Below are 55,451 nucleotides of genomic sequence, written 5' to 3'. Positions count from 1 at the left end.
AGCAGGCTCCGCGCGCCAAGAAGGTCGCGACCGGGACTGCCGCGTCGGCGGTCAACATCGTGCCGCAGGGCGGACTGTTCTGGGACGGCCGCGCCGATACGCTGCAGGACCAGGCGATCTTCCCGCTGCTTGATCCCAACGAGATGGACGGCGGCAGCATCGAAATCGTGGCGCAGAAGCTGCGCCAGGCGAGCTACGCGCCGCGCTTCGCCGAGCTGTTCGGCGCCGGTGTCTTCGACAATACGCGGCTGCTGGTCGCGGAGGCGATGTTTGCCGTCGCGCGCTATCAGGTTGAGGAGCCGAGCTTCCATCCCTACACCAGCAAGTTCGACTACTGGCTGGAGGGCAGGGCGCGATTGAACGAGAGCGAATTGCGCGGCCTGCAATTGTTCAACGATCCGGACAAGGCCAATTGCGGCGGCTGCCATACGTCGCAGCCGACCCGGGACGGTCTGCCGCCGCTGTTCACCGATCACCAATATGAGGCGCTCGGTGCGCCGCGCAACGCCGCGCTCGCCGGCAACCGCGATCCCGACCATTTCGATCTCGGGGTCTGCGGTCCGTACCGCACCGACATTGCCGAGCAGACGCAATATTGCGGGATGTTTCTGACGCCGACCTTGCGCAACGCGGCAACGCGTCGCGTGTTCTTCCACAACGGCGTCTTCACCAGCCTCGAGCAGGTGCTCGACTTCTATAACTTCCGCGATACCAATCCGGAGAAGGTCTTTCCGCGCGGCGCCGACGGCACGGTGCGCAAGTACGATGACCTGCCGGAAAAATATCACGGCAATGTCGACGTCAGCGATCCGCCGTTCGAGCGCCATCTCGGCGACACGCCGGCGATGACGGCGCAGGACGAGGCCGACATTATCGCCTTCCTGAAGACGCTAACCGACGGCTACCAGCCGGAGCGGTGAGACGTCGCGACGTTCCATCGCGGAACCGAACCGCGAGTTGGCAGGGCTTCGTCATGCGCGCATAATGGGCGCATGAATGTCGTCGAAGGCAACGGTGCCAGAATCCCGGCAATCGGGCTCGGCACATGGGAGCTGCGCGGGCGGACCTGCGCACGCATCGTCGAGCAGGCGTTGCGGCTCGGCTATCGCCACATCGACACCGCCCAGATCTATGACAATGAGCGCGAAGTCGGCGAGGGGCTGCGTGCCTCCGGCATCAAGCGCGACGACGTGTTCGTCACCACCAAGGTCTGGACCACGCATTTCATGGCCAAGGATCTCGAGCGGTCGGCGAAGGAGAGCCTGGCGCGGCTGCGCCTGACCGAGGTCGATCTGTTGCTGCTGCACTGGCCCAATGCACAGGTGCCGCTTGCCGAGACGCTCGGCGCGCTGGCGCGGGTCAGGCAGGCGGGCCTGGCGCGGCATATCGGCGTCTCCAACTTCAAAGTGGCGCTGATCAAGGAGGCGGTGGCGGCATGTCCCGAACCGCTCGCCTGCGACCAGGTCGAGTACCATCCTTATCTCGACCAGGCCGATGTGATCGAGGCCTGTCGACGCCGCGGCATGGCGTTCGTTGCCTACAGCCCGATCGCAAAAGGGCGGGTCAAGGGCGACCGCGCGCTCGCGCGGATCGGCGACCGCTATCGCAAGAGCGCTGCCCAGGTCTGCCTGCGCTGGCTGGTGCAGCAGAATGTCTCCGCGATCCCGCGCACCTCGAAGCTCGAACGCCTTCAGGAGAACATCGACATCTTCGATTTCGAGCTGTCCGTTGACGACATGCGCGAGATCTCGGCGATCGGGAGCGCTGACGCACGGTGACGGGCCCCGCGACGCATGGGCTCTTTGCCTGAGCATCAAGTCTTGGAAAGCATCAAGTTTTGGAAAAATGGCTGGGTCCTGATCCGGATCATGCTAATGCGCCGCTGGCCGATTGCAGCTTTGGACCGAATGGGGATTGAGGCAGGCGGGTTCCGGCCGGTATTGTGGCCGGGCGGGAAGAGACGTCACTGATGTGATCGAGTGGGATGAAGTTTCGGCCAAACGCGGATCTGATGGCGTCGGTGTTCGTGCACCTGATGCTGCTCGCGCTGATTTTCCTTTATTCGGAGGTCCATCAATTCGATCCCGTCGCCGCTGACACGGTGCCGGTCGAGATCGTGACGCCGCAGGAGGTCGCCAAGTCCGAGGTCGAGACCAAGCCCGAACCGGCACCGAGCCCGTCGCCAACGCCCGAGTTGCAGTTGCCGTCGCTCGATAAGCCGGTGGATTCGGCCAAGCCCGAACCATCGGCACAGGCGCCCGCGCCGCAGCAGAACGCGCAACAGCAACCGCCGCAGAAGCAGGCGACGCCGCCGGCGCCCAAGCCCAGCCCGGCGCCGCAACGTGCCGCGGCCGAGCCGCCGCCCGCGCCGGCACAGCAAACGCCACCGATGCCCCAGCCAACGGCGCAGCAACAGGCGGCAGCGTCGCCGCCTGCCTATGCGCAGCCCGAGCCCGATCTTTCGGTCAAATACAACGTCATGCTCGGCCTGCCGCCGGATATCTCCGTGAAACCGCCAGCCAGCGCGCCGTCCGGCCTCGGACCCGGCAAGGACAATTTCGACGCGGCCGCCACCGAGCAGGCCGATGTCGGCTCGAGCGTGGTTGCCGAATTCCGCCGTCATCTGAAGACCTGCCTGAAGCTCCCGCCGACGCTGAGCGCGGGCGACGACGTGAAGATCAAGCTCAGGGTGTTCATGAAGCCTGACGGCAAGCTCGCCGCGTCACCCTTGCTGATCGAAGCCACCGCCTCGGAAAAGGGGCCGCTGTTGCTGAAGAGCGCGACCGATGCGCTGCAGGCCTGCCAGCCCTATGCGATGCTGCCGCGGGATCGCTACGGCGAATGGAAGGTGCTCGACCTCGATTTCAGCCCGCGCGATTTCGCGTCGTAGACCAGGGACGAGCGGCGCACTCGGCCTCGCCCCGCGTGCGGGGAGAGGCCGGATTGCATCGCCAGATGCAATCCGGGTGAGGGGGAGTCTCCGCGAACGCGTCTCTCTCCGTCGATGCGGAAACAGCCCCTCACCCCAACCCTCTCCCCGTAAGAACGGGGAGAGGGAGCGCAGCACGGCCTCGACCGTCGCGTCAGCTTCCCATCGCCTGCCAGGCATTCGAGGCGAACTGCCGGCGCCAGATCACGATCACGACCGCGGCTGTCGTGACGAACAGCACCCAGGGGCTGACGAACCAGCCGAGATAGCCGAGCGCGAAGAAAAACGCGCGCTGGCCGCGGTTGAAGTGCCGGCCTGCGGTCTCGAACAGCCGCGTGGTGCGGATCACATGGGCCTCGGCCTCCGGCGTGTCGCGCTGGTCGGCCGGCGGCATCGCGCCGAACAGGATCGCCACATAGTTGAACAGGCGATAGGCCCAGGCGAATTTGAAGAAGGTGTAGATGAAGATCAGGATCAGCCCGATGCACTTGACCTCCCACAAAGCGGGCGAGGGCGTGAGGTTGACCGGCAGGGCGCCGAGCACGGCGAGCGCGTCATTGGTGGCGCGCAATAGCGCCAGCCCGCCGCCGATCGCGATCAGACTGGTGGAGGCAAAGAACGCGGTGCCGTTCTGCAAGCTGGCCATGATCTGCATGTCGACCATCCGTGCGTCGCGGTTGAGCAGATTCCGCACCCAGATCTCGCGATAGACATGCATCCGCGCCGATAGGCTGTCGCGCCCATACGCGGTGTGCTCCAGCGTGATGGCGTAGACCAGCCATTCCAGCGCAAAGAAGCCGACGGCCAGGATGTCGGTCCAATAGCCGGTCATGTTGCCTTCCTTCGTGAGCGCGCGGCTGACTGTCCGCGCCGGGCCGCATCCGCGTCATGTACAGGTTGAACGCGTGCAATGCACTATGGCAAACTACCGAGGCAACAGGATTCCCGGACATGCTCAAGCTCGTCATCGGCAACAAGAACTATTCGTCATGGTCGATGCGGCCCTGGCTGGCGTTGCGCGCCAACAACATCCCGTTCGAAGAGGTCTTCATTCCGCTCTACACGGACCAGGCCGACAAGGACCGCATCCTATCTTTCAGCAAGGCTGGCAAGGTGCCGACGCTGATCGATGGCGACGTCACGGTGTGGGATTCGCTGGCGATCATCGAATATCTCGCCGAGAGATTTCCCGAGGCGAAGCTCTGGCCTGCGGATCGTGCCGCGCGCGCGCATGCCCGCGCGATCTCGGCGGAGATGCATTCCGGTTTCATGCCGCTGCGCAACGAATGCGGCATGAATCTGCACCGGCCGATCCGCGCTGTCGCGCTGTCGGATGATGCGCGCGCCAACGTGGCGCGGATCCAGGATATCTGGGCCGAGTGCCATGCGCGCTACGGCAAGCAGGGTCCGTTCCTGTTCGGCGCATTCTCTGCCGCCGATGCGATGTACGCGCCCGTGGTGCATCGCTTCCGCACCTACGCGATCCCGGTGAAGGCCGAGGCGCAGCACTATGTCGATGCCATGATGCAGCTTCCGGCATTCCAGGAATGGACCCGCGACGGCGTTGCCGAGACGCTGCGGATCGCCCGATTCGAGGATGTCTGACGGTTGCTGCGCTTCCGAATTGTGACAGCGGTCGCAAAGATCGCGGCTTGACGCCGCGGGGCCGAAGGCGTCGAATCCGGAAAGGCTGGTTTTGCAAGTCGTGAAAGGACTTAGACCATGGGCATTCTCGATTCCCTGGAGAATTCGCCGGAGCTGAAAGGCATGCTTGGCCAGCTTGGCGCGGCGGTGATCCCCGTCGTGCTCGGCGAGGTCCTGGGCAATGGCGGGCAGGGCGGCTTGTCCGCGATCGTCGCCAAGCTCGAGCAGGCCGGGCTTGGCGAGCAGGTCAGATCCTGGATCGGTACCGGTCAGAACCTGCCGATCACCGCTGAGCAGCTCCAGCAGGTGCTCGGCAGCGACACGGTCAAGCAGCTCGCCGCCAGGTTCAACATTCCGGTGGACCAGCTGTCCAAGGTGCTCGCCCAGCAACTTCCGGCTGCGGTCGACGGCGCGAGCCCGGGCGGCAAGCTGCCGCAGACCGCTTGAGCCGGTGGAATCAGGGTTCCAACCGGGCTCGGCGGGCAATTTCCGGCTGGCACGCAAATTGCTGCCTATCGCCCTGAAAAACCTGCAAAATCGCACCTTCGCTATGCCCCAATCTTGCTGGATTTGGGGAGGTGCGATGTGCTAGCTTGCCGCAGGGTTCTCAAAATGCCGGCCTGAGCTATCGGGACTGTCAGCTCAGCCAGCAATCTCTAAGAAAATGGAGAGGGCGTTGAAGCATAAGTACTCGATTGGCGAGACCGTCTATTTCACGGCCAGCAACGTGGCGCGCCCCGCCGCGAGCGGCACCTATCAAGTGATCCGTCTGCTGCCGACCGACGGTGACGATTGCCAATATCGCATCAAGAGCTCGACCGAAGCTTTCGAACGGGTGGCCAAGGAGAGTCAGCTCGCGCTGTCCTGAAGGAGTGTTGTGCGCAAGCCGGCGGCTGGAGCGGGTTCCGCGCCGCCGCCGTCAAAAGGCCCTGTTCGCAGACCCATTGTGCTGAAGGTTGGACGTCGGGGTGGCGGCGTTCGCCGTCGCCGATTGTGCTTACGCTGCGTTGAGGGACATCGCGCATGAACTGGGCTTCCTCGCTGGATCAGATCTGGCGCTCACCGACCTTCCCGATGTGGCTGACGCTGGCCGCTGCGGGGTTCTTTGGGATCGTCGTTCTGGTCACGCTGCTGCGTGCGGAAAAATCCGTCGCCAACGGCGCGCTGACCGTGATCACGCTGCTGTCGATCGCGGTTGCGGTCGCCGCGACGATCCGTGGCTTCGGCTCGGGCGGGCAGGCGGTGCCGGCCGAGACACGGACGGCGCAACTGGCCAGCCAGACGGTGCCGGCGCTGGCCTGCGTCGACGACCTCGCCGGAGACGCCGTTCTCAACGCCTGCGAGAAGGTGCTGTTCGGTTCATCGGATACGGCGGCGGCGGCGGTCAGCTACGCGGCGGCGCAGGTCTCGCGCCTGACCGCGCTGGGCGACCTCGCGACCGCCGAGCGCAATTCGACCACCGAGTTGCAGGCGCTGCGCCGCGCCATCGAGCATGACCGCTACGGCCTGGTCGCCTATGCGCTGATGGCGCGCGACCACTGCACGCCGACCGCGTGCCCCGCGTTCCGCTCGCTCGGCGACAACCATCAGATCATCGCCAACATGAACGAGCGGACCTACGAGAACCTGATCACGCGCTACGCAGGGTCGTGGAACGCGCCGGCCGGCGCCCAGGCATCGGCTGCCTCCGGCCTGGTCGCGGCGCTGCCGCAGTCGTTGCCCACCGGCAAGCCGACCAATGCGGAGTTTCCGAGCTCAGCGAACACGCCGCCGGTCAGCATCATGACGCCCGAGCCGGCAAAGCCGGCCGCCGCCGCACCAGCGCCGGCCGCGCGCGCTGCCGCCGCGCCGCCCGCCGCAGCCCCGAAGCGTCCGCCGGCGGCGAAGCGCCCGGTCCAGATCGCGCCGGCCCCGGCCGCGCCGGCGTCGCCTCCTGCCGCCGCCAGCGCACCGGCGGCTGCGAACGAGCAATGAGCGTGATGACGGCGGCTTGAGCCGCCGTCGTTGCGCCGTTCCGGCTTCGTTTGGCTCGAAAAGCGCTCTAGTCCCGATATCCACCGCCGCGGAGAGCGCTCCCTTTTCAAAGCGCTCGCCGGCCGCTACATCCGGCGCATGCCGCTTCATCTCATCAAGCTCGCCGTCGGTTGCGACTCCGTCAAGGAACTCAAGGGCTGGGTTGCCGAACGGATGGCGACCGCGAAGAAAAAGGGCCTGCCGCTCCGTCACGTCCACATCACGCGGATGACGCCGAAGCGCGAGGAGGAGATCCTTGCCGGCGGCTCGCTCTATTGGGTGATCCGCGGCGAGATCGCCGCGCGCGAGAAGATCATCGCCATCGAGCCGTTCCGCGACAAGGACGGCATCGGACGCTGCCGGCTGGTGATGCAGCCCAAGGTGATCGCGGTCTCGCCGCGGCCGATGCGGCCGTTCCAGGGCTGGCGCTACCTGACCGCAGACTCCGCGCCGGCCGATCTCACCAAGTCGAGCGCCGCCAGCGTGGCATCGATGCCCGAGCCGATGCGCCGCGAGTTGCGCGACCTCGGCTTGCTGTAAGCAATCGGGTTGCTCTGAGCAATCGAACGGCAGTGATCCGGGATCACTGGGTTACGAGATGCAGCCGAGCCCATTCTGAGGCCGGGACCTCGACATAACGGCCACCCGCCCTGTCGGCGGTGACGTCGAACAGTTCATGGCCGATCCCCATCTCGCTGAGATATCTCCGGAACTGATCGGTGAAGATTGTGGTAAGGCTTTCGCGGTGCTCGGCAGAGACGTTGGGTGCGAGCCGGTCGTAGATCTGCATCCTTGCGGTCAGGATGACGCGGTTGCCGGGCGGCAGGTTACGATGCACGCCGCCCGCAAGCATCAATACACATGCAAGCTCGCAGGGCACACCGGAGAGCTTTTCCTTCGCATCCAGCGGGCCGCCAGGCCGCTTCAGTGCAAAGCATTCCTCCTCGGGTTTTCCGTTGCATGCCTCGACCTCGGTTGCCGCCACCGCCGCATCGATGCCGCGACCGCGCAGGATGCGACCGAGGCTGGCAGCGACGGTGAGGTCGGAGCCCGGTTTGACATTGATCACCACCGGCAGCTTGCGTCCGTTCTGCCGGTCGAGGATCGCTAGCAGGCGCTTGTAGGTGTCCCATTGCACCGCGCCTTCGGCCGCGATCCAGTTCGAGCAGCCGGGGCCGCAGGCATCAGGCGCACCATGCGCGACGTAGAAGATCATGGCGCCGGGCGCCGAATTGACGCCGCCGACCGGCGGCCGGGTCTGTGCCTGCGCCCCAGCCGCGGCCAGCAGCGCGATGCCAAGAACAATGCCTTGCCTGAAGTAATGGTTCATTCCGATCGCCCTTGAAAGGCGCGATCATCCATGCGTCGCGAGCGTGGCGCAAGCACCCGGCCGCACAGATGAGGCCGAGCCCTCATTACAGGCTCGCATCCTCTCTGCGCATGAACCGTTTCACACTTTTCCGGTCCGGTCTCAGACCGCGATATTGTCGATCAGGCGCGTGCTGCCGAGCTTTGCCGCCACCAGCATCCGCATCGGGCCGTCCTTCGGCGAGCCGATCGGCGCCAGGGAGGCGGCGTGGCGCACTTCGAGATAATCGAGCACGAAGCCGGCCCTGGTGATCGCCGCGGCGCCGTCAGCCATTGCGGTCGCGGTATCCTCGCCGGCGCGCAGGCGGCCGGCCGTTTGCTTCATCACCCGGTGAAGCTCAGGGGCGGCGCGCCGTTCCTCCGGCGAGAGGTAGACGTTGCGTGACGACATCGCGAGACCGTCGCGCTCGCGCACCGTTTTGGATCCGATCACCTTGACCCCGAGGTCGAGGTCCGCGGCCATCTGGGTGACGACCCGGAGCTGCTGAAAGTCCTTCTCGCCAAAGATCGCGACGTCGGGCCGGACCTGGGTGAACAGCTTGCCGACCACGGTGGCGACGCCGCCGAAGAAATGCGGCCGGAAGCGATCCTCGAGCCCGGCGGTGGCCGGCCCCTCCGGCACGATCCTGGTGGCGAAGCCGTCCGGGTACATCGCCTTCACCTCGGGATGCCAGATCAGGTCGACGCCCTCGGCGGCGAGCTTGGCGACGTCGGCTTTCCAGGTGCGCGGATAGGAGCCGAAATCTTCGGTCGGCGCGAACTGGGTCGGGTTGACGAAGATCGAGACGACGACCCGCTTGGCGCGGCGCTTGGCGAGCCGCACCAGCGACACATGGCCATCATGGAGCGCTCCCATGGTTGGGACCAGCGCGACGGTTGCCTTCTTGACGCGCAGCGTGTCGACGGCGCGACGAAGGGCGGGGACGGTACGGACGACGGTGGGATTTCTCGGCATCTGGTCTCGGCTCGTGGGGCAATCCGGGTGGGAACGAATCTGGGCGGGACGGGTTGGCGTTCGGCAGGTCACGCAGCTTACCAAGTCCGAACCACGATCGGCAAACCGGCCGATAAGCCTTACACGATCTCGAACGTGCGCGGATCAAAGCCGCCGATCGACGCAGCAGTCTTGCTTGATCGATTCATCAGCACGGCCGCAATCGATTTCCTGTCGCAGCGATGCATTTCACTTGACCGCAGCGGCGCTCGCTTTGAAGATCATTGCGGGGATTTGAATCATGTTGGTGCAGGCTCGTCAGGGTCAATCCGGCTCCGCACATGTCATCGTGCTGGGCAACGAGAAGGGTGGATCGGGAAAGTCGACCACCGCCCTGCATATCGCCGTCGCGCTGCTGAAGGCCGGGCAACGCGTCGCCAGCATCGATCTCGACTGCCGCCAGCAGAGCTTCACCCGCTACATCAGCAATCGCCAGGCCTGGGCGCGACGCACCGGGCTCGACCTCGAGCTCCCGGCACACCACTGCATCAAGTACGGCGAGACGATGCAGATCGAGGAGAACGAGAACGCGGAATTCCAGCAGTTCATGGCCGCTGTGAGCGCGGTGGAACGCGCCTGTGATTTCATCGTCATCGATACCCCGGGCGCGGACAGCTACCTGATGCGGCTCGCGCATTCGATGGCCGACACTTTGGTAACCCCGATCAACGACAGCTTCCTCGATTTCGACGTGCTCGGCACCGTCGATCCCGCGACTTACGCGGTGACCGGCGAGAGCCATTATGCGGAGATGGTGCGCGACACCAGACGCAAGCGCCGCCAGCTCGATGGCGCCTCGACCGACTGGATCGTGGTGCGCAACCGGCTCTCGATGCTCGGCTCGCGCAACAAGCAGCTGGTGGCCGACGGCTTGAAACAGCTCTCGCTGCGGCTCGGGTTCCGTGCGGTCGACGGCTTTGCCGAGCGGGTGGTCTATCGCGAATTCTTCCCGCGCGGGCTGACGGCGCTCGACGACATCGACGAGGCGACGCTCGGCACCCGCCCGAGCCTCGGTCACGTCACCGCCCGCGAGGAGGTGATGAGCCTGCTGCGCCAGCTCAAGCTGCCGCTCGACGAGCGCGGCCGCCGCAGGGCCGCCAACCGGGCCGAATGGTTCAGCCAGGTCGACAAGCCGCTGGAAGTCGACGACATCATCGGCGGCTAGACCGCCGGGCACTCCTTCTGGCAGGTTCCAGGGCGTCGGGCGTCCAGGAAGTGACTATCGTCACTTCCTGGCCCGTCCAGAAGCACGGTAGTCTTGCGGGGTTTTCGGCCACTCCGTCGCCAATATGCCGGAACAAAGCTGGCCAGATCCGGTTTTCCCAAAGCCAGCCGCGTTTCCGCTCCTCGTTGGTTGGTCTTGAGGTATTATCGTACCGCAGAGCCATGGCGCCAGAAGCGAATGCACAAAGGTTGTGTGCACCGCACAATGAACGTGCTGCGAAGTCCCAACTTTTAGACTTCCTGTCACGGCGCTGTGACATATATTCTCAAAAGGAGGCCGAAGAGTCTCCGGCCAAGAATAGCCCTGAAAAGGCGGGCACCTCGAGGACGTCATGAAGCGTGGAATTCTCGTTCTGCTTTCTCTCTCCGTGGTGATCACGGCGGCCTATTTCACCGCGAGCAAGTGGGCGATCCGTCATGAAACTCTCATGTTCAAGGACCCGACGCGCGATGAGCGGCCGGTCGCGGTCGACGTTGCCGTGCGCTTCGACAAGGAGATGCAGGCCGACGCTGGCATGATCACGCTGCCGGTTGCGATCCTCAATCATGGCAATACCGTCAAATTCACCGAATATTCCTTCCTCGCGAACGTGTTCGCGGCGCGCGGCTATCTGACCATCAGCATTCAGAACGACCTGCCGTCGGACGGACCGATGGTGACCAAGGTCGGTGAGCTCTATGTCGGCCGCCTGCCGCAGTACCAGCGCGGCATCACCAACATCAAGTTCGCGATCGAGGAGATGAAGAAGCGCCAGCCGAACGCGGACTACAGCAAGCTGACGATGGTCGGCCATTCCAATGGCGGCGACATCGCGATGTATTTCGCCAAGCAGTATCCGGACGAGATCAAGAAGGTGGTGACGCTGGACAATCTGCGCGTGCCGTTCATGACCGACGGCAAGTTCAAGATCCTGTCATTCCGTTCGCGTGACTCGCAGTTCAAGCCGGATCCGGGCGTCGTTCCCGATGCCGACGAATGCGAGAAGGCCGGCATCACCGTGGTGAACACCAACTTCCAGCACAACGACATGCGTGACACCGGGCCCGAGAAGGCCAAGGACTCGATCCAGGCCATGCTCGATAAATTCCTCGCCGACACCGACAGCGCTGTCGCGCCGGTCGACACCAGGAATGCGCCGCCGAAGATTCTGGAGCCCGGTCCCGTCTCGCTCTACGTGCCGGTCGAGAAACCTCAGACCTTGACCGATAAGCTCAAGAAGTCGCTCTCGCTGACCAAGACCGAGACGAAGAAGGATCCGTCGGTCACGAATTGACCGGGCGGCTCGCGGTCCAGGCTGGCCTCTCACGTTGACCAATCCACTGCCGCGGCCCACATAGTGTTTGCTGTACGAGGCAAGCGCTGATGGCCGGCAAGACGATCAAACCGACATCCGGAGGCGATGTACGCCCGGCCCATGCGCCTGGCGTGCCGGCATCCAGCGCGAACGACATCGCGGCATTCGTCGCCAAGGCGCGGGCGATGTCGCCGCATCGCGCCGGCGCCCACGGCAGGCTGGTGTTCGCGCTCGACGCCACGATGAGCCGGCAGCCGACATGGGACATGGCGTGCACGCTGCAGGCGGACATGTTCCGCGAGGCCGGCGCGCTCGGCAGTCTCGATATCCGCCTCATCTATTATCGCGGCTTCAATGAATGCCGTGCGTCGGGCTGGATCTCCGACAGCGCGCAGCTCGCGCGGCTGATGAGCAAGATCGATTGCCAGGGCGGCAACACCCAGATCGGCAAGGTGCTGTCCGAGACGCGTCGCGAAGCGGTCGAGGCAGGGGTGCGCGCCTTGGTGTTCGTCGGCGACGCGATGGAGGAGAGCGCCGACGATCTCTGCGCCAAAGCCGGTGAGCTCGGCCTGCTCAAGGTGCCGGTCTTCATGTTCCAGGAGGGCAGGGATGCGACCGCCGAGCAAACGTTTCGCGAGATCGCGCGACTGACCGGCGGCGCCTGGTGCAGGTTCGATCCCGGCGCAGCCGCCCAGCTCCGCGAATTGCTGCGTGCCGCCGCAGCCTATGCCGCCGGCGGCCGCGAGGCGCTGCTGCAACTGGCGAAGACGACGAGCGGCGCGGCGAAGCTGATCGGCCAGATGAAATAGCGCCGCGTCGCGTCAGGCTCCGCCTGATGCCGGTGAGACGAAGCTTCGCATGCTTTTTGCCGCCGGGCCGCCTATATTCCCGACATGCCAACGCTGATCGCCGGCGTCATCGCCGTTGTCGTCCTTTATTCCGCGCTGCAGATGTTCCGTGCGGCCAATCCCGCCGTGCTTGCGCGCGCGATCAAGATCGGCGGCGGGGTGCTCGCGCTGGCGGTCGCGGCCTTTACCGGCGTGCGGGGCGAACTGGCGGTGGCAATTCCGCTCGGCATTTTCGGCGCCGGACTGCTCGGCTGGTCGCCGTTCGGAAGCACCGGATTTCCCAATCTCGGCGGTATGTTCGGCGGTTCGCGCAGCCAGGGACAAAGCTCGCGGGTGCGCTCGCAATATCTCGATATGACCCTCGATCACGGCAGCGGCGTGCTCAGAGGCCAGATCGTGGCCGGACCGCAGGCCGGCCGCATGCTCGACGAGTTCGACCTGTCGCAGTTATTGGCGATGGTCCCGAGCTTCGACGCCGAGAGCGTCGCGCTACTTGAAAGCTATCTGGACCGCCGCTTTCCCGCCTGGCGTCAGGACGCACAGGGCGACCGGGCACGGGGGCAGGGCCGTGCGGCGTCGGGCGGCAAAATGACGAACGAGGAGGCCTATCAGATCCTTGGCCTGCAGCCGGGAGCGACGCGCGACGACATCAGCCGGGCTCACCGTACCCTGATGAAGAAACTCCATCCCGACCAGGGGGGCTCGACGTACCTCGCGGCCCGTGTGAACGAGGCCAAGGACACTCTGCTTCGCACGCATCTCTAACTCCGGCTACGCTACCAACGCCACAGCCGAGAGCTGCCTTCCGTTTCTGATTGATGCCCCGTTGGCCCGCCGCTGTCCGGCGTGGCCGATCGCTCTTTCGGGAAAACTTAACCGTAAAATCTTGACGAGAAGTTTCATGGTTGCGCCGCTCGCGGACGGCCGGCTGTTTTCGCGGCGGCAAAAGCAAAACGGCCGGCGCTTGCGGCGCCGGCCGTTCGAAATCAGCAGATGCTGACGATCAGTTGCGAACGGTGATGCAGGAGATCTCAGCGCGCTTCAGCGTCTTGCAAGCCGCCTCGGCCTGATCGCGCTCGAGGCCGGCAAAACGGGCGCGATAGAGCTTGCGATTATCCTTGGCGACGACCTCGGTAAACGGGTCCGCCTTGCTGAGCAGGCCGCGGGCCGAGCTGCGCGCCAGGTCGATGCGCTTGTTGGCTTCGCCCTCGGACTCCAGCGCGCCAACCTGGATGATCCAGCCGGTATGCGCGGCGCTCGGCTTTGCTGAGCTGGTCGGCGGAGCGGCCTGCACGCCGCGGGTTGCGGGTTCGATCGACGCCATGGCCTGTGGCGCCGGGGTAGCGGGTGCATGGACGGCCGAGGCTGGCAGCACGCCGAGGATGCCGTTGCCGGTGCCGAAATTGGCCGGCTGCGGCGGCATTTCCGGCCTCGAGGTCTCGGCGGCCCGCGCCATCATCGCATTGGAGGTCTCGGGGACCTCGCCGCGCGAGGGGATCGTGTTGGTGATCGGAGGCGCGGACTGCGCCGGGCCGGCCGCGGCGAGCTTGATCTGGCCGGCTTTGACCTGCACCGTCTTCACCTTGACCGGCTTCATCGGTTCAGCCGAGCCGGGGATCGCGGCGATCGGCTGGGTCTGGATCACGCCTGAGGTCAGCGGCGCCGGCTCGGGCTTGGCCTGCGGCTCCGGCTTGGCCGGAAGCGGCGGCAGCGCGGCGGCGGCCGCCGCCATCAGCGAGGGCTTGCTGGCCGGGCGCGGCGCCTGGATCGCGGCAGCTGCAGCGGCGGGCTCCGATGCCGCGACCGGCGAAGTGTCCGGCGCGCGCGCACTATCCGCGTCGGCGACCTCGACATTGGCGTCGGCCGGATTGCGTTCGGTGATCGCTGCGGCAGTGCGGGTGGTCGCGGCCTTCCCGACGTTCTCGGCGAGCAGGTTGCGCATGATGGCGTCACGCGAGCCGCCGCTGCGGCCGCCAAGCACCACGCCGACCAGGAAGCGATTGCCGCGGCGCATCGAGGTCACGAGGTTGAAGCCGGACGCGCGGGTGTAGCCGGTCTTGATACCGTCAACGCCCTCGACGTTGCCGAGCAGATGGTTGTGGTTGCGGATCGATTGGCCGCGGAAGTTAAACACCGAGGTCGAGAAGTAGCGGTAGTAGCGCGGGAAGCGGTCCTGGATCGCGCGGCCGAGAGTCGATTGATCGCGCGCCGTCGTCACCTGCTCATCGTTGGGCAGGCCGGAGGCGTTGCGATAAACGGTCCGGCTCATGCCGAGCGCACGGGCCTTGCGGGTCATCATCCGGGCGAAATCGTCTTCGCTGCCGCCGATCGCCTCGGCGATCACGACCGCGGCGTCATTGGCCGAGCGGGTGACCAGGCCCTTGATGGCGTCTTCGACCTTGATGGTCGAGCCGGGCCGCAGGCCGAGCTTGGTCGGGTCCTGTTCGGAGGCGTGCTCGGACACCGGCATTTCGGTGTCGAGCTTCATCTTCCCGGAATCGAGGCGCTCGAACAGCAGATAGAGCGTCATGATCTTGGTCAGCGAGGCCGGGTGGCGCAAGCCGTCGGGACTGGTGGCGGTGAGCACCGAACCGGTGTTGCCGTCGACGATGATCGACGCGAATTGCGGGCTGTAGCTCTCGCGCGCTTCCTGGCTGTGGTGGTGACGGGCGTAGTGGCGCCGGTGACGGCGCGCCTCGGCGCTATCACTCGTGATCAGGATCGCCGTCGTGACGGTAACGAGCCCAAGAACGCCAACTCGCAGCGCCCGCGAGGAGGCCAAGGTTGTTCGAAGCATCTACTTCCCCGTCCCAATTTCTATCTAGATCACTGGCTCGTGAGGCGAAATTGTGCCCGGCGGCCATCGATCCTTGCCTGCGCAACAAACCACTTCGGGCAGAACCATCGGCCGAGGTGGCGGCTCAGGTCGCTCTTCTAGCTAAGGTGTTGTTCACAAACAGCTTTCGAGGCTGTCTGTCGGAAGGCGAACAAAGTCCGGGAATCAGGTTAGGCGGACCGAGTTTCCAAAAGATTAAGCAACCGTTGCGTAGTCCCCCGGGGTTTATCGCGAATGCCGGAGATTCGGGGTTGTGGGATTGTGCGATGCACAATATTCGTTGACTCTATTGTGCGATGCGATATGGCTATCGGCGTCAGGGGGCCGGGAGCTTCCCGGCAATGGGAATTTGCGCCTTCAAGTCTGGGAAAAGGAATTCCATCCATGGTCAAGATCGAAGACATTCAGAACTACGGCAAAGAGCATTTCGAGTCGGTCACCGCGTCGGCGAACAACCTGCAGAGCGGCGTTCAGGCCATCGCCACCGCCTATGGCGACTATGCCAAGAAGTCCTTTGAGGACACCAAGTCGTTCGTCGAGAAGCTGTCGGGCGTGAAGTCGCTGGACAAGGCGCTCGAGGCGCAGACCGAGTACCTGCGCTCGTCCTACGAGACCTTCGTTGCGGAATCGCAGAAGATCGCCGGCCTGTACAGCGACTGCGCCAAGCAGACCTTCAAGCCCTATGAGGGTCTGGTCTCCAAGTTCGCGCCCGCCGCTCAGTAAGCGTTGCCGTCCAAGACAAACGAAAAGCCCGGCCGTTTGGCCGGGCTTTTTTGTTGTGCCTCAAGCGGGCGACTATTTGGCCAGCCGCAGCTTGCTGAGGGCGGTTCCGATCGTGTTGAACGTCGTCAGGATCTGGGTCGAGCTGGTGAGCATGAAGAATTTGTCGGGCGTGCTGGCGCAGTTCTTCAGGACGGTCGAGGTCGGATCGGCGGGCGAGTGCGTGTTCACCTGGATCGTGTAGATCGTGTACAGCGGTTGGCCGCTGGAGTCCTTCGCGGCCTGCAGATTCTGGCACAGCAGGGCCTGCCTGGCGTCGATCGGGTTGCCGGAGGCCTGCGTGCGGCCGTCGCCGTATTCGGGCCAGCGGTCCTCGGTGTTCAGACCGTCGGACAAGAGAATGATGACCCGGTTGTAGGTGGTGTTGGAGTCCTCCGCCGGCGTGTTCAACGGGCCGCCCACCAGTAGCGACTGCCATGCCCACGCCAGGCCGACCGCCTGGTTGGTGCCGCCGGTCGGCTGCATCGCGTTGACCGCATTTTTGAGCGCGGTCCAGTTGTAGCTCAACGGAATGATCGGCTCGAGCTGCGGCGAGGAGTTGCTGCTGCAGTAGGAGTAGCCGTTCTCAAAGAGCTCGTTGGCCGGGAAAAGCGTGGTGACGTCGGATGACGCCGGCAGCACGCCGGTCGCATCATTCGGCTGGGTGCGGTCGGCGATGCAGCCCGTCCAGTTGCCGATCGGGTTGGTGGACGCTTGCCGCCAGTCGTTTTTCACGGTGGGGATCTGGTTGGTCGAGGTCCATTGATTGTTGGTCCATCCGACGACGGCGCTGACCCGGGGCTGGCCCTGATTGTCGGCCGTGTCGTTGGGGCCGGGCTGCGTCCAGTCGTGGGTATACAGCTTGCCGGTGCATTGATAGACGCCGCCGGAGGTGCCGCAACTGCAGCCGGAGACATCGTTACCCGACGAATTCTTCGGACAGCTGCACGACGTCGAGCCGCTGCAGAACACGCCGGTGCCGACCTGCGTGCTCACCCAGCAGCCATTGTAGCGCGTGTAGGAGTTCGCATCGACGCTGGGGCAGATGTAGCCTGAATAGGTCCCGCTCGAGGGGATGTAGTTCGCGCTGCCCGTATTTGTCGGGCTCTTCTGGCAGGTGAAGCCGCCGTTGTTGTTGGTCCACGGGCATCGCGCACCGGGTCCGACCGCGTGCCAGTTCATCGGCAGGCTTGCCTGCATGGTGCCGTTGGCGGGCTGCGTGGTCGGGGGATTGAGCCAGTCGGTCCAGTCGATCCAGCTCTGACCGACATTGCTGGTGCCGACATTGACGACCTTCTCGAACGGAATGACGGAGATATAGACGTCACCATTGTTCTTGCTCAGCGCGCTGAGCTGGTCGATCAGCCCGCCGGTTCCGGCCACCGCGTTGCGCAGCGCGGTGATCTTGTTGTCGTCCGACATCGATCCCGTGTTGTCGAGGGCGAGGGCGACGCGCATCTTGACGTTGCCCCAGGTGGTGGTCGTCGAGCTCTTGAAACCCAGCGTCGGAAAACCGGCCAGCTGCATGAAATCGGATTTGATGTGGCCGGATCCGCCCAGCAGGATGGTGGCCGCCGCGCTCGAGGTCGGGGTGGTGTAGTTCGCCGTGACGGAAATGCCCTGGCCGTCCTTATTGGTGTAAAGCGCGGTGAAATAGGTCTGCGCCTTGCTCGGGATATCCGCAGCCGTGATGTTGCCCATGGTCAGATCCTTGGACAGCATCAGCGCGGTCGAATCGAGGGCTGCCTGCATCGCGGAGCGGGCGTTGTTGGCGCGGGTATAGTCGATCGCGGCTCCCACGAAAGCGAGGAGCGGCAGCATTGCGAAGGTGAAGATCACCGCGACATTGCCGTTATTTGCCCTGGAAAACCGGCGAGCAACCGCGCAGACGCGATCGGAAATGGCTGAACCAAGCATGGCACTCTCGTCGAAATGGATTGCGGTGGCATCTCGACCGGCGCCGCTAAACAGATGGTGAATCGGGCGCGGGAAACCCGGCAGGGCGGCGCGGGGGAGGCTCAAAAGCCGGGCAAAAGCACTCGCTATCCTCAATGACGTCTAAATTGGCCGCCCGACTCCTTTGTCAAATCGGGCAGAAATGATTAACCTTCCGAGGGTTGCCGCGCCCGGAATCGGACCGGTGGGCCGCGCCGGGTCTGCGCTTGCGGCTGGGCCTCGCGAGGCCCATATTCGGGAAGTCGATCCGGCCGCCGGATCGGACCGGGAGCGGCAATCTGGAAAGCATTGCTGGGGGTTCCGCGATCAGTCTTGCGGCAATCGCGACCACCATCCAATTGCCATCCGGTTTCCCGCCATCCGGTTTCCCTTGGGGAATTCGAACGCCTGAGCCATGTTGCGATCCACGTTGACAGTCCCGATTTCCGAGCCGGTTTCGTCGATGCCGGCGGTGGCCGCCGCGCCGGCGCCGAAAATGAACAATGATGACAACCGCAATGGGACGGGCAACGGCCCCTCGACCTCGGTCATCACCAAGGTCAAGCCGAAGACCAAGCGTCCGAACCTGTACCGAGTCCTGATCCTGAACGACGACTACACGCCGATGGAGTTCGTCGTTCACGTGCTGGAACGATTCTTCAACAAGGACGCCGAGGCGGCGACCAAGATCATGCTGCACGTTCATCACCACGGGATCGGCGAGTGCGGCGTTTTTACCTACGAGATCGCCGAGACCAAGGTGACGCAAGTCATGGACTTCGCGCGCAAGCACCAGCATCCACTGCAGTGCGTGATGGAAAAGAAATAGGTCGCTGGAACGACTGACCCGCCGCGAGGCGCGGAACGGGTCTTGCATCGCGGTTTTTGATGGTGGTGAACGGCGTTCCCGTACGATCACGGGCGTCGCCGCGCGACGCCCCGATGCCCCGAATTTAGAAGAAAACCATCATCGCGGGACCGGTCTTTCGCCACGATCCGTCGTAACTATATCAAAGGCGATCACGAAGGTTGTTATTGCCTGACCCGGTAATGGCGATCATGATGGCAGGGGGCCATAGAGGACGCGAATGCCAACTTTTTCCCAAAGCCTTGAACAGTCGCTGCACCGTGCATTGGCGATCGCAAACGAGCGTCACCATCAATACGCGACGCTCGAACATCTGCTGCTGTCGCTGATCGATGACTCGGATGCGGCGGCTGTGATGCGGGCCTGCAGCGTCGATCTCGACAAGCTCAGGACCAGCCTCGTTAATTATCTCGAGACCGAATTCGAAAACCTGGTGACTGACGGCGCCGATGACGCGAAGCCGACCGCCGGGTTCCAGCGCGTGATCCAGCGCGCGGTGATTCACGTCCAGTCGTCCGGTCGCGAGGAAGTGACCGGCGCCAACGTCCTGATCGCGATCTTCGCCGAGCGCGAGAGCCACGCCGCGTACTTCCTGCAGGAGCAGGACATGACGCGCTACGACGCCGTCAACTACATCAGCCACGGCATCGCCAAGCGGCCCGGCGTGTCCGAGGCGCGGCCGGTGCGCGGCGTCGACGAGGAAACCGAGACCAAGGGCAACGAGGACGCCAAGAAGAAGGGCGAGGCGCTCGAGACCTATTGCGTCAACCTCAACAAGAAGGCGCGCGACGGCAAGATCGATCCGGTGATCGGCCGCAATGCCGAGATCAATCGTGCGATCCAGGTGCTGTGCCGCCGCCAGAAGAACAACCCGCTGTTCGTCGGCGAAGCCGGCGTCGGCAAGACCGCGATTGCCGAAGGCCTCGCCAAGCGCATCGTCGACAGCGATGTGCCGGAAGTGCTGGCGGCCGCGACCGTGTTCTCGCTCGACATGGGCACGCTGCTTGCGGGCACCCGCTATCGCGGTGATTTCGAGGAGCGGCTCAAGCAGGTCCTGAAGGAGCTGGAGGCGCATCCGAACGCCATCCTGTTCATCGACGAGATCCACACCGTGATCGGCGCCGGCGCCACCTCCGGCGGCGCGATGGATGCGTCCAATCTGCTGAAGCCCGCGCTGGCTTCGGGCACGATCCGCTGCATGGGCTCGACCACCTACAAGGAATACCGTCAGCACTTCGAGAAGGACCGCGCGCTGGTGCGGCGCTTCCAGAAGATCGACGTCAACGAGCCGACGGTGGAAGACGCAATCGCGATCCTCAAGGGCCTGAAGCCCTATTTCGAGGATTACCATCGGCTGAAATACACCAACGAGGCGATCGAGGCGGCGGTGCAGCTGTCGTCGCGCTACATCCACGACCGCAAGCTGCCCGACAAGGCGATCGATGTGATCGACGAGTCCGGCGCGGCGCAGATGCTGGTCGCCGAGAGCAAGCGCAAGAAGACGATCGGCATTAAGGAGATCGAGACCACGATCGCGACCATGGCGCGGATCCCGCCGAAGAGCGTGTCGAAGGACGATGCCGAGGTGCTGAAGCATCTCGAGCAGACCCTGAAGCGCACGGTGTTCGGCCAGGACAAGGCGATCGAGTCGCTGGCGGCGTCGATCAAGCTGGCGCGAGCCGGCCTGCGCGAGCCGGAGAAGCCGATCGGCAGCTACTTGTTCTCGGGTCCGACCGGCGTCGGCAAGACCGAGGTGGCCAAGCAACTGGCGGCGTCGCTCGGTGTCGAGCTGCTGCGCTTCGACATGTCCGAATACATGGAGCGGCACACCGTGTCGCGCCTGATCGGCGCACCTCCCGGCTATGTCGGTTTCGACCAGGGCGGCCTGCTCACCGATGGCGTGGACCAGCATCCGCATTGCGTCGTGCTGCTCGACGAAATCGAGAAGGCGCATCCGGATCTCTACAACGTGCTGCTGCAGATCATGGATCATGGCCGGCTCACCGACCACAACGGCAAGCAGGTCAACTTCCGCAACGTGATCCTGATCATGACCACGAATGCCGGCGCGGCCGATCTTGCGCGGCAGGCCTTCGGCTTCACCCGCTCGAAGCGGGAAGGCGACGATCACGAAGCGATCAATCGCCAGTTTGCGCCGGAGTTCCGCAACCGGCTGGATGCGATCGTCTCGTTCTCGCACCTCAATGCCGAGGTGATCGGCATGGTGGTCGAGAAGTTCGTGCTGCAGCTCGAGGCGCAACTCGCCGACCGCGACGTCACGATCGAGCTGTCCGAGCCTGCAAAGGCCTGGCTGATCGAGCACGGCTATGACGAGCAGATGGGCGCACGTCCGATGGCGCGCATCATCCAGGAGCACATCAAGAAGCCGCTCGCGGATGAGGTGCTGTTCGGTCAGCTCAAGGGCGGCGGACACGTCCGCGTCATCCTGGTCAAGGACGAGGCGACCGCCAAGGACAAGATCGGCTTCGAATATGTCGAGGGCCCGGTCACGCCGAAGCCCGAGAACCTGCCGCCGCGCAAGCGCAAGCCGCCGAAGGGCGGTCCCAACGGCGGCGGAGGCGGCACCAAGGGGCCGGCCTCAAAGGGACCGATGGTCAAGGTCTGAGGCGCGAGCGAACAACCAAACGAAAAGGCCGGCTGAACAGCCGGCCTTTTTATTTCTGGCGGTGGGAGGCGCGTCTCCGTGCCTTCACTCGCCCTTCAGCCGCTGACCCTCCTGGACCCGCACCCGGTCGGCGCCGCGGCTGCCGGCCGAGGACAGCCGGAGCGTGCTGAGCGCAGCTCCCACGACGGCAAAGCCGACGCCGACCATCAGCGAGATCTGGGTGCCGTCAGCCGGATAGCGAGCCAGCAGCAGCGCCACCAAAGCGGCGCCGATGGTCTGTCCGAGCAGGCGCGCGGTCCCTAACATGCCGCTGGCGCCGCCCGAGCGCTCGCGCGGGGCGGCGGCGATCATGGTGCGGTTGTTCGGGGTCTGGAACAGGCCGAAGCCGGCGCCGGCCAGCGCCATGCGCCAGACCACGTCGATCGGCGTGGCGTTGACCGGCATCAAGGCCAGCGTGCCCAATCCCGTCGCGAACAGCAGCAGGCCGATGCCGCCGAGCAGGCCGGCCGGATAGCGTTCCACCAGCCAGCCCGCGAGCGGGGCGGCGAACGCGACCGCAATCGGCCACGGCGTGATCAACAGGCCGATCTGCACCGCCGAATATCCGAAATGGTTTTCCAGATAGAACGGCATCGCGACAAAGGCCAGCATCTGGCCGCAGAACGAGGCGATCGAGGTGCCGATCGAGAGCGCGAAGATCGGAATCCGCAGCAGGTCGACGGGCAGCAGCGGCGAGGGCAGATGCTGCTGCCGCCGGTACAGCAAATGCGAGGCGACCGCGGCGACCGCGAACTCCAATGCGCAGAGATACAGCGACCCGCCATGGCCGGCGCTATCGATCGCGCTGATGCCGAACCCGAACGCGATGGCGCTCATCGCGGCGCTCTGCCAGTCGAAGGCGTGAACCGCCGGCCTGGTGTGCGGCAGGAAGCGCCAGCCCAGCGCCAGCGTGACGATGCCGAGCGGGACGTTGATGGCGAACAGATACGGCCACGTCCCGACCGCCAGGATGAACGAGGCGATGGTGGGACCGACCGCGGCCGAGATCGCGACCACCAGCGCGTTGACGCCGATGCCGCGGCCGAGCAGCGAATGCGGATAGATGAAGCGGACCAGCGCGGTGTTGACGCTGAGGATTCCGGCAGCGCCAAACCCCTGCAGGATGCGGGCGACCGTCAGCAGCGGCAGCGTGTGCGACAGCGCGCAGAACAGCGAGGCCAGCGTGAACAGCAACAGCCCCGCCAGATAGACGCGGCGATAGCCGATGATTTCGCCGAGTGAGGCCAGCGGCAGCAGCGAGATCGTGATCGCCAATTGATAGCCGTTGACGATCCAGATCGAGAACGCGGGGCTGGCGTTCAGATCCCGGGCAATGGTCGGCAGCGCAACGTTGGCGATCGAGCCGTCGACGACGGCCATCACGAGGCCGAGCGCGATCGTGAGAACGGCCCAATTGCGCTGCGGCTGCGGCAGCCCGTCGGGATGCTCTGTCATCGCGGACGACATGTCGTGGAGGGGCTCTCGGTTCCGGCGTTGCGGGGATTACCGCATGTTGGATTAGCCCGGCCTTTGCAACCCCGAATGCCGGATGCCGGCCGCGACGGAAACGAAGGCTCCGAGCCGAGGCGGCTCAGCCCTGGCCGAGCAATTCGTTGATGCGCCGCTGTAGCTGCCGCTTCTTGATCTCGCTGCGGCGGACCCGCTCGTCGAGATCGCTGACCGGCGTGTCGGAGGTCATGATCCGGAAGGCGAGGCCGACCTTGTTGGCCTGGCGCCAGATCAGGCGGGCCAGGAACGAGCGGCCCTTGCGTGCGACGCTGAGATTCATCTCTTCGGGCAAGTGCGCGGCATCGCTAAATTCAACGCAGGCACCGCCTTCGCTGATGTTGCGGACGACGCAATCCATCGTCGAGCCGCGTTCATTGATCTCCGCAACCGCACCATAGAACACCTTCTCGCGTACGTTCTGGCGCCGGTCCTGCATGGGAAATCCTCCAAATGAACGGCACGACTGTACCGGTCCGCCCCAGCGAAAAGAAGGGCGCCGGGGAACCCGTTGCAGTTAGTGTAAATATTTGCATCCGTGAGGGCGTGGATTCCCGGCTATTTTGCGCCGCAAGAGACCTATGGCTTCCCTCGAAAAAGCTTTAGTTCGGCAGCCGGCTTTGCCGCCAGTCGCGCGGCGACAGGCCGTAATGGTCACGGAACACGCGGCCGAAATGCGAGAGATCGTTAAAGCCCCAGGCGAATGCAATCTCGCCGATGTGGCGATGCGCGTGCGCTGGTGAGGCGAGGTCGCGCTTGCAGCGCTCCAGCCGCTGCGCCAGCACGAAGCGCTGGAACGAGGTGTCCTCGTCGGCCAAAAGGCTGTTGACGTAGCGCGGCGAGATGCCGAGCGCGGCGGCGGTCTCGGCGAGGTTGAGCTCGGGGTTCGGCAGATGCGCAAGCACATGCGCCTTCAGCCGGTAGAGCAGCGCGGAGCGGTGGGTCGAGGCGGGCAGCGCGGCGCCGCCGAGTCGCTCGCTCATCGCCATCGCCAGCAGGTCGGCGGCCTGGTCGGCAAGGCGGATCGCGGTGTCAGGATCGAGCTTGTCGGCGATCTCGGAGAGCCCCGCGATGAACTGCCAGGCGAGCCGCTGCACGGGACGATCCGATGTGAACGTGGTCGCAGTTAAGCCCTGGGTGCCGGCGAAGCGCCGGTGCAGGATGGCGCGCGGCACCTGGAAGATGGTCTGCGTGAAGTCGGCGTTGAAGCGCAATTCATAGGGCCGGGTGGTATCGTAGAATGCGAACTCGCCCGGTTGGATCACGGTCTCGCGGCCGTCCTGCAGCACGGCGCCCGCGCCACTCCGGCCGAGGGCGAACAGAACAAAATCCTCGCTGGCGCGAGCGATCCGCGACGGGGTACGCAGCACCCGTTGCCGGCTCGACGAGACGACCGAGCATTTCACCGCGCCCAGCTGCGCGCTGGTGATGGCGCCGTGGAAGGCGGTGCCGAGGTCGGACTTGCAGTCGAGCTGCACGAACACGTCGCAGACGATGTCCTGCCAGAGCGCAAGGCGCCGATGGGTGGGCGCGTCTTCCGTGGTGAACAGGGCCGGCATGATTTCCTCCCTTCACGAGTGCAAACGCTGGCCACGCAAACAAAGCAAGCTTCATACCGGGGACGGCCGGGGAATCTCCTCCGCAGTCGAATTTTCCTTCCGTCCTGGTCGAACGGCGTGCCCGGTCCCGGGGCAGCATGATGTCAGAGGCCGCCATGGCCGATCAAGCACGAACCGGCCGCAAGCGTCGGCCGCGAGGAGGACATCATGGGCATCGAACATCCGAAATACCGCGTTGCGGTGGTGCAGGCCGCACCTGCCTGGCTCGACCTCGACGCCTCCATCGCCAAGTCCATCGCGCTGATCGAGGAGGCCGCCGCCAAAGGGGCGAAGCTGATCGCGTTTCCCGAGGCCTTCATCCCCGGCTATCCCTGGTACATCTGGCTGGACTCGCCGGCCTGGGCGATCGGACGCGGCTTCGTGCAGCGCTATTTCGACAACTCGCTGAGCTACGACAGCCCGCAGGCCGAGAAGCTGCGGCTCGCGGTCAAGAAGGCCGGCATGACCGCGGTGCTCGGCCTGTCCGAGCGCGACGGCGGCAGCCTCTACCTCGCGCAATGGCTGATCGGGCCCGACGGCGAGACCATCGCGAAGCGGCGCAAGCTGCGGCCGACCCATGCCGAGCGCACCGTCTATGGCGAGGGCGACGGCAGCGACCTTGCGGTGCATGACCGTCCCGGCATCGGCCGGCTCGGCGCGCTGTGCTGCTGGGAGCATCTGCAGCCGCTGTCGAAATACGCGATGTACGCCCAGAACGAGCAGGTCCATGTCGCGGCTTGGCCGAGCTTCTCGCTGTACGATCCGTTCGCGCCGGCGCTCGGCTGGGAGGTCAACAACGCGGCCTCGCGGGTCTATGCGGTCGAAGGCTCGTGCTTCGTGCTGGCGCCCTGCGCCACGGTCTCGCAGGCGATGGTCGACGAGATGTGCGACCGCGACGACAAGCACGCGCTGCTGCATGTCGGCGGCGGACATGCCGCGATCTACGGGCCGGACGGCAGCTCGATCGCCGAGAAGCTGCCGCCCGAGCAGGAGGGCCTGCTGCTCGCCGATATCGATCTCGGCGCGATCGGGATCGCCAAGAATGCCGCCGATCCGGCCGGACACTATTCGCGCCCCGATGTCACGCGTCTGCTGCTGAACAAGAAGCCCTCGAAGCGCGTCGAGCATTTCGCGCTGCCGCTCGACAGCCTTGAGGAGATCGACGCGGCCGCGAGCTGAAAGCACGACATCCAACGGGAGGCGACTGCCATGGAATCCGCCATTCCATCCCATTTGCAGACAGTCTGATCGCGTCATCGGCGTGTGCCCGACGACTACGCGCCGCCTTATCCATCCTTCGTCGCGCGCCACAAGCCCGCGGTCACGCGCGTGATCATGGCCTATTTCGGCGTGCAATATCGCGGTGAGAGGAGCGCGGCGGCGACCGACGCGCTGGCGCAGATCGCCACGCGCTTTGCCAGAGAAAACAGTCCGACGCATTGGGACCGCGCGCAATATGTCGACCAGGCCGGCTTCACCAACGTCGTCTCGGTCGCCTATTGGGACGATGCCGGGCGTTTCGACGCCTGGTTCGACGGCGCGCGCGAGGCCTGGACCGGCAGCGGCGCCAGCGATGGCGTCGGTCGCTTCATCGAGGTGCTGCGGCCGCATGTTGCGCGCTACGAGACGCTGTTCTCGTCGCTCGGCCGTCCGGAGGGCGTCGCGGTGCTTGCCGACGGCATGAGCGGAGAGGTGCAGGAGCACGCCTATTGGGGCGGCATGCGCGACCGTATCCCGCTGTCGCAGACCGACGCGATGACGCCGGGCGGCGAGCCGCGCGTGATCCGCGACGGCGCACGCATCCGTGTGGTCGCGCATGACAATCTCTGCCTGATCCGTTCCGGACAGGATTGGAGCGATACCGAGGCAGCGGAACGCAAGATGTATCTCGACGATGTCGAGCCGGTGCTGCGCGAGGGCATGGATTTCCTGCGCGACGACGGTGTGCCGATCGGCTGCTATGCCAACCGCTACATGCGCGTTGTCGATGCGGAGGGCAGGCCGACCGAAAAGTCTTACGGCCAGAGCTGGTGGAAGAGCCTTGCGGCACTCGAGCGCTGGGCGGAATCGCACCCGACCCATGTCAGGATTTTTGGCGCGGCGATGAAGTATCTCTCGACCTTGGGGCCGAACGCCAAGCTCAGGCTGTATCACGAGGTCACGTTGGCAGGCGCCGACGAGCAGTTCTTCGAATATCTCGGCTGCCATGAACGGACCGGCATGCTCACCGCCGTACAGGTCGCCCGAGCGACGACGCCTTGAGTTGGCTAAGTGCTCGTGTCTAGCGCCGAGCCTTACGCCACGCGCTCGCGCAGGCCCTTGGCGACTTCCTTCTGCGCGTCGAACTCGCGGCGCAGGCGGGCCAGCTCCTCGGCGCTGAGCGCATCGGCGTTGCTGTAGTCGCGCTTCCAGGAAGCATCCTCGCTCCAGCGCAGCGGTGACTGCACGGTGGTCTGCGGACCGGGCGCCTGCTCAAGCACGCGCAGCGCCAGCTCCAGCGTGAACGCCTGCGAGGCGACGTCCTGCGGCTTGCCGGCGGAATTGCCGAGCGGGAAATCGGAGAACAGGAAACGCGGCACCGCGGCATGCTCGACGATATCCTTGGCGCAGCCCATCACGACGGTGGAGATGCCGTTGGCCTCGAGGTGCCGCGCCACCAGGCTGACGGTCTGGTGGCAGACCGGGCAGTTCGGCACCAGCACCGCGGCGTCGACCTTGTCGTCACGGCAGCGCTTGAGGATTTCGGGCGCGTCGGTCTCGATGGTGACGCGGTGGCTGCGGTTGGTCGGCGCGCCGAAGAAGCGCGGCGCGACGTCGCCGATCGTGCCGGCCGCGGCGAGGCGCTTGAGCTGTGCCAGCGGGAACCAGGTGCCGCTGTCGGTCGCCGTGGTGTGGGTGCGGTCATAGGCGATGTGCGAAATCCGCAGATCGTGCTGCTTTGACGTGTCGCCGTCATAGACCGCATAGAACTTGGCCCCGCCGTTGTATTTCGCGCCGGGACCCTGGTCGCCCCGTGCCGGATCGAACGGCGCCGCGGTCGTGATGATGGCGACCCGGGACTGGTTCAGCGGCTTCTTCAGGGGCTGGAACGGGGCGGAGGTGTAATGCGCCCAGCGGTAGGGGGTGGTGTAGCCGATAGCCGCGTAATAATCGCGGGTTCGCTTCATATAGCCGATCGGGGCGTCGTCATCGGGGGCAAAGCCGAGTTGATCGTCGGATGCTGCGGCCATTTGCGCTCCCTTTTGCGCGCCATCATTTCAGTCCATAGCTAGACCACGAGCTTGCGGTGTCAAGCCGCGCCCGCACGGGAACAGAATTGCCATGCGAACCGGTCGTTGCGCCGCATTGGTCATGCTTGTGCTGCTGGTGCCGCCGGCCCGGGTCGGCGCGGAGGACGCTCCGGCCGCGGCCCCGGCGCCGCCGCCTGGCGCCGAGCAGCCGGCAGCGCCGCCCCCGGACAAGCCCGCTGAGCAGCCCGCGGCCGCGCCGGCGGAGCCGCCTGCGCCACCGTCGGGAGAGCAGGCCGCACCATCGGCCGACAAACCTGCCGCGTCCCCGGCGGATACGCCCGCAGCGCCGGCCGAGAAGCCCGCGGCGGCGACCGACAAGCCCGCGGACGATGTGCGCGAGAGCGACACCCGCGAGGCGATGTGCCTGATGATCGAGTCGGCGGCGCGGGCCAACGATCTGCCGCTCGAATTCTTCGCGCGCGTGATCTGGCAGGAGAGCCGCTTCCAGGCCGATGCGGTTGGTCCGATGACGCGCAACGGCCAGCGCGCGCAGGGCATCGCGCAATTCATGCCGGGCACGGCAAACGAGCGCGGGTTGCTCGATCCGTTCAATCCGGTGCAGGCGCTGCCGAAGTCGGCCGAATTCCTCAGCGAGCTGCGCAACCAGTTCGGCAATCTCGGCCTCGCGGCCGCGGCCTACAATGCCGGCCCGCGCCGGATCCAGGATTGGCTCGCCGGCTCCGGCTACATGCCGCAGGAGACGCGCAATTACGTCTCCGCGATCACCGGCTCCAGCGTCGACGACTGGGCCGCTGCCGGGCGCAACGGCAAGATGCCGCAGCGCGCGCCGACCAAGAGCTGCCGCGAGCTGATGGCGTTGCTCAAGCGCGCGCCCAACCCGTTCGTCGCAGGGCTCGAGCAGCACATCACGCTGTCGGCGGCCAAGGTGTGGGGCGTCCAGCTCGCCGCCGGCTTCAGCCGCGACAAGGCGCTGGCGATGTATGCCCGCGCCATCAAGCGCCTCGCCAACGTGATCGGCGACCAGGATCCGAGCCTGTTGAGCTCGCGGCTGCGCACCCGCGGCAGCGCGACCTTCTACCAGGTGCGCATCGGCGCCGACACGCGCCCCGAGGCCGACGGCCTGTGCAACCGCATCCGCAAGGCGGGCGGGGCGTGCTTCGTGCTGAAGAACAGGGCGTGATTGCGTGGATCGGTAGCCCGGATGAAGCGAAGCGCAATCCGGGACAGCTCTCGCCGGTTGCAAGAGCGGCCCCGGATTTTCGCTGGCGCTTCATCCGGGCTACCAAGGCGCATACCCGCCCTGTGCCGTCTCTTGCTTGACCCTGCGTTGTCAGCGCCCTAAGCCGCCGCGATTGCAAACCATCCGGTTCCCCGTGGCGCTTCCTCCGCTCGATTCTCCGCAATGGCACACCTCGTTCCGCGCCTTCCTGTGGGGCGCACGGTCGATCGGCGCGACCGTGTTGACCCTGGTGCTGTTTGCGACCTATCTCGGCATCGGCGCGCTGGCGCATGATTCCGGCTTCTCGCTGGGCTGGACCCTGGCGAGCACGGCGTTCGTCTGGGCCGGTCCCGCGCAGATCATCGTGATCACGACACTCGGCTCCGGCGCCACCGTGCTGCAATCGGCGATCGCGGTCACCGTCAGCGCGATCCGCCTGTTTCCGATGGTGGTGTCGGTGTTGCCGATGATGCGGACCGAACAGACCAAGCGCCGGCATCTGATCCTGGTGGCGCATCTCACCGCCGTGACGCTGTGGGTCGAATGCTTCCGCTTCCTGCCGCAGGTGCCGCGCAACCGGCGGATCGCCTTCATCCACGGGCTCGGCTGCGGCCTGGTCACGGTCTGCCTGATCGCCAACACGATCGGCTACATGCTCGCGGCCAACCTCACGCCGCTGTTCGCCGCCGGCATGCTGATGCTGACGCCGCTCGCCTTCCTGTTCTCCACGGCGCGCAACTGCCGCGAGCTCGCCGATGTCATCGCGCTGGTGCTCGGCCTATTGCTGTTCCCGCTGGCGGCGATGCTGAACAGCGGCGTCGACATCCTGGTCAGCGGCGTCGTCGCCGGCACCATCGCCTATGCCGTGCACCGCGCGAGGGCAGGCATCGTCGGGGCGCGCGCATGAGCGGTTTCATCGGCGAATGGCACGCGCTGGCGATCCTGTTCGTCGCGGGCGTCATCCCCAACCAGATCTGGCGCATGCTCGGCCTGTGGTTCGGCGGCGGCATCGACGAGAATTCCGAGCTCTTGGTCTGGGTGAGGGCGGTCGCCACCGCGATCCTCGCCGGAATCATCGCGCAGATCGTGGTGCAGCCGCCGGGCGCGCTCGCCAGCGTGCCGGACTGGCTGCGTTACGGCGCCGTCGCCGCGGGCTTTGTCGTGTTCATGCTGGCGAGGAAATCGATCTTCGCGGGCGTGATCGCGGGCGAAGTCGTCATGATCGCGGGCAAATACTGGCTCGGCTGATTGCGGCGTCCGCATTATCCGCTAGTCTCGCTCCCCAAGAAACGGGGAAACGGCATGCAGCGGCGCGCATCATCGCTATTCATTGTTGCTCTGACGGCGTTGCTGGCGGCGACGCTGCCGGCGCGTGCCGCGGATTATCCGACGCGACCGATCAAGCTCGTGGTGCCCTATGCCGCGGGCGGGCCGACCGACGTGCTCGGCCGCATCGTCGGCGAATATCTCGGGCGCGATTTCAAACAGGTGGTCGTGGTCGAGAACAAGGCCGGTGCGCAGGGCGCGATCGGCGCCGAGGCCGTGGCGCGCTCCGATCCCGACGGCTACACGCTGTTCGTGACGGCCGCCTCGATCTTCGTGCTCAATCCGATGCTCTACAAGAAGCTGCCCTACGATCCGGCCAGGGATTTTCGCCTGCTGTCCGTCATCACGGACGCGCCGATGATCATGGAGGTGCACCCGTCGGTGCCGGCGAGGACGATCGCGGAGTTCGTCGCTTACGCGAAGAAGAATCCTGGAAAACTCAATTTCGGATCGGCGGGCACCGGCGGCACGGTTCATCTCGCCGGCGAGATGTTCAAGCAGATGGCCGGCGTCGAGATGACCCACGTGCCGTACAAGGGCGCAGGACCCGCGCTGACCGATCTGCTGTCCGGCAACATCCAGCTGATGTTCGACACGCTCGGCACCGCGCTGCCGCCGGTCAAATCGGGCATGCTGCGGCCGCTCGGCGTCAGCTCGACGGAGCGCATCCCCGATTTGCCCGATCTGCCGACGATCGCCGAGAGCGGCTATCCCGATTATGCGGTCAGCGTCTGGTATGGTATCGCAGCGCCGTCGAGGGTGCCTGACGACATCGCCGACAAGATCAAGGCGAGCCTCGACCGGGCCTTGAACGACGAAGCGTTCCGCGCTTCGCTGCTCAAGATCGGTTTCCCGCCGCTGCATGCGAAGAGCCAGGCCGAGATCGACAAGTTCGTGAATACCGATCGCGCGCGATGGGCGGGCGTGGTCAAGGCGCTGAACATATCGCTGGATTGACACATGGTACGTGAAATGGAACTGCGCCAGGGCGAGGTCGCCGTCGACATGCCGACGGCGCGCGATGCCGCGCTTGTCTTCATCGGCCGCATCCGCACGCCCTGGACCTCGCGGCTGGCGACGCCGCGACAGGGGCGCCATGACGGCCCGGTGTGCCGGCTCGAGATTTTCGAGCCCTGGGTCGCCGCGATCAAGGGCGTCGATTTCTATTCAAATCTCGAGGTGCTGTACTGGCTGCATCAGTCGCGCCGCGACATCGTGCTGCAAAGCCCGAAGAACAACGGCAACACCCGCGGCACCTTCTCGCTGCGCTCGCCGGTGCGCCCCAATCCGATCGGCACCGCGATCGTCAAGCTGGTCGGCGTCGAGGGCAACGTCATCTTGGTGCGCGGCCTCGACTGCCTCGACGAGACGCCGCTGATCGACGTCAAGCCCGATCGCTGCGAGTTCACCCCGCTGGCTCCGCCGCAGGCCGGGGACTTTGAGACGGAGTAGAATCTCTCAACCGGTCATTCCGGGGCGATGCGAAGCATCGAACCCGGAATCTCGAGATTCCGGGTTCGCGCTCCGCGCGCCCCGGAATGACAGCGGTGGGATTACTTCAACGCTGCGATCAGCTTCGCCGCGCTGGCCTCCAGCACCTTGCCGTCTTCCTTGTGGCTCGCGGGCGGCAGCAGTGCGACGCCGTCCTTGCGTGGCATGACGTGCATGTGCAGATGGAAGACGACCTGGCCACCGGCCGGCTCGTTGAATTGCTGGACCGTGATGCCGTCGGCTTCGAACGCCTTCATCGCGGCGGCGGCGAGCTTGTGCGAGGCGCGCGCGACATGGGCGTAGTCGTCGGGCTTGATGTCGAGGATGTTGCGGGCAGGGGCCTTCGGGATCACGAGCGTGTGCCCCGGCGAGCGCGGCATGATGTCGAGGAACGCGAACACGTGCTCGTCCTCATAGACCTTGTAGCAGGGCAGCTCGCCGCGCAGGATCTTCGCGAAGATGTTGTTGTTGTCGTAGGCGGCGGGCATGGCGGCGGCTCCTCGATGATGCTGATTTATTGCCTAGGTGGCGGCGGAGACGTCAAGCGTCGTCGTCGACCGTCTTGCGGAACGGGCCGGCCTCGGTGAGCTCGCGGCCGACCTCGGCGACATAGTCGCGCTCGCGCTTGAGGTAATCGGCGATCGCACGGCGCAGCCCGGGATCGGCGATGAAATGCGCCGAATAGGTGGTCTGCGGCAGGTAGCCGCGCGCCAGCTTGTGCTCGCCCTGCGCGCCGGCCTCGACCACCTTGAGGCCGCGCTGAACCGCGAAATCGATCGCCTGGTAGTAGCAGACCTCGAAATGCAGGAACGGGTGGTGCTCGATCGCGCCCCAGTTGCGGCCGAACAGCGTGTCGGAGCCGATGAAGTTGATCGCACCGGCGATCCAGCGGCCGTTGCGCTTGGCCATCACCAGCAGCACGTCCCGGCTCATCGTCTCGCCGATCAGCGAGAAGAATTCTCGGGTCAGATACGGCCGGCCCCATTTGCGCGAGCCGGTCTCCATGTAGAACTCGAAGAACGCATCCCAGGCGTCCTCGGTGATGTCCGAGCCGGCCAGCCAGTGGATGGTGATCCCGGCGGCGACCGCCTCGCGGCGCTCGCGCTTGATGCCCTTGCGATGGCGGGAGTTCAGCGAACCGAGAAAGTCGTCGAAGGTCTTGTAGCCCTGATTGTGCCAGTGGAACTGCTGGTCGGTCCGCTGCAGGAAACCGTGGGCGCCGAGGAACCTGGCCTCGTCCTCGCGGGCGAACGTCACATGCACGGAGGACGCCTCGGTGGCGTTGCAGAGCGCCCGCAGGCCCCGCGCCAGCGCCGAGCCGATCACCTCGCGGTCGACGCCGTCGCGGATCAACAGCCGCGGCCCGGTCGCGGGCGTGAAGGGGACCGACACCTGAAGCTTCGGGTAATAGCTGCCGCCGGCGCGGTGGTAGGCCTCGGCCCAGCCGCGGTCGAACACGTATTCGCCCTGCGAGTGCGATTTCAGATAGCAGGGCACGACGCCGACGATCCGGCCATCGAGCTTCGCGATCAGATGCCGCGGGCCCCAGCCGGTCCGCGGACAGGCCGACTTGGAGGCTTCGGCGGCGGCAAAAAAGGCGTGGGAAACGAATGGGTTATAGCTCGAACTTGCGGTGGTCTGGCAATCCTTTGCGGAACCGGGCGAGGCCAGCGTGTCGAGGTGATGGATGCTGTCCGCATCCGCCTTGGGATTGGCGCAGGCGTCCCATTCGGCGGCCGGAATGCCGCCGATGTCGGCTACAGCCTCTAGGGTGATTTCAGAAGACGCCATCGAGAATGAAGACCGGTGCCTCGTTTGAGCATGATCTTCCGGAACAGCTGGCTCCACTTCCGGATCATGCCCCGCATTGCGCCATCGCCGATGACGACCAACCCTCGCCAACATCGTGCGTCGCAGCGACGAGTTCAAGACTGCAAGGGCATGTCTCGGACATGTCAGGTTCCCGGCACGAACCCCTCGAAAATCATCTGGTCGGCGTAGCGCGCCGCGCGCTCGCGCTGTTCCACCGTCCGCACGGTCCAGGCCAGCAGCGCACAGCCGAACACGTTGCGGGCGATCCACGGCTCCGGTGCCGGCAGCTGGTTGACCCAATAGGCGACGAAATGCGGCTCGGTCGTAAAGCCGTGCCGCAGGTATAGCATGCTGTCGCGCTGTGCCGGCGTCAGCTTGTCCCAATGGCCGTCGTCATAGGTGCGCTGGGCGGTGATGCCGCGCGGCAGGTTCGGCATGATCTCGCGCAGCGCCAGCACCTGGTCGGGATCGAAGGACATGCCGACCACCGGGCCGGAATAGGACGCCAGCACCTCGGCCATCCGCCGCACCAGCTTGCGGTCGCCGTCGAAATGGCTCTTCACCTCGACCACCAGCGGCACGCGGCCGGCGACCAGCGCGCAGAGATCGCCGAGCGTCATCATCTGCTCGGCGGTGTCCTTGAACTTGACGGCCTTCAGCTCGGCCGCCGTCCTGGTTGCCAGCAGCCCCGCCCCCTCGGTGAGGCGGCCGAGCGCATCGTCGTGATGCACCATGGCCTCGCCGTCGGCGGTGAGCTGGATATCGCACTCGATGGCGAAGTTGCCGGCTACCGCGGCGGTGGCCGCGGCCGGCATGTTCTCGATGATGCCGCGTGCGGCATCGTGCAGGCCGCGATGGGCAACCGGCCGTTTCGTCAGCCAATCAGGAGCGCGCATCGATCAGGCGACTTCGAACACGCCTTCGACTTCGACCGCGGCGTCCGCGGGCAGCGAGGCGACGCCCACGGTGGTACGGGCATGGCGGCCCTTGTCGCCGAACGCCTCGACCATCAGGTCGGAGGCGCCGTTCAGCACCTTCGGCCCGTCAAAGAAGTCGGGCGCCGAATTGATGAATCCGCCGAGCCGCACCACGCGCACGACCTTGTCGAGGTCGCCGAGCGCGGCCTTGATCTGGGCCAGCAGATTGATTGCGCAGCCGCGCGCGGCAGCGGCGCCCTGTTCGAGCGTGACGCCGGCGCCGAGCTTGCCCTTGGCGATCAGCTTGCCCTCGGCGTTGAAGCAGACCTGGCCGGACACGAACAGCAGGTTTCCGCTGCGGACGAAGGGGACATAGTTTGCGACCGGGGAGGTCGGCTCGGGAAGTGTGATGCCCTGTGACGCCAGTTTTTGTTCGACGGTACCCGCCATTTTTGGTCCCCCAATTGGATTGCACGAAGCCTGAAACGCGGTCAGGGCCAAGTTTGTTTCGATTGTTTCGCGCATCGTGCCGCCGGTTGCAAGCGACGGTAAGGTGAGGACAACGCGGCCATGACGTGCCGAATCGCACGGAAAGCTGCCGAAAATGACGGCAATTTCGCTGCATACATTGCCATTTTGTCAGACTTGCCCCAGTTGCGGCGCAATACCACCGTCACTATTGTGGCGAATCCCTGCCTCCTTGAGGAAACCACATGACCCTGCCGTTCCGGACTCCGTCGCGTGCCCTGGTGTTTGCGATCGCCGTTGCCGCAGGATCCGGCCTGGTTCAGGGGCCCGCGGTCGCTGCGGCAAGCGGGCCGTTTCTCGCGCATCAGGCGCTCTACGACCTCAGCCTGGTGAAATCGCGCGGCTCCAACTCGGTCAGCGATGCGCGCGGGCGCATCCTCTACAATTTCTCCGGCAACTCCTGCGAAGGCTACACCTCCGAATTCCGCCAGGTGTCCGAGCTCGACAGCGGCGAGGGCAAGGTGACGCTGTCCGATCTTCGCTCCACGTCCTGGGAGGACGCGTCGGGCAAAAGCTACCGCTTCAAGATCGACACGCGGATGAACGACAGCGAATCGTCGCCGGTCGACGGCATCGCCGAGCGGGTCGGCGATCATATCACCGTGAAGCTGACCCAGCCGGTCAAGAAGACGTTCAATATCGACGGCAAGATCGTGTTCCCGACCGAGCAGATCCAGCACATCATCGCTGCCGCCCGCGACGGCAAGTCGGTGCTCGAGCAGACCGTCTATGACGGCTCCGACAACGGCGAGAAGATCTACAACACGCTGACCGTGATCGGCCGGCCGATCACAGGCGACCGCGCGCCGTCATCGCCCGATCCGTCGACGGCGAGCAATGCGATGAAGGCCATGACGCGCTGGCCGGTGACGGTGAGCTATTACGACAGCGACGCGCGCGCGAAGGACGGCGAGCAGACGCCGGTCTACGCGATGTCGTTCGAGCTGTACGAGAACGGCGTCTCCCGTGCACTGGTGCTGGACTACAACGATTTCGTGATCTCGGGCGCGCTGGACAAGTTCGACGTCAGGGATTCCAAGCCCTGCAAGTGAGGGCTGGCTATCGCCACCCACTCAGCGTCGTCCCGGGCAAGCGAAGCGGGACCCATCACCACAGGGGTGAGTTGTTGAAGGGGGCTGTGGCCCCAGCGTCGCACAACAATCACCTTCGGTGGATGGGTCCCGGCTTTCGTCGGGACGACGGCGGAGCAAGCCCGAGCACTCCACGACACCGCACTGGCCGGAACCGTCCGGCACGAGTAGGCTTCCCACAAACACGCGTGTCAGGGAGGCACCTCATGAGCGAGCTCAACCACCTTCGCCCCAGCGGCCTGCATCACAATCCGGCTTACTCCCACGTCGTCGTCGCCTCCGGCGCGCGCACGATCTACATTTCGGGACAGGTCTCCGTCGACGAGGAGGGCCGCGTGGTCGGCGCCGGCGATCTCGCCGCGCAGACGACGCAGGTGATGCAGAACCTCGGCATGGCGCTGAAGGCCGCCGGAGCCAGCTATTCCAATATCGTGAAGATCACGACCTTGGTCGTCGGCTACAAGCCGGAGCTCCGTCCCATCATCGGCAAGGCACGTTCGGCGTTCTTTGAGGGCATGGAGCCGCCGGCCTCTACGCTGGTCGGTGTCACCGCGCTCGCGGCGCCGGAATGGCTGATTGAGATCGAGGCGGTTGCGGTCGCGGATTGAAGGGCTGCGCAGTCGTCGTGCGCGGGCTCGACCCGCGCATCCATCGCTTTTCAAAGAGTCCTCGTTGATGGATGGCCGGGTCAAGCCCGGCCATGACGACCGATTACTCTTCCGCGCTCTTCTGCGGCCCCTCATAGGCAATGCCCCTGATCACGGCGGCATTGCCGAACTTCTTGCGCAGATTGTCCATCGCGCGTTCGGCGTGCGCCGAGCGGCGGTCGAGCATGTCGGAATCGTTGGCCTGCGCGCCCGGGCGCAGCGCGCTGACGCCGGTGCCCATCAGGCGGAAGGCGGTGCCGTCGATTTCCTTCGCGAGCATCTCGCGCGACACCGCAAAGATCTTGGCGGCAAGCTGGGTCGGGGTCTGGATCGATTGCGAACGGGTACGCTGGCGGAAGTCCGCGGTCTTCAGCTTCAGCGTGATGGTGGACCCCGAGAGCTCGCTGGTCTTCAGCCGCGCCGAGACTTTCTCCGACAGTTTCCAGAGCAGTCTTTCCAGCGTTGCGAAGTCGCGGATGTCGGTCTCAAAGGTGGTCTCGCTCGAGATCGTCTTGGCGCCGCGATCGGCCACCACGCTCCGGTCGTCGATGCCGCGCGCGAGCCGCCACAGCCGGCGGCCTTCGCTCGCGAACTGCTTCATCAATTCGTTCTCGTCGGCGCGCTGCAGGTCGGCAATGAGGCGGAAGCCGCGCTGCACCAACTTCTCCTGGGTCGCGGGGCCGACGCCGTAGATGAACCCGACCGGTTTGCTGGCCAGCATCTCGCGCGCCTCGTCCTGGTCCAGCGCGGCAAAGCCCCTCGGCTTGTCGAGGTCGGAGGCGATTTTGGCGAGGAACTTGTTGCAGGACAGGCCGACCGACACCGTGATGCCGATGTCGCGCTCGACATCGCGGGCGAATTTGGCGAGCACCTTGGCCGGGATCATGCCGTGGACGCGCTGCGTGCCGGCGAGATCGAGGAAGGCTTCGTCGATCGACAGCGGCTCGACCAGCGGCGTCAGCGCCTGCATCGCCTGCCGCACCTCGCGCCCGACCCGGACATACTTCGCCATGTCCGGCGGAATTACGGTCGCATCCGGGCAGAGTTCCAGCGCCTTGAACATCGGCATCGCCGAGCGGACGCCATAGGTGCGGGCGATGTAACAGGCGGCCGACACGACGCCGCGCTTGCCGCCGCCGATGATGACCGGGCGGTCGGCGATCTCGGGATTGTCGCGCTTCTCGACGGTGGCATAGAACGCGTCGCAGTCGATGTGCGCCAGCGCCAGCGCGGGCAGGGCGCGATGACGCACCAGCCGCGGCGAGCCGCAATGGCTGCATCGCTTCACCTTGATATCGAGGTCGCCGAGGCAGTCTCGGCAGAAACTGAGGGGGCCGTCGGAAGCTGCCGCTGCCGTCGTCACGGCACGTCGCGCTCCCATTTCGGGTCGCCCAGCGCCTGATGGGCGGCGGCGATATTGGTCGGGTGCAGTTCCGAGGCCCTGGCAAACGCCTTCACGGTGGCGTCGTCGCGCATCACGAAATCGAGCACGCTCGCAAGAAATTGAGGGTTGGACGCGGCGTTCCGCAGCGTCTCTGGACCGATTCCGGTTTCAGCCAGGAACAGGCCCAGCCGCTCGGGATCGCCGGCAATGAAGCCGAGCGCCTGAATCGCAACGATTTCAGCAACTTCCCGGGGGTTGTGAACAGGCTTTTTCAACGCGCCGGTTTGCCTTTCCGTTAACTTATGGTCTCTATTGAGAGGCCCATCATGCCCGAGTCTTCCGCGTGTGTTCAAGCAACGGAAACCACACTGCGGAAGTTGGAGTTCGGGTTAACGGGTTAGAGCGATTCTGGCGCTAGTTTGAATTCACATTTTCGACGCGCCCCGAGCGCGGTGCGTGAGGTGCCGCAGCCGGGCCCGTCTCCTGGGTTTGGGAGGGACGGGATGGCCAAAACCGTCCTGATCGTGGAGGACAACGAGCTCAACATGAAGCTCTTTCGCGATCTGTTGGAAGCGCACGGCTATCAGACTTCGGGCACCAGCAATGGCTTCGAAGCGCTCGACCTTGTCCGCAAGCTGCGCCCCGACCTCATCCTGATGGACATCCAGCTACCCCAGGTTTCCGGCCTGGAGGTCACGCGCTGGATCAAGGACGATCCCGATCTGCGCGCAATTCCGGTGGTCGCGGTCACCGCCTTCGCCATGAAGGGCGACGAAGAACGTATCCGCGAGGGCGGCTGCGAAGCCTATTTGTCCAAGCCGATCTCGGTCGGCAAATTTATTGAGACTGTCCGACGCTTTATCGGATAGGGGAGTTGTGGTGCAATGTCCGCGCGTATCCTCGTGGTCGATGACGTTCCGGCGAACGTCAAGTTGTTGGAAGCCCGTCTGTCAGCCGAATATTTCGATGTGTTGACTGCCTCCAACGGGACCGAGGCACTGGAAATTTGCGCACGCGCCGAATGCGACATCATCCTGCTCGATGTCATGATGCCTGACATGGACGGCTTCGAGGTCTGCCGCCGGCTGAAGTCGAATCCGGCGACCCATTTCATTCCGGTCGTCATCGTCACTGCGCTCGACAGCCCGGCCGATCGCGTGCGCGGCCTTGAAGCCGGCGCCGATGACTTCCTGACCAAGCCGGTGTCCGACGTCGTGCTGATCGCGCGCGTGCGCTCGCTGACGCGGCTGAAGATGATGACCGACGAACTGCGCATGCGCGCCATCACCTCGCTCGAGATCGGCATGCAGGCGCCCGAGCGCAGCGCGATCGCCGACAAGGGCACCGGCGGCCGCATTCTCCTCGTCGACGACCGGCCGTCGTCCTACGAGAAACTGGCGCCGATCCTCTCCGCCGAACACAACGTCGACGTCGAGATCAATCCGTCGGAAGCCTTGTTCCACGCCGCCGAGGGCAATTACGACTTGCTGATCGTGTCGCTCAGCCTCGACAATTACGACGGTCTGCGGCTGTGCAGCCAGGCCCGCTCGCTGGAGCGCACGCGCCAGGTCCCGATCCTCGCCATCTCAGATGCCGACAACAACACACGGCTGATGCGCGGGCTCGAGATCGGCGTCAACGACTACCTGCTGCGTCCGGTCGACAAGAACGAACTGTTGGCGCGGGCACGCACCCAGATCCGCCGCCGCCGCTACACCGATCATCTGCGCGACAATGTGCAGAACTCGATCGAGATGGCGATCACGGATGCGCTGACCGGTCTCAACAACCGGCGCTACATGGAAAGCCACCTCGCGACGCTGGCGGAGCAGGCCTCGATCCGCGGCAAGCCGCTGGCGCTGATGATCCTCGACATCGACTACTTCAAGGCGATCAACGACACCTACGGCCACGATGCCGGCGATGATGTGCTGCGCGAATTCGCCGTCCGTATCCGCAAGTCGATCCGCGGCATCGATCTTGCCTGCCGCTATGGCGGCGAGGAGTTCGTGATCGTGATGCCCGAGACCGACTTGCATGTCGCCGGGATGGTCGCCGAGCGGCTGCGCCGCTCGATCGCGGGCGAGCCCTTCACCGTCGACAAGGGCGGCAAGCGGATCACCGTCACGATCTCGATCGGTCTCACCACGCTGGAGCGCAAGGGCGAGCAGGTCACCGATGTGCTCAAGCGTGCCGACACTGCGCTCTATCGCGCCAAGCATGACGGCCGCAACCGCGTGGTGTCTGCGGCAGCGTAGCGCGATCTCGTAGCCCGGATGCAGCGAAGCGCAATCCGGGGTATCGCGCCGCTTGCACCAGCTTCCCGGATTTCGCTGCGCTCCATCCGGGCTACGAAGTGCCCTTAGCGGCCGCGTCTCACCGCGTCATAGGCCATCCGCTTGAACTCGAACGAGAACGGATGGACGAACGCCATCTGGCGCTGCGCCATCATGACGCCGGCGATGCCCGTTTTGGGCGAAATCCACCACTGCGTGCCTGCGACGCCGCCCCAATAGAGCTCGCCGGCGGCGTCGGGATGATCGATCGGGGAGGGGTTGAGGATCAGTCCGCCGGCGAGACCGTAGGTCTTGCCGGGCTGCTCGCCCATCATCGCAAAGCGGATCCATTGGCCCGGCGTGAGCTGGTTGGTCATCGCCTCTGCGATCGTCTCCGGCTTCAGCAGCGTCGGTCCGCCGGGCAGCAGGCTGCGGATCAGTGCGACCATGTCATGCAGCGTCGAGACGAGGCCGCCGCCGCCATTGAAGCGCGGCACCGGGCGCAGATAGGCGCCAGGATAGGGCGCGTTGTCGGTGCGCGTCAGCCCGGGCTTCATCGGGTCCATCAGATCGGCGCCGGCGTAATAGGCGACGAGCCGGTTGTGATCCTTCTCCGGAACATGGAAGCCGGTGTCGACCATGCCGAGCGGATCGAGGATGCGCGCCTTTATGAACTTGTCGAACGGCTGGCCGCTCACCACCTCGACCAGCCGTGCGACCACGTCGATGGCAACGGAATATTCCCACGACGAGCCGGGATGGAACACCAGCGGCAGATCGGACAGACCGTCGACCATGTCGGCGAGCGTCGTCATCGGATTGAGGATCTTGCGCTCGTTGTAGGCCTTGAAGATCGGTGTGCCCGGATCGAACAGGCCGTAGCTGAGGCCGGCCGAGTGGCTCAGCAGATGGCGAATGGTGATCGACCGCTGCGCCGGTTCGGTGTCGTCGATCGACGTCGCGCCCGGCCGCAGCACCTTGCGGTTTCTGAGTTGCGGGATGAAGGTCTCGATCGGATCGTCGAGCCGGAAGCGGCCTTCCTCGACCAGCAGCAGCGCCGCGCAGGAGGTGATCAGCTTGGTGTTGGAGAAGACGCGGAAGATGTGATCGGTGCGCAACGGAATCTGCGCTTCCTTGTCGGCCCATCCGACGCAGCCCGTGTCAGCGATGTCGCGCCCGACCAGAACCGTCCAGGAGATGCCGGACAGGAGATCGTTGTCGATGTAGCGCTGCATGGCCGCGCGCGCCGGCGCGAAATCATAGCCGGTGGCCGTCACCTTCAGATCTTCCATGGTCGTTTCCCCTGTTGTGCCGCAAGTCTTCTAAGTAGCAGGTCTTCGCGCGGTCGCTGCCAATCTCGCCGGACGGAATATCCAGCCGGGAATGCCGTGGCCTGCGGTCGGTGTTAACAACCAAACCTGACTTCCGCACGCAACCGGATTTATCCGGCGCGTTTCTTGCCGGCGGGGGCGGGGCTGCCGACCTTGACGCCTGCATTTGCCAGCAACACGCGCGCGGCTTCCTTGGCCGCGTGCGCCATCGCCGGATCGTCGCGCACCAGATCCTGCGCGATCGAGCCATCGACCAGCAGCGTGAGCTGGGTCGCAAGTCCCTCGGCATCGGCAACGCCGAGCCGCCGCAGCAGATCGCGAAACCAGAGCCGGCGGCTTTCCTTGAAGGCGATTGCGATGTTCCTGAAGGTGCGATCCTCGTCCTCCGGCCCGAGCTCGGCCACCGCGTTCACGAACGGGCAGCCGCGAAAATCCTTCGCCGAGAAGCGCCGCTCCAGCGAATCGAAGGTTGCGAGAATCTGCTCGGCCGGCGGCTTGTCGGAGGGACGCGGCTGCACGAAGCGGCGTTGCAGATAGGCTTCGATCAGCGCGTCCTTCGACGGGAAGTGGTTGTAGAGCGTGCGCTTGCTGATGCCGATCTCGGCCGCGATGGTGTCGACGCCGATGGCGCGAATGCCTTGCAGGTAGAACAGTCTGTCAGCGGTCTCGAGGATCCGCTCCTTCATGGTCTGTTTGGGAGGCGGGGAAGCCATGCGCCAGCCGTGATCCTCTTCGCTTGACAGTCGGCCCCCTGTATAGCCTAAGTGCACAGGTCTGTGTAACCAAAACATGCATGAATCGCAGGCCATGGCACGCGTGCCGTGCCGTTATGGGAGAATAAGAACAATGCCCCTGTTGCAGGTCCTGCGTCCCACCCTTCCCATCCTGATCGGCGCCTCCATCATGCTCACGCTGAGCATGGGGCTGCGGCAGAGCCTCGGCATCTTCATGCAGCCGCTGACGCACGACATCGGCATCTCGATATCCCACTTCACGCTGGCGCTCGCGGTGCAGAACCTCGCCTGGGGTTTTCTGCAGCCGGTCGCCGGCGCGATGACGGTGCGTTACGGCTTTCGCCCGATCATGGTGGTCGGCGCGCTGGCCTACATCGCGGGCCTCGTGCTGATGACGACGGCGCATGGGCTCGTTGCCATCATGATCGGCGCCGGTGTCCTGATCGGCCTTTCGCTCGCCTGCACCGCGAATGCGATCGCAATGTCGGTCTCGGCGCGCGCGGTGCCGGAGACGGTACGCTCGACAGTGCTCGGCATGGTCTCCGCCGCGGGCTCGCTCGGCGCGCTGCTGTCGGCGCCGATCGGCCAGATGCTCAATGAGGGTTTCGGTTGGCGCGTCGGACTTGCCGGCTTTGTCATTCTCTCGATCTTCATGATCCCGGCGGCGTTGTACGCCGGGCGCGTCGACAAGATTCCGCTGCCGAAGCCCGCTGGCGACGACATCGGCAACGCCACCGCGGCGACGGCGGCGAAGACCGCGTTCGGCAACGCAGCCTTCGTGGTGATGACCTGCGCCTACATGGTCTGCGGCATGCAGCTCGTCTTCCTCACCACGCATCTGCCGTCGTATCTCGCGATCTGCGGGCTCGATCCGATGCTGAGCGCGCAGACGCTCGGCATGATCGGCGGCTTCAACGTGCTGGGCTCGCTGTTCTTCGGCTGGGCCGGCCAGCGCTGGAACAAGCTGGCGCTGCTCGGCGCGATCTACATCCTGCGCTCGCTGGCGCTCGCCTGGTACTTCATGCTGCCGGCAACGCCCGGCTCGACGCTGCTGTTCGGCGCGATCATGGGCTTCCTCTGGATGGGTGTCGGTCCGCTGGTCGCGGGCGCGGTGGCCGAGATGTTCGGCTTGCGCTGGCAGGCGATGATCCAGGGCCTCGCCTTCATGAGCCACCAGGTCGGCAGCTTCCTCGGCGCTTACGGAGGAGGGCTGATCTACGACTCGCTCGGCTCCTACACCATGGCCTGGCGCATCGGCGTCGCGCTGGGCCTTGCCGGCGGCATCATCCAGCTCGCCTTCGCGCTGATCCGGCCGGCGCAGCCGCCGCTGCTGAAGGCCGCTTAGCAGAATCCCTGCGAAGCTGGCGGCTGCTCCTTGCGAGGGCAGTCGCCAGATGCTGCCTAGTTTTTGACCGGCCACTTGCCGCAAGAGCGTGCAATGGAGCGCGATGCTGTTCCGGCCGCGGATCGAAGCGATAGCGTTTTCAAAGTGTTACGCGGCGCGCAGTGGTGGCACGAATCTTGTTTCAATTTGGCTAGAAATCGTGCCGGAAACCCTCGCTGAGGGTTCCGGCCTGGGGACTTTGGGAAGGGCTGGCCGCGATGGGGCTAGTCGCCGTCATTCTCCAGCCATCCGCGCACCACGGCCTTTGCCGCGCCGCCGAGCAGGAGGCCCTTGTGCCCTGCGTCGGGCCTGATGCCGCTGCGACTTCGCTGCATCCCGCCACCCGCACCGCGGCACTTCGAGACATCCCGATAGCCGGACGCGCGCTGTCCTTCGGCGCTCACGCTGCGAACGCGCCGCGCCCATTCCGAACGTCAGCATTTCTCTTGTGATGGGAGGTCGATGATGGAGTCTGCGACACACACGCGCCAGAAGCTCGTGAGAATCGTGGTTGCCTTGTTGGGCGTGGCGTTCCTTTGCCTGCTGTTCAACGATCTCGCGCTGGCCGAGGATGCGGCGGCGCCGCCTGCCTGTGGCGGCAAGATTCTCGAGAAGTGCACGCCGAATTCCGGCGACACCGCCTGGATGCTCACGTCAGTCGCGCTCGTCCTGATGATGACGATCCCGGGGCTCGGCCTGTTCTATGGCGGCATGGTGCGCAAGAAGAATGTCGGCGATACCGTGATGACCAGCTTCGCGGTCACCTGCCTGGTCACGATCCTGTTTGCCGTCCTTACCTACAGTCTTGCGTTTCGTGCCGGCACGCCGTTCATCGGCGGCCTCGATCGCCTGTTCCTCAAGGACATCCTGAGCGACATCGGCAAGGGAGGCATCGGCAATCCCAATCCGCTCGCTGCGACGATCCCCGAGTCCGTTTACATCTGCTTCCAGATGACGTTCGCCATCATCACGCCGGCGCTGATTGCCGGCGCGTTTGCCGAGCGGATGAAGTTCTCCGCGATGCTCTGGTTCATCGGGCTGTGGGCGATCTTCGTCTATGCGCCGATCGCGCACTGGGTCTGGGGCCCTGACGGCATATTCTCGGCCGGCAACGACGCTGCGTATGTCAAGGTTCTCGATTTCGCCGGCGGCACCGTTGTGCACATCAACGCCGGCGTCGCGGGCCTGATGTGCGCCATCATGCTCGGCAAGCGCGTGGAGACGGGGCCGGCGCACAATATGGTGCTGACCTTCATTGGCGCCTCGCTGTTGTGGGTCGGCTGGTTCGGGTTCAACGCCGGCTCCGCTGTCACGGCCGGAATGCAGGCGGGCATGGCCATGCTGGTGACTCAGATCGCCACGGCGGTGGCGGGCTTCACCTGGATGCTGGTGGAATGGGCGTTGAAGGGCAAGCCGACCGTCGTCGGAATCTGCTCGGGTGCCGTGGCGGGCCTCGTCGCGATCACGCCGGCCTCCGGTTTCGTCGGGCCGGTCGGCGCTTTCGCGATCGGCATCGCCGCCGGCGTCTGCTGCTACTGGGGATGCACCGGCTTGAAGCGCATGTTCAGCTACGATGATGCGCTGGACTGCTTCGGTGTCCATGCCCTTGGCGGCATCGTCGGAGCGCTGCTGACCGGGGTGTTCGCGGTCGAGCAGTATGGTGGAACGGCAGGTGTTCTGGAAGGAAATCCCGGGCAGTTCCTCAATCAATGCATCGGCGTCGCGACGGTTTTCGTGTATGATGCCGTGGTGAGCCTGATCATCCTGTTCGTGATCAATCTCTTCGTCGGGCTTCGAGTGACGCGGGACATCGAGCGCGAAGGGTTGGATCTGGCACTGCACGGCGAGGTCGTGCAGTAGACTTTGGCGGCATTCCGCGCAGCTGGCGATCTTCGCCCGCTGGCGCGGATTTAAGCTGTTCGAGGTGATCCGATGAACTGGTTCTATTGGAACACAGCGTGGTCGCTGTTCTTCAGCCTCATTTGGTTCATGACGATCACACACAATCCGGATGCAGAGATCGCAGACGCGCATCTGCGTGACGAGGCGTTCAAGGGTTAGCTCCGGTAGTAACGCCACATCCTGAGGAACGTCCGGTGGATCTCGTCGGGCGTCCGGTCGAATGGCTCCAGATTGACGCGGACTACGCCACGATGGTCCATGCGCCACGGCAGGCGCATCAACAGCCGGTAGGCCGGCCGCTTGCGCCAATCGGCCACCAGCGCGCTGCCGAGCGGTCCGTTAAGCGCGATCTGCAACTCGTGAACCGTCATCGCGCGCTCAGCGATCTCGACGAGGTCGATGCGCGTGATGGCGCGCCAGCGGATCAGCCCGAAGGCCTGGATGAAGATGCCGTACTGGTTGGCCCCGATCGTCGGACGACCAGCCTCCAGCAGGGGGATGTTGTAATAGGCGAAGCCGCCCGCTGCCGCTGCCGGCGCCAGCCAATAGATCGCGCCCGTGATCCAGGTCGCGGTCAGGAAGATCGCGGCGAGGGCTGCCGTGACATAGACCGGAAAGTAGATGTCCTCGCGGCCGTAAGCGATCGAGTAGCCGCCGACGTTTCCCTCGTCCAAGGTTGCGATCATCTGAGCCCTGCGCCCGGGACTGCTCCGGGAATCATGAGGGATGACGCAAGCCTAGAAAGCAAAAACGGGGCCGCGAGGGCCCCGTTTGAAACGTCGGAAGCAGCCGATCTTACTTGATCTTGGCTTCCTTGAACTCGACGTGCTTGCGCGCGACCGGGTCGTACTTCTTCTTGACCAGCTTGTCGGTCATGGTGCGCGAATTCTTCTTGGCAACGTAATAGAAGCCGGTGTCGGCCGTCGACACGAGCTTGACCTTGATGGTGACCGCCTTGGCCATGTGCAAAACCTCGAAAATCGGGGGAATTCGGGAGCCGGCCAAATCGGCCCGCGTTTGGCCGGGAAACTAGCCAGAAACAGCCCAAAGTCAAGGATTTCTGAGCCAAGATCACCCCGATTCCGGGCCTATTACCCCTCGAAGAACTGATTTTTCGGCCGCGGCAGGCCCAAATTCTCGCGCAGGGTCCGACCTTCGTACTCAGTGCGGAAAATCCCGCGCTTTTGCAGTTCCGGCACCACCTTGTCGACGAACTCGAACAGGCCCTGCGGCAGATAGGGGAACATGATGTTGAAGCCGTCGCTGCCCCGGCCGGTCAGCCATTCCTCCATCTGGTCGGCGATGGTCTGCGGCGTGCCGACGAAGGCGAGCCCGCCATAGCCGCCGACGCGCTGCGCGAGCTGGCGCACGGTGAGCTTGTCGCGCGCCGCGACATCGACGAGGCGCTGCCGGCCGCTTTTGCTTGCATTGGTTTCGGGGATCGGCGGCAACTGTCCGTCGGGATCGAAGCCGGACGCATCGGTGCCGAGGATCACCGACAGCGAGGCGATCGCGCTGTCGTAATGCACGCGGCTGTCGAGCAGCGCGCGCTTCTCTTTTGCTTCTTCGACGCTGTCACCGACCACGACGAAGGCGCCTGGCAGAATCTTCAGATGCTCGGGATCGCGGCCGATCTTCTCCATGCGGCCCTTGATGTCGGCATAGAGCTTCTGTCCGTCGGCCAGGCTGCCGCCGCCGGTGAACACGGCTTCCGCGGTCTCGGCCGCAAGCTGCCTGCCGTCATCGGAAGCGCCGGCCTGCACGATGACAGGCCAGCCCTGCACGGGGCGGGCGATGTTCAGCGGACCGCGGACCGAGAGATATTTGCCCTTATGATTGAGCACATGCATCTTGTCGGGATCGACGAACAGTCCGGACTCGACGTCGCGCACGAACGCGTCATCGGCGAAGGAATCCCACAGGCCGGTGACGACATCGTAGAACTCGCGGGCGCGCTTGTAGCGCTCGGCGTGCTCCATATGGTCGTCGAGCCCGAAATTCAGCGCCGCGTCCGGATTGGACGTGGTGACGATATTCCAGCCGGCGCGGCCGCCGGAGATGTGGTCGAGCGAGGCGAAGCGCCGCGCGACGTGATAGGGCTCGTCGAAGGTGGTCGAACCGGTCGCGATCAGGCCGATATTCTCCGTCACGGCGGCGAGCGCCGATAGCAGCGTGAACGGCTCGAACGAGGTCACGGTGTGGCTGCGCTTCAGCGCGTTGATCGGCATGTTCAGCACGGCAAGATGGTCGGCCATGAAGAAGGCGTCGAATTTGCCGGCCTCGAGCTTGCGGATCAGCGTCTTGATGTGGTCGAAGTTGAAATTGGCGTCGGGCCAGGCCCCGGGATAGCGCCAGGCACCGGTGTGAATGCTGATCGGCCGCATGAACGCGCCGAGCTTGAGTTGACGCTTCGCCATTGCCCCGTTCCGTCCTTGATGTCGTTAGCGGAACAGATAGGGAGGCGTTTCGCGGCGCGCCATCGGGAAGATTATTTTGTTTTTGGCCGCTCTCTCGACAGTGTCATTCCGGGGCATCGACGCAGCGATGAACCCGGAATCTCGCGCCGCAATCTCGGGATTCCGGGTTCGATGCTGCGCATCGCCTCGGAATGACGAGGATCATACTACGCCCCCAGCACGTCCTTCTGCATCTTGCCGCCGTAGAAATGGAAGAACGGCACCGGCGCGTCGTGGCGGAGCGGCCCGGTGGCGAGACGGCGGTCGAGCTCGGCGAGCACGTTCTTGGTCATGGCATGCGCGTCGGCGAGCGGCTCGGAGCCGATCTCGACCCAGACCAGCTCGACCAGCTCGGCATCGGCATGCACCACGCCCTCGACACGATGCGCGATGGTCGACGCGTCGGCAGTGAAGAAGCGCGTGTCGAAGCGGCGGACGCGGCCGGGCGGGGTGATCGCGCGCGCGATCAGGAACAGGCCGGACGGATCGGGCAAGAGACCAGCGTCGGCGAACGGTGCCCAGGGCCCGTCGAGCTTGTGCGGCTTCTCGACCTTGCGGCCGAGGCAGAGCCCGGTCTCCTCGCAGGCCTCGCGGATCGCGGCGTTGGCAAGCGCACGCGCGCGGCCGGGCGTGATCTTCGGGCTGCCCTTCAACAGATTGGCTTCGAGCTCCGGCGTGATCGGCGCTGCGACCGGCACACGGTTGTCGGCCTTGTCGACGCGGCCGCCGGGGAAAACGAATTTGCCGGGCATGAACACGACCTTGTCGTGACGCTTGCCGACCAGCACCTTCGGCTTGGCGCCGGAGCGATCGATCAGGATCAGCGTCGCCGCATCCTTCGGCCGGAAATACGCATGATGGTCGGCTTCTTTTTCGCCCTGGTGGACGACAGCGGCGGGCGCGGCAGCTTCAGTCATTTCATCCCTTTCATTTCTTCTTGCGGCCCGGTTTAGCTAGACCGGCGGGATGTCGCTAGGGGGATTCTCGTCAAAGCCATGCATGCGCAGGGCCCATTGCAAGCCGATCACGGCTCCCTTCACCGGCTGCAACAGCGCCAGCGATGCGAACAGCGTGAACGGCAGATAGATCGCAAGTTGCAGCCACACCGGCGGCGAATAATTGGTCTCGATCCACAGCGCCATCGGTACCACGATATGGCCGACGATAACGATGACGAGATAGGCAGGCAGATCGTCCGCGCGATGCGGCGTGAAGTCGAGGTCGCAGACCGGGCAATGGCCGTCGCATTTGAGAAACTTGCGGAACAGTCTGCCTTTTCCGCAGCGCGGACAGCGGCAGCGGAACCCGCGCTTCATCGCGCTCCACACGTCGCGCTTCTCGGGCTCGGCCGCCTCGCGAGTCCAGACCACTGTCGGTGGTGTCACTTCCATGACTTGCCTCGCTTCGATTTGCCGGACTTCTGCTGCGCCGGCTTGCGATCCTTCTTGCGCGATTTCCGCTCCTTGTGCGCCTTCTTGCCTGATCGTTTTGGTCCCTTGTCAAATCCGGCGGCACGGCGCTCGGCCCTTACGCTGTCGCGTTTTCTGCCGCGCGGAATTGCCTGACCATCGGATAATAACTCAAATCGCAGCGCGCCGGCTATCGGCGCGGCTTCCACCAGACGCACATCGACGACGTCGCCGAGCCGATACATGGTGCCGCTGCGCGTGCCGATGAGCGCGTGGCGAGTTTCGTCGTAGTTGAAATATTCGCTGCCGATGGTGCGGATCGGGATCAGACCGTCGGCGCCGGTGTCGTCGAGCTTCACGAACAGGCCGGATCGCGTCACGCCGGAAATGCGGCCCTGGAACGAGGCGCCGACCTTATCGGCAAGGAAATGCGCGATCAGGCGGTCGGTGGTCTCACGCTCCGCCTTCATCGCGCGGCGCTCGGTGACGGAAATCTGCGCGGCGATCTCGGCGAGCGTCTCCACGGTTTCATCGGTCGGCAACGCGCCTTCGCCAAGCCCGAGCGCGCGGATCAGCGCGCGATGCACGATCAGATCGGCATAGCGGCGGATCGGCGAGGTGAAGTGCGCGTAGCGGCGCAGGTTCAAGCCGAAATGGCCGTAGTTCTCGGCGGAGTATTCCGCCTGCGCCTGCGAACGCAGCACCACCTCGTTGACCAGCGGCTCGTAGTCCTCGCCGGCAACCTGCGCCAGCACGCGGTTGAATTGCGTGGGACGCAGCGCGCCATGCTTGGTGAAGGGCAAGTCGAGCGTCTTCAGGAATTCCTGCAGGTTGTGCACCTTCTCCTGGCTCGGCTCGTCGTGCACGCGGTAGATCAGCGGCAGCGCCTTCTTCTCCAGCATTTCGGCCGCGGCGACGTTGGCGAGGATCATGAACTCCTCGATCAGCCGGTGCGCGTCGAGCCGCTGCGGCACGATCACGCGATCGACGGTGCCGTCGGCTTTCAGCAGGATCTTGCGCTCGGGCAGATCGAGATCGAGCGGGTCGCGCTCGTTGCGTGCAAGCTTGACCAGCTCGTAGGCCGACCACAGCGGCTTCAGGATCGGATCGAGGATAGGGCCCGTCGTGTCATCGGGCCTGCCGTCGATCGCGGCCTGCGCCTGCGCATAATGTAGCTTCGCAGCCGAGCGCATCAGCACGCGGTGGAAGGTATGCGAGCGCTTGCGGCCGTCGGCGCCGATCACCATGCGCACCGCGAGCGCGCCGCGCGGCTCGCCCGGCACCAGCGAGCAGAGATCGTTGGAGATCCGCTCGGGCAGCATCGGCACGACGCGATCAGGGAAATACACCGAGTTGCCGCGCTGCAGCGCGTCGCGGTCGAGCGCCGAGCCGGGCCGCACATAGAAGGCGACGTCGGCGATCGCAACATGGACGATGAAGCCGCCCTTGTTGTTCGGATCGGGATCGACTTCCGCATGCACCGCATCGTCGTGATCCTTGGCATCCGGCGGATCGATGGTGACGAGCGGCACGTCACGCCAGTCCTCGCGGCCCTGCAAGGTTGCGGGCTTGGCGTCTTCAGCTTCGCGCAGCGCAGAAGTGGAGAACACCTGCGGGATATCGTGGGTGTTGATCGCGATCAGGCTGATCGCCTTCTCACTGGCGATCGAACCGAGCCGCTCCTTGACGCGGGCGGAGGCGAGGCCGTAGCCGCGGGTGCGGATCAGGTCGACGCTGATGAGATCGCCGTCTTCGGCGCCGCCGCTGTCGGCCTTGGCGATGTTGAGCTCGCGGCCGGCCTGCTTCTTGTCGACCGGGATCAGGCGCCCGCCGCCATCGGGATTGCGACGGAAGATGCCGAGGATCCGGGTGCGCCCGTGATCGATCACCTTGATGACGCGGCCGCGATAGGGTGTGCCGTCTTGCTCGTCCGTGACTTCGACGCGCAGCAGCGCGCGGTCGCCGACGCCGGCGGTGGTCCCGGGCTTCGGCCGCCGCGGCGTCTCGATACGGATTTTCGGGGCGGTGCCGTTCTCGTCCGAGTCCCACTCGGCGGGCGTGGCGATCAGCTCGCCGTCGCTGTCGCGGCCGGTGATGTCGGCGAGCAGGGTCGGTGGCAGCGCCGCCGGCTCGTGGATCTTGCGGCCGCGCTTGGCAATCGTGCCGTCGTCGGCGAGCTCACGGAGGATCCGCTTCAGCTCGACGCGGTCGGCGTTCTTCAGGCCGAACTCGCGCGCGATCTCGCGGGTGCCGACCTTGCCTGGATTGGCGCGGATGAAGGCGACGATGGCGTCCCGGCCCGGAAAGCCATGGTCGGGTTTTCGTTTCACTTATCCTCGTGCCTTGCCGGCGCTTTTCTTCGCGGGCGCTTTCGCTGGTGCCGATGATTTTGCAGGCGACGTCTTGGCACCGGAGGCGACCGGCGCGCGCGCCTTGCTGGTCGCATCCGTTTTCGGCTTCGCCGCGGCTTTCTTCGACGCAGCCTTCTTGGCGGGCTCGGCCTCGCCGTCGCCGTCAGTCTCGGTCGCCTCGGACTTGGCTTTCTTCGCCTTGGCGGGCTTTTCCGCCTTGGCCTTCTTGGCCTTTTTGCCGCCGCCCTTGGCCGCGCGCTCGTCGATCAGCGCGATCGCCTCGGCGAGCGTGATCTGGTCGGGGGTGCGGTCGCTCGGGATCGTCGCGTTGACGCCGCCCGCCGCGACATAGGCGCCGTAGCGGCCGTTCTTCAGCGCGACCGCGCCGAGCGTCGGATGATCGCCGAGCGGCTTGCCGGGATCGGCACCGAAGCGGCGGCCGCTCGGGCCCTTCGCGATCTTCTCCGCGATCAGCGTGACGGCACGGTTCAACCCGATGTCGAAGACCTCGTCGCCGGCCTCGAGGCTGGCATAGGTCTTCTCGTGCTTGACGAACGGCCCGAACCGGCCGAGGCCGGCGGTGATCGGCTGTCCGGTTTCCGGATGCTTCCCGATCTCGCGCGGCAGCGACAGCAGTTTCAGTGCCAGTTCGAGATCGACATCGGCCGGTGAGGTGCCCTTTGGAATGCCCGCGCGCTTCGGCTTCTCGCCTTCGGCGTAATCCTTCTGCTCGCCGAGCTGGATGTAGGGGCCGAAGCGGCCGGCCTTCACCGTGACATCGAAGCCGGTGTCGGGATCGGTGCCGAGCACGCGGTCGGCGCTCTCGGCGCTGTCGGCCGCGAGCGGACGGGTGTAGCGGCATTCCGGATAATTCGAGCAGCCGACGAAGGCGCCGAACTTGCCGGCCTTGAGGTTGAGCCGGCCGGTGCCGCAGGTCGGGCATTGCCTGACGTCGCCGCCATCCGCGCGCGGCGGATAGATATGCGGGCCGAGCATCTCGTCGAGCGCGTCGAGCACCTCGGCGACGCGCAGGTCCTTGATGTCGTTGACCGCGCCGATGAAGCCGCGCCAGAAGTCCTGCAACACCTGCTGCCAGGCGATCTCATTGTTGGAGATGCGGTCGAGCTGCTCCTCGAGATCGGCGGTGAAGTCGTATTCGACGTAGCGCGAGAAGAAGTTCTCCAGGAACGCGACCACGACGCGGCCCTTGTCCTCGCCGTGCAGCCGCTTCTTCTCGAGCTTGACATAGCCGCGGTCCTTCAGGACCTGCAGGATCGAGGCGTAGGTCGAGGGGCGGCCGATGCCGAGCTCTTCCATCCGCTTCACCAGCGAGGCTTCCGAAAAGCGCGGCGGCGGCTCGGTGAAATGCTGGGTGACGGCGAGGCTCTGGCGCTTCACGGCCTCGCCCTCGCTCATCGCGGGCAGGCGGCGCGAATCCTCGTCCTCCTCGTCGTCGCGGCTTTCCTGATAGAGCGCGAGGAAACCATCGAACTTGATGACCTGGCCGGAGGCGCGCAATTCCAGCACGCGGGAGCCGGCCTTGGCCTCGATGTCGACGGTGGTGCGCTCGAGCTCGGCCGACTCCATCTGGCTCGCAATGGTGCGCTTCCAGATCAATTCATAAAGCCGCGCCTGATCGGCATCGAGCCGTCGGCCGATGGTGGCCGGGCGACGCGACAGATCGGTCGGGCGGATCGCTTCGTGCGCTTCCTGCGCGTTCTTGGTTTTGGCCTGGTACTGGCGCGGGGCGTCCGGCACGTAGGCGTTGCCATAGTCCTCGCCGATTACCTTGCGCGCCTGCGTGATCGCTTCGGGTGCGATCTGCACGCCGTCGGTTCGCATATAGGTGATGAGGCCGGTGGTCTCGCCGCCGATGTCGATGCCCTCATAGAGCCGCTGCGCGATGCGCATGGTGTGCGCCGGCGCGAAGCCGAGCTTGCGGCTCGCTTCCTGCTGCAGGGTCGAGGTGGTGAAGGGCGCCTGCGGATTGCGCCGCGCCGGCTTGGCCTCGACGGTCGCGACCTTGAACAGCGCGGCTTCGATCGCCTTCTTGAAATCCTCGGCTTCCGCGCCGGAGCCGATGTCGAGCCGTGCGATCTTCTTGCCGTCGGCGCCGACCAGCCGCGCCTCGAAGGCATCGCCGCGCGGCGTCAGCAACGTCGCGACCAGCGACCAGTACTCCTTCGGAACGAACTTCTCGATCTCGAGCTCGCGGTCGCAGACCAGCCGCAGCGCGACCGACTGCACGCGGCCGGCGGAGCGGGCGCCGGGCAGCTTGCGCCACAGCACGGGGGAGAGGGTGAAGCCGACCAGATAGTCCAGCGCACGGCGCGCCATATAGGCGTCGACCAGCGCGCCATCGATCTGGCGCGGCGCCTTCATCGCCTCGGAGACGGCCTGCTTGGTGATGGCGTTGAACACCACGCGCTCGACCTTCTGGTCCTTTAGCGCGCGCTTCTCCTTCATCACCTCCAGCACGTGCCAGGAGATCGCCTCGCCCTCGCGATCGGGGTCGGTTGCGAGGATCAGACGGTCGGCACCTTTGAGCGCCTTGGCGATGTCGTTGAGCCGGCTCGCGGCCTTGGCATCGACCTCCCAGATCATCTGGAAATTGGCGTCGGGATCGACGGAACCATTCTTGGCCGGGAGGTCGCGAACATGGCCGAACGACGCCAGGACCTCGTAGGAGGACCCCAGATATTTGTTGATCGTCTTGGCCTTGGCCGGCGACTCCACAATGACGATATTCATGTCATTCCAATAGCTTACGGGAAAACTTGAAGGTGGGTTCCGCTAGACTCGCGGCCCGCCGTGTCGGGGCGAACATGGGTGCTGGGGCGGTCCCTGTCAAATCGCCAGATATTGAAGGGAGGCGCCAAGCTGTGGAGTTTCTATCCCAAGGGTTGCGAAATGCGTCCTAGAGTTGCGGCCGGAAAGGGCTTATCTCTTTATATACAGCGTAGGAATCGGATTAGGCCTTTTGAGCAGCACAGGGGGCGGCCGGAAGCGCAAGGCGTCCGGCGGGCGGCGACCGGCGGGCGACGAGACGGCTGGGGAAGGCGGCCCCGACGATGCCCTGGTCCTGATCGCAGGCGCCGCGACCTAACTCGCCAAACTCGCCCGGCGCCACAAACCGAAGTCCTCGACCGCCTGTTCGCGATGGCCCGTCTGGAGGCCGACGAGCAGCTGCGCTCGCGCAGCCGGAGGAAGCTGTCGTGAGGGGCGTTACGGGAAGCAGGGTCGGCCGTCGTCCTGGCGAAAGCCGGACCCATAACCACCGCATTTGATCATGAACGGGATCGCGGCCCCAGCGTCGCGCAATAACTCTCATTTTGGGTAATGGGTCGTTTCGCCAGGACGACGGTGGGGATGGACCGCAATTCAAGATGTCAAACAGCGCGGTGCGGCGAAACAGAAGTCGTGATTTGCGACCCTTCCTGGAGAAAGGAAGAACGCTAGC

Annotated in this window: 54 protein-coding genes (1 of these 54 cut by a window edge); 29 read left to right on the top strand and 25 right to left on the bottom strand. The window is 65.1% G+C overall.

Annotated features, from left to right (window positions below; translation table 11 throughout):
* The 3 genes from ACVMB1_RS15720 to ACVMB1_RS15710 all read left to right on the top strand — a co-directional run.
* Positions 1 to 920, top strand: the 3' portion of a protein-coding gene (locus ACVMB1_RS15720; protein ID WP_076834547.1) for a cytochrome-c peroxidase. The gene continues 412 nt to the left of window position 1, outside the view; 920 of the gene's 1,332 nt are visible here — the last part of the coding sequence; the start codon falls outside the window, past its left edge; it ends in the stop codon at positions 918 to 920.
* Positions 921 to 992: 72 nt separating this feature from the next.
* Entirely contained in the window at positions 993 to 1,778 is a 786-nt protein-coding gene (locus ACVMB1_RS15715; RefSeq protein ID WP_076834545.1) for an aldo/keto reductase, read from the top strand.
* 206 nt (positions 1,779 to 1,984) lie between these two features.
* Positions 1,985 to 2,890 (top strand): hypothetical protein, encoded by a 906-nt coding sequence (locus ACVMB1_RS15710; RefSeq protein WP_076834543.1) that lies wholly within the window; start codon positions 1,985 to 1,987, stop codon positions 2,888 to 2,890.
* A 193-nt stretch (positions 2,891 to 3,083) separates the two neighbouring features.
* On the opposite strand, the gene ACVMB1_RS15705 is transcribed toward ACVMB1_RS15710, so the two are convergent.
* Complete coding sequence (locus ACVMB1_RS15705) at positions 3,084 to 3,761, bottom strand: DUF599 domain-containing protein (RefSeq protein WP_076834541.1); 678 nt, start codon at positions 3,759 to 3,761, stop codon at positions 3,084 to 3,086.
* A gap of 119 nt (positions 3,762 to 3,880) precedes the next feature.
* Here ACVMB1_RS15705 and ACVMB1_RS15700 point away from each other — a divergent pair, with 119 nt between their 5' ends.
* The 5 genes from ACVMB1_RS15700 to ACVMB1_RS15680 all read left to right on the top strand — a co-directional run bounded on the left by ACVMB1_RS15700 (position 3,881) and on the right by ACVMB1_RS15680 (position 7,126).
* The gene (locus ACVMB1_RS15700; RefSeq protein ID WP_076834539.1) at positions 3,881 to 4,534 is read left to right on the top strand and encodes a glutathione S-transferase family protein; all 654 of its coding nucleotides are present in this window, start codon (positions 3,881 to 3,883) and stop codon (positions 4,532 to 4,534) included.
* Between the two features lie 117 nt (positions 4,535 to 4,651).
* Entirely contained in the window at positions 4,652 to 5,020 is a 369-nt protein-coding gene (locus ACVMB1_RS15695; protein WP_057020822.1) for a YidB family protein, read from the top strand.
* Positions 5,021 to 5,237: 217 nt separating this feature from the next.
* A complete protein-coding gene (locus tag ACVMB1_RS15690) occupies positions 5,238 to 5,441 on the top strand; it encodes a hypothetical protein (protein WP_018272021.1) in 204 nt (67 codons plus the stop codon).
* Positions 5,442 to 5,596: 155 nt separating this feature from the next.
* Entirely contained in the window at positions 5,597 to 6,547 is a 951-nt protein-coding gene (locus ACVMB1_RS15685) for a hypothetical protein (protein WP_076834537.1), read from the top strand.
* 138 nt (positions 6,548 to 6,685) lie between these two features.
* Positions 6,686 to 7,126 (top strand): DUF1489 family protein, encoded by a 441-nt coding sequence (locus tag ACVMB1_RS15680; protein WP_028336418.1) that lies wholly within the window; start codon positions 6,686 to 6,688, stop codon positions 7,124 to 7,126.
* Positions 7,127 to 7,169: 43 nt separating this feature from the next.
* Here ACVMB1_RS15680 and ACVMB1_RS15675 read toward each other — a convergent pair whose 3' ends face one another.
* Positions 7,170 to 7,916 (bottom strand): hypothetical protein, encoded by a 747-nt coding sequence (locus ACVMB1_RS15675; RefSeq protein ID WP_076834535.1) that lies wholly within the window; start codon positions 7,914 to 7,916, stop codon positions 7,170 to 7,172.
* A 141-nt stretch (positions 7,917 to 8,057) separates the two neighbouring features.
* Positions 8,058 to 8,909, bottom strand: a complete 852-nt coding sequence (panC, locus tag ACVMB1_RS15670) for a pantoate--beta-alanine ligase (protein ID WP_076834533.1) — start codon at positions 8,907 to 8,909, stop codon at positions 8,058 to 8,060.
* A gap of 280 nt (positions 8,910 to 9,189) precedes the next feature.
* Here panC and ACVMB1_RS15665 point away from each other — a divergent pair, with 280 nt between their 5' ends.
* The 4 genes from ACVMB1_RS15665 to ACVMB1_RS15650 all read left to right on the top strand — a co-directional run bounded on the left by ACVMB1_RS15665 (position 9,190) and on the right by ACVMB1_RS15650 (position 13,080).
* The gene (locus tag ACVMB1_RS15665) at positions 9,190 to 10,113 is read left to right on the top strand and encodes a division plane positioning ATPase MipZ (RefSeq protein ID WP_076834531.1); all 924 of its coding nucleotides are present in this window, start codon (positions 9,190 to 9,192) and stop codon (positions 10,111 to 10,113) included.
* Between the two features lie 391 nt (positions 10,114 to 10,504).
* Positions 10,505 to 11,446: an alpha/beta hydrolase gene (locus ACVMB1_RS15660; RefSeq protein ID WP_076834529.1), complete on the top strand. Its 942-nt coding sequence runs from the start codon at positions 10,505 to 10,507 to the stop codon at positions 11,444 to 11,446.
* Between the two features lie 89 nt (positions 11,447 to 11,535).
* On the top strand, positions 11,536 to 12,276 hold the full coding sequence (locus ACVMB1_RS15655) for a vWA domain-containing protein (protein ID WP_076834527.1): 741 nt from the start codon (positions 11,536 to 11,538) through the stop codon (positions 12,274 to 12,276).
* An 84-nt stretch (positions 12,277 to 12,360) separates the two neighbouring features.
* Positions 12,361 to 13,080, top strand: a complete 720-nt coding sequence (locus tag ACVMB1_RS15650) for a DnaJ domain-containing protein (RefSeq protein WP_076834525.1) — start codon at positions 12,361 to 12,363, stop codon at positions 13,078 to 13,080.
* Between the two features lie 238 nt (positions 13,081 to 13,318).
* Here the strand turns inward: ACVMB1_RS15650 and ACVMB1_RS15645 are convergent, their stop codons facing one another.
* A complete protein-coding gene (locus tag ACVMB1_RS15645) occupies positions 13,319 to 15,112 on the bottom strand; it encodes a serine hydrolase (RefSeq protein ID WP_141342908.1) in 1,794 nt (597 codons plus the stop codon).
* Positions 15,113 to 15,535: 423 nt separating this feature from the next.
* Here ACVMB1_RS15645 and ACVMB1_RS15640 point away from each other — a divergent pair, with 423 nt between their 5' ends.
* Positions 15,536 to 15,874 carry a phasin family protein gene (locus ACVMB1_RS15640; protein WP_016844841.1) on the top strand — a complete coding sequence of 113 codons (339 nt, stop codon included), beginning with the start codon at positions 15,536 to 15,538 and terminating at the stop codon, positions 15,872 to 15,874.
* A 72-nt stretch (positions 15,875 to 15,946) separates the two neighbouring features.
* Here the strand turns inward: ACVMB1_RS15640 and ACVMB1_RS15635 are convergent, their stop codons facing one another.
* Positions 15,947 to 17,827, bottom strand: a complete 1,881-nt coding sequence (locus tag ACVMB1_RS15635; RefSeq protein ID WP_057020815.1) for a TadE/TadG family type IV pilus assembly protein — start codon at positions 17,825 to 17,827, stop codon at positions 15,947 to 15,949.
* Between the two features lie 345 nt (positions 17,828 to 18,172).
* Complete coding sequence (locus ACVMB1_RS15630) at positions 18,173 to 18,349, bottom strand: hypothetical protein (protein WP_156436563.1); 177 nt, start codon at positions 18,347 to 18,349, stop codon at positions 18,173 to 18,175.
* On the opposite strand from ACVMB1_RS15630, the gene clpS reads away from it, so the two are divergent.
* Positions 18,342 to 18,674, top strand: coding sequence for an ATP-dependent Clp protease adapter ClpS (gene clpS, locus ACVMB1_RS15625; protein WP_038385792.1), 333 nt, complete (start codon positions 18,342 to 18,344; stop codon positions 18,672 to 18,674). The genes ACVMB1_RS15630 and clpS overlap by 8 nt on opposite strands.
* 259 nt (positions 18,675 to 18,933) lie before the next feature.
* Positions 18,934 to 21,339, top strand: a complete 2,406-nt coding sequence (gene clpA, locus ACVMB1_RS15620; RefSeq protein WP_076834521.1) for an ATP-dependent Clp protease ATP-binding subunit ClpA — start codon at positions 18,934 to 18,936, stop codon at positions 21,337 to 21,339.
* Between the two features lie 84 nt (positions 21,340 to 21,423).
* On the opposite strand, the gene ACVMB1_RS15615 is transcribed toward clpA, so the two are convergent.
* The 3 genes from ACVMB1_RS15615 to ACVMB1_RS15605 form a co-directional block, all read right to left on the bottom strand.
* Positions 21,424 to 22,845 carry an MFS transporter gene (locus tag ACVMB1_RS15615; protein ID WP_076834518.1) on the bottom strand — a complete coding sequence of 474 codons (1,422 nt, stop codon included), beginning with the start codon at positions 22,843 to 22,845 and terminating at the stop codon, positions 21,424 to 21,426.
* A 124-nt stretch (positions 22,846 to 22,969) separates the two neighbouring features.
* Positions 22,970 to 23,323, bottom strand: a complete 354-nt coding sequence (locus ACVMB1_RS15610; RefSeq protein ID WP_076834516.1) for a PilZ domain-containing protein — start codon at positions 23,321 to 23,323, stop codon at positions 22,970 to 22,972.
* A gap of 163 nt (positions 23,324 to 23,486) precedes the next feature.
* Entirely contained in the window at positions 23,487 to 24,443 is a 957-nt protein-coding gene (locus tag ACVMB1_RS15605) for an AraC-like ligand-binding domain-containing protein (protein ID WP_076834514.1), read from the bottom strand.
* A gap of 207 nt (positions 24,444 to 24,650) precedes the next feature.
* Between ACVMB1_RS15605 and ACVMB1_RS15600 the strand changes: the two genes are divergently transcribed.
* Positions 24,651 to 25,661 carry a carbon-nitrogen hydrolase family protein gene (locus tag ACVMB1_RS15600; protein ID WP_076834510.1) on the top strand — a complete coding sequence of 337 codons (1,011 nt, stop codon included), beginning with the start codon at positions 24,651 to 24,653 and terminating at the stop codon, positions 25,659 to 25,661.
* An 84-nt stretch (positions 25,662 to 25,745) separates the two neighbouring features.
* Complete coding sequence (locus ACVMB1_RS15595; protein WP_456848742.1) at positions 25,746 to 26,744, top strand: phenylacetaldoxime dehydratase family protein; 999 nt, start codon at positions 25,746 to 25,748, stop codon at positions 26,742 to 26,744.
* A gap of 32 nt (positions 26,745 to 26,776) precedes the next feature.
* Here the strand turns inward: ACVMB1_RS15595 and ACVMB1_RS15590 are convergent, their stop codons facing one another.
* Complete coding sequence (locus tag ACVMB1_RS15590) at positions 26,777 to 27,712, bottom strand: glycine/sarcosine/betaine reductase selenoprotein B family protein (protein WP_310885851.1); 936 nt, start codon at positions 27,710 to 27,712, stop codon at positions 26,777 to 26,779.
* 91 nt (positions 27,713 to 27,803) lie between these two features.
* Here ACVMB1_RS15590 and ACVMB1_RS15585 point away from each other — a divergent pair, with 91 nt between their 5' ends.
* The 5 genes from ACVMB1_RS15585 to tsaA all read left to right on the top strand — a co-directional run bounded on the left by ACVMB1_RS15585 (position 27,804) and on the right by tsaA (position 31,730).
* A complete protein-coding gene (locus tag ACVMB1_RS15585; protein ID WP_310885852.1) occupies positions 27,804 to 28,913 on the top strand; it encodes a lytic transglycosylase domain-containing protein in 1,110 nt (369 codons plus the stop codon).
* Between the two features lie 193 nt (positions 28,914 to 29,106).
* On the top strand, positions 29,107 to 29,859 hold the full coding sequence (locus ACVMB1_RS15580; RefSeq protein ID WP_028336401.1) for an AzlC family ABC transporter permease: 753 nt from the start codon (positions 29,107 to 29,109) through the stop codon (positions 29,857 to 29,859).
* Positions 29,856 to 30,200 carry an AzlD domain-containing protein gene (locus tag ACVMB1_RS15575; RefSeq protein WP_141342748.1) on the top strand — a complete coding sequence of 115 codons (345 nt, stop codon included), beginning with the start codon at positions 29,856 to 29,858 and terminating at the stop codon, positions 30,198 to 30,200. Before ACVMB1_RS15580 ends, ACVMB1_RS15575 begins: the two co-directional genes overlap by 4 nt.
* A gap of 54 nt (positions 30,201 to 30,254) precedes the next feature.
* The gene (locus ACVMB1_RS15570) at positions 30,255 to 31,235 is read left to right on the top strand and encodes a Bug family tripartite tricarboxylate transporter substrate binding protein (RefSeq protein WP_310885853.1); all 981 of its coding nucleotides are present in this window, start codon (positions 30,255 to 30,257) and stop codon (positions 31,233 to 31,235) included.
* 3 nt (positions 31,236 to 31,238) lie between these two features.
* On the top strand, positions 31,239 to 31,730 hold the full coding sequence (gene tsaA, locus ACVMB1_RS15565; RefSeq protein ID WP_310885854.1) for a tRNA (N6-threonylcarbamoyladenosine(37)-N6)-methyltransferase TrmO: 492 nt from the start codon (positions 31,239 to 31,241) through the stop codon (positions 31,728 to 31,730).
* 101 nt (positions 31,731 to 31,831) lie between these two features.
* Here the strand turns inward: tsaA and ACVMB1_RS15560 are convergent, their stop codons facing one another.
* The 4 genes from ACVMB1_RS15560 to ACVMB1_RS15545 all read right to left on the bottom strand — a co-directional run bounded on the left by ACVMB1_RS15560 (position 31,832) and on the right by ACVMB1_RS15545 (position 34,948).
* Entirely contained in the window at positions 31,832 to 32,257 is a 426-nt protein-coding gene (locus ACVMB1_RS15560) for an HIT family protein (protein ID WP_310885855.1), read from the bottom strand.
* Between the two features lie 52 nt (positions 32,258 to 32,309).
* Entirely contained in the window at positions 32,310 to 33,560 is a 1,251-nt protein-coding gene (locus ACVMB1_RS15555) for a GNAT family N-acetyltransferase (protein WP_310885856.1), read from the bottom strand.
* A 164-nt stretch (positions 33,561 to 33,724) separates the two neighbouring features.
* Positions 33,725 to 34,477 (bottom strand): glycerophosphodiester phosphodiesterase, encoded by a 753-nt coding sequence (locus ACVMB1_RS15550; protein ID WP_076834494.1) that lies wholly within the window; start codon positions 34,475 to 34,477, stop codon positions 33,725 to 33,727.
* 3 nt (positions 34,478 to 34,480) lie between these two features.
* Entirely contained in the window at positions 34,481 to 34,948 is a 468-nt protein-coding gene (locus ACVMB1_RS15545) for a RidA family protein (RefSeq protein WP_016845428.1), read from the bottom strand.
* A gap of 263 nt (positions 34,949 to 35,211) precedes the next feature.
* Between ACVMB1_RS15545 and ACVMB1_RS15540 the strand changes: the two genes are divergently transcribed.
* Complete coding sequence (locus tag ACVMB1_RS15540; protein ID WP_057020803.1) at positions 35,212 to 36,078, top strand: cell envelope integrity EipB family protein; 867 nt, start codon at positions 35,212 to 35,214, stop codon at positions 36,076 to 36,078.
* Positions 36,079 to 36,323: 245 nt separating this feature from the next.
* Positions 36,324 to 36,725 (top strand): RidA family protein, encoded by a 402-nt coding sequence (locus ACVMB1_RS15535; protein ID WP_310885857.1) that lies wholly within the window; start codon positions 36,324 to 36,326, stop codon positions 36,723 to 36,725.
* A gap of 103 nt (positions 36,726 to 36,828) precedes the next feature.
* Here the strand turns inward: ACVMB1_RS15535 and ACVMB1_RS15530 are convergent, their stop codons facing one another.
* Together ACVMB1_RS15530 and ACVMB1_RS15525 are read right to left on the bottom strand one after the other, a co-directional pair.
* Entirely contained in the window at positions 36,829 to 38,145 is a 1,317-nt protein-coding gene (locus tag ACVMB1_RS15530) for a DNA polymerase IV (RefSeq protein ID WP_310885858.1), read from the bottom strand.
* A complete protein-coding gene (locus tag ACVMB1_RS15525; protein WP_076834488.1) occupies positions 38,124 to 38,423 on the bottom strand; it encodes a DUF3572 domain-containing protein in 300 nt (99 codons plus the stop codon). Before ACVMB1_RS15525 ends, ACVMB1_RS15530 begins: the two co-directional genes overlap by 22 nt.
* 228 nt (positions 38,424 to 38,651) lie before the next feature.
* Here ACVMB1_RS15525 and ACVMB1_RS15520 point away from each other — a divergent pair, with 228 nt between their 5' ends.
* Positions 38,652 to 39,017: a response regulator gene (locus ACVMB1_RS15520; RefSeq protein WP_028336390.1), complete on the top strand. Its 366-nt coding sequence runs from the start codon at positions 38,652 to 38,654 to the stop codon at positions 39,015 to 39,017.
* A 15-nt stretch (positions 39,018 to 39,032) separates the two neighbouring features.
* Complete coding sequence (locus tag ACVMB1_RS15515) at positions 39,033 to 40,406, top strand: PleD family two-component system response regulator (RefSeq protein WP_168857442.1); 1,374 nt, start codon at positions 39,033 to 39,035, stop codon at positions 40,404 to 40,406.
* 104 nt (positions 40,407 to 40,510) lie between these two features.
* On the opposite strand, the gene ACVMB1_RS15510 is transcribed toward ACVMB1_RS15515, so the two are convergent.
* A complete protein-coding gene (locus ACVMB1_RS15510) occupies positions 40,511 to 41,716 on the bottom strand; it encodes a serine hydrolase domain-containing protein (protein ID WP_233475617.1) in 1,206 nt (401 codons plus the stop codon).
* A gap of 149 nt (positions 41,717 to 41,865) precedes the next feature.
* On the bottom strand, positions 41,866 to 42,468 hold the full coding sequence (locus ACVMB1_RS15505; protein ID WP_253623776.1) for a TetR/AcrR family transcriptional regulator: 603 nt from the start codon (positions 42,466 to 42,468) through the stop codon (positions 41,866 to 41,868).
* Between the two features lie 133 nt (positions 42,469 to 42,601).
* Between ACVMB1_RS15505 and ACVMB1_RS15500 the strand changes: the two genes are divergently transcribed.
* The 3 genes from ACVMB1_RS15500 to ACVMB1_RS15490 all read left to right on the top strand — a co-directional run bounded on the left by ACVMB1_RS15500 (position 42,602) and on the right by ACVMB1_RS15490 (position 45,934).
* Positions 42,602 to 43,834, top strand: coding sequence for an MFS transporter (locus tag ACVMB1_RS15500; RefSeq protein WP_057020799.1), 1,233 nt, complete (start codon positions 42,602 to 42,604; stop codon positions 43,832 to 43,834).
* Positions 43,835 to 44,335: 501 nt separating this feature from the next.
* The gene (locus ACVMB1_RS15495; protein WP_274612836.1) at positions 44,336 to 45,733 is read left to right on the top strand and encodes an ammonium transporter; all 1,398 of its coding nucleotides are present in this window, start codon (positions 44,336 to 44,338) and stop codon (positions 45,731 to 45,733) included.
* A gap of 72 nt (positions 45,734 to 45,805) precedes the next feature.
* Positions 45,806 to 45,934 carry a hypothetical protein gene (locus tag ACVMB1_RS15490; RefSeq protein WP_256527872.1) on the top strand — a complete coding sequence of 43 codons (129 nt, stop codon included), beginning with the start codon at positions 45,806 to 45,808 and terminating at the stop codon, positions 45,932 to 45,934.
* Here the strand turns inward: ACVMB1_RS15490 and ACVMB1_RS15485 are convergent.
* From ACVMB1_RS15485 to topA, 7 genes are all read right to left on the bottom strand, one after another.
* Positions 45,931 to 46,461 (bottom strand): hypothetical protein, encoded by a 531-nt coding sequence (locus ACVMB1_RS15485; protein ID WP_310885860.1) that lies wholly within the window; start codon positions 46,459 to 46,461, stop codon positions 45,931 to 45,933. The genes ACVMB1_RS15490 and ACVMB1_RS15485 overlap by 4 nt on opposite strands.
* Before the next feature lie 109 nt (positions 46,462 to 46,570).
* Positions 46,571 to 46,738: a 50S ribosomal protein L33 gene (rpmG, locus tag ACVMB1_RS15480; RefSeq protein WP_018271988.1), complete on the bottom strand. Its 168-nt coding sequence runs from the start codon at positions 46,736 to 46,738 to the stop codon at positions 46,571 to 46,573.
* A gap of 128 nt (positions 46,739 to 46,866) precedes the next feature.
* Entirely contained in the window at positions 46,867 to 48,192 is a 1,326-nt protein-coding gene (locus ACVMB1_RS15475; protein ID WP_057020797.1) for an LLM class flavin-dependent oxidoreductase, read from the bottom strand.
* Positions 48,193 to 48,398: 206 nt separating this feature from the next.
* Positions 48,399 to 49,148 (bottom strand): NUDIX hydrolase, encoded by a 750-nt coding sequence (locus ACVMB1_RS15470; RefSeq protein ID WP_141342741.1) that lies wholly within the window; start codon positions 49,146 to 49,148, stop codon positions 48,399 to 48,401.
* Positions 49,149 to 49,184: 36 nt separating this feature from the next.
* Positions 49,185 to 49,622 carry a DUF983 domain-containing protein gene (locus tag ACVMB1_RS15465; RefSeq protein ID WP_018271985.1) on the bottom strand — a complete coding sequence of 146 codons (438 nt, stop codon included), beginning with the start codon at positions 49,620 to 49,622 and terminating at the stop codon, positions 49,185 to 49,187.
* Positions 49,613 to 51,970 carry a ribonuclease R gene (rnr, locus tag ACVMB1_RS15460; RefSeq protein ID WP_310885861.1) on the bottom strand — a complete coding sequence of 786 codons (2,358 nt, stop codon included), beginning with the start codon at positions 51,968 to 51,970 and terminating at the stop codon, positions 49,613 to 49,615. Before rnr ends, ACVMB1_RS15465 begins: the two co-directional genes overlap by 10 nt.
* Positions 51,971 to 54,742: a type I DNA topoisomerase gene (gene topA / locus ACVMB1_RS15455; protein ID WP_456848740.1), complete on the bottom strand. Its 2,772-nt coding sequence runs from the start codon at positions 54,740 to 54,742 to the stop codon at positions 51,971 to 51,973.
* Positions 54,743 to 55,451 lie beyond the last annotated feature (709 nt).

The sequence above is a fragment of the Bradyrhizobium sp. USDA 4504 genome (genome assembly GCF_054063995.1).
This window is presented reverse-complemented; position numbering and strand designations above follow the sequence as displayed.

Bases quoted from the DNA above. Each gene is read 5' to 3' on its own strand.
- ACVMB1_RS15530 (WP_310885858.1), bottom strand. From the start codon at position 38,145: ATGGGAGCGCGACGTGCCGTGACGACGGCAGCGGCAGCTTCCGACGGC.
- ACVMB1_RS15535 (WP_310885857.1), top strand. From the start codon at position 36,324: ATGAGCGAGCTCAACCACCTTCGCCCCAGCGGCCTGCATCACAATCCG.
- ACVMB1_RS15665 (WP_076834531.1), top strand. From the start codon at position 9,190: ATGTTGGTGCAGGCTCGTCAGGGTCAATCCGGCTCCGCACATGTCATC.
- ACVMB1_RS15710 (WP_076834543.1), top strand. From the start codon at position 1,985: ATGAAGTTTCGGCCAAACGCGGATCTGATGGCGTCGGTGTTCGTGCAC.
- ACVMB1_RS15685 (WP_076834537.1), top strand. From the start codon at position 5,597: ATGAACTGGGCTTCCTCGCTGGATCAGATCTGGCGCTCACCGACCTTC.
- ACVMB1_RS15605 (WP_076834514.1), bottom strand. From the start codon at position 24,443: ATGCCGGCCCTGTTCACCACGGAAGACGCGCCCACCCATCGGCGCCTT.
- ACVMB1_RS15655 (WP_076834527.1), top strand. From the start codon at position 11,536: ATGGCCGGCAAGACGATCAAACCGACATCCGGAGGCGATGTACGCCCG.
- ACVMB1_RS15485 (WP_310885860.1), bottom strand. From the start codon at position 46,461: ATGATCGCAACCTTGGACGAGGGAAACGTCGGCGGCTACTCGATCGCT.
- rpmG (WP_018271988.1), bottom strand. From the start codon at position 46,738: ATGGCCAAGGCGGTCACCATCAAGGTCAAGCTCGTGTCGACGGCCGAC.
- panC (WP_076834533.1), bottom strand. From the start codon at position 8,909: ATGCCGAGAAATCCCACCGTCGTCCGTACCGTCCCCGCCCTTCGTCGC.
- ACVMB1_RS15590 (WP_310885851.1), bottom strand. From the start codon at position 27,712: ATGGCCGCAGCATCCGACGATCAACTCGGCTTTGCCCCCGATGACGAC.
- ACVMB1_RS15715 (WP_076834545.1), top strand. From the start codon at position 993: ATGAATGTCGTCGAAGGCAACGGTGCCAGAATCCCGGCAATCGGGCTC.
- ACVMB1_RS15515 (WP_168857442.1), top strand. From the start codon at position 39,033: ATGTCCGCGCGTATCCTCGTGGTCGATGACGTTCCGGCGAACGTCAAG.
- ACVMB1_RS15465 (WP_018271985.1), bottom strand. From the start codon at position 49,622: ATGGAAGTGACACCACCGACAGTGGTCTGGACTCGCGAGGCGGCCGAG.
- ACVMB1_RS15545 (WP_016845428.1), bottom strand. From the start codon at position 34,948: ATGGCGGGTACCGTCGAACAAAAACTGGCGTCACAGGGCATCACACTT.
- ACVMB1_RS15700 (WP_076834539.1), top strand. From the start codon at position 3,881: ATGCTCAAGCTCGTCATCGGCAACAAGAACTATTCGTCATGGTCGATG.
- topA (WP_456848740.1), bottom strand. From the start codon at position 54,742: ATGAATATCGTCATTGTGGAGTCGCCGGCCAAGGCCAAGACGATCAAC.
- ACVMB1_RS15475 (WP_057020797.1), bottom strand. From the start codon at position 48,192: ATGGCGAAGCGTCAACTCAAGCTCGGCGCGTTCATGCGGCCGATCAGC.
- ACVMB1_RS15470 (WP_141342741.1), bottom strand. From the start codon at position 49,148: ATGACTGAAGCTGCCGCGCCCGCCGCTGTCGTCCACCAGGGCGAAAAA.
- ACVMB1_RS15555 (WP_310885856.1), bottom strand. From the start codon at position 33,560: ATGGCGTCTTCTGAAATCACCCTAGAGGCTGTAGCCGACATCGGCGGC.
- ACVMB1_RS15550 (WP_076834494.1), bottom strand. From the start codon at position 34,477: ATGCGCGCTCCTGATTGGCTGACGAAACGGCCGGTTGCCCATCGCGGC.
- ACVMB1_RS15645 (WP_141342908.1), bottom strand. From the start codon at position 15,112: ATGCTTCGAACAACCTTGGCCTCCTCGCGGGCGCTGCGAGTTGGCGTT.
- ACVMB1_RS15500 (WP_057020799.1), top strand. From the start codon at position 42,602: ATGCCCCTGTTGCAGGTCCTGCGTCCCACCCTTCCCATCCTGATCGGC.
- ACVMB1_RS15490 (WP_256527872.1), top strand. From the start codon at position 45,806: ATGAACTGGTTCTATTGGAACACAGCGTGGTCGCTGTTCTTCAGCCTC.
- ACVMB1_RS15690 (WP_018272021.1), top strand. From the start codon at position 5,238: ATGGAGAGGGCGTTGAAGCATAAGTACTCGATTGGCGAGACCGTCTAT.
- ACVMB1_RS15520 (WP_028336390.1), top strand. From the start codon at position 38,652: ATGGCCAAAACCGTCCTGATCGTGGAGGACAACGAGCTCAACATGAAG.
- ACVMB1_RS15510 (WP_233475617.1), bottom strand. From the start codon at position 41,716: ATGGAAGATCTGAAGGTGACGGCCACCGGCTATGATTTCGCGCCGGCG.
- ACVMB1_RS15660 (WP_076834529.1), top strand. From the start codon at position 10,505: ATGAAGCGTGGAATTCTCGTTCTGCTTTCTCTCTCCGTGGTGATCACG.
- clpS (WP_038385792.1), top strand. From the start codon at position 18,342: ATGAACAATGATGACAACCGCAATGGGACGGGCAACGGCCCCTCGACC.
- ACVMB1_RS15640 (WP_016844841.1), top strand. From the start codon at position 15,536: ATGGTCAAGATCGAAGACATTCAGAACTACGGCAAAGAGCATTTCGAG.
- ACVMB1_RS15675 (WP_076834535.1), bottom strand. From the start codon at position 7,916: ATGAACCATTACTTCAGGCAAGGCATTGTTCTTGGCATCGCGCTGCTG.
- ACVMB1_RS15705 (WP_076834541.1), bottom strand. From the start codon at position 3,761: ATGACCGGCTATTGGACCGACATCCTGGCCGTCGGCTTCTTTGCGCTG.
- ACVMB1_RS15495 (WP_274612836.1), top strand. From the start codon at position 44,336: ATGATGGAGTCTGCGACACACACGCGCCAGAAGCTCGTGAGAATCGTG.
- tsaA (WP_310885854.1), top strand. From the start codon at position 31,239: ATGGTACGTGAAATGGAACTGCGCCAGGGCGAGGTCGCCGTCGACATG.
- ACVMB1_RS15610 (WP_076834516.1), bottom strand. From the start codon at position 23,323: ATGCAGGACCGGCGCCAGAACGTACGCGAGAAGGTGTTCTATGGTGCG.
- ACVMB1_RS15570 (WP_310885853.1), top strand. From the start codon at position 30,255: ATGCAGCGGCGCGCATCATCGCTATTCATTGTTGCTCTGACGGCGTTG.
- ACVMB1_RS15540 (WP_057020803.1), top strand. From the start codon at position 35,212: ATGACCCTGCCGTTCCGGACTCCGTCGCGTGCCCTGGTGTTTGCGATC.
- ACVMB1_RS15635 (WP_057020815.1), bottom strand. From the start codon at position 17,827: ATGCTTGGTTCAGCCATTTCCGATCGCGTCTGCGCGGTTGCTCGCCGG.
- ACVMB1_RS15680 (WP_028336418.1), top strand. From the start codon at position 6,686: ATGCCGCTTCATCTCATCAAGCTCGCCGTCGGTTGCGACTCCGTCAAG.
- ACVMB1_RS15575 (WP_141342748.1), top strand. From the start codon at position 29,856: ATGAGCGGTTTCATCGGCGAATGGCACGCGCTGGCGATCCTGTTCGTC.
- ACVMB1_RS15650 (WP_076834525.1), top strand. From the start codon at position 12,361: ATGCCAACGCTGATCGCCGGCGTCATCGCCGTTGTCGTCCTTTATTCC.
- ACVMB1_RS15560 (WP_310885855.1), bottom strand. From the start codon at position 32,257: ATGCCCGCCGCCTACGACAACAACAACATCTTCGCGAAGATCCTGCGC.
- ACVMB1_RS15615 (WP_076834518.1), bottom strand. From the start codon at position 22,845: ATGTCGTCCGCGATGACAGAGCATCCCGACGGGCTGCCGCAGCCGCAG.
- ACVMB1_RS15585 (WP_310885852.1), top strand. From the start codon at position 27,804: ATGCGAACCGGTCGTTGCGCCGCATTGGTCATGCTTGTGCTGCTGGTG.
- clpA (WP_076834521.1), top strand. From the start codon at position 18,934: ATGCCAACTTTTTCCCAAAGCCTTGAACAGTCGCTGCACCGTGCATTG.
- ACVMB1_RS15505 (WP_253623776.1), bottom strand. From the start codon at position 42,468: ATGGCTTCCCCGCCTCCCAAACAGACCATGAAGGAGCGGATCCTCGAG.
- ACVMB1_RS15600 (WP_076834510.1), top strand. From the start codon at position 24,651: ATGGGCATCGAACATCCGAAATACCGCGTTGCGGTGGTGCAGGCCGCA.
- ACVMB1_RS15695 (WP_057020822.1), top strand. From the start codon at position 4,652: ATGGGCATTCTCGATTCCCTGGAGAATTCGCCGGAGCTGAAAGGCATG.